Consider the following 57440-nt stretch of genomic DNA (forward strand, 5'->3'; position numbering starts at 1 on the left):
TAGCGCCAAAAATGCTTAATAGCTTACTCGAACAAGGTGTCAAAGCGCGTGTGGCATTAAGCCCACTCACAGCAAAAACGCCTATGGGTGAGGTTGCTTTTGAGCCTGGAAGTATCCTTGTGCCTGCAGGTCTGCAAACAGATAGCAACTGGGTTAGCTATTTAAACCAAGCACAAAACGAGTTTGGCATTGAAATTACACCAATTAGTTCAGGCTTAACGGTGAAAGGTGCTGACTTGGGCTCTCGTTCAATGGCGGTAGTGAAAGCGCCGAAAGTGCTATTAGTCGGTGGTGAAGGGAGCAGCCAGTATGAGCTTGGCGAGGTATGGTATTACCTAGACCGTTTCGTTGGCACAGCGCCAAGCATTGTTGAAATGCAACGTCTTGATGATATTGATCTCGAAAACTACAGCCATATCATTTTAGCGCACGGTAATTACAATCGTCTTGATGATGCAACGAAAGTGGCAATTAAGTCGTGGGTTCGTAAAGGCGGAGTTATTTGGGGACACAAAGGCGGAGCTAAGTTCCTAGCCGATCAACAATTATTAAAAGCTAATTACTTATCTCGTCGTGATGTAGCCAGCGCCTTTGATACAACAGGGCTTACCTATGCTGATAAAGATGACCTCGCTGGTCGTCAGCGTATTGCGGGTGCAATTTTTAATACCTCAGTGGACTTATCTCACCCTCTGACGTATTCGCTGAACCGTAATACATTACCTGTATTTAAGAATAGCACTTGGTTACTTGAGAAATCAGACGCACCTTTTGTTAACGTACTTACTTACACAGACAAGCCGCTTTTAGCTGGCTTTACTGATGACGTAAACGTGGAGCAAGTAGCGGGTGCAGCAGGACTGATTGCACACTCATACGGTAAGGGTAGTGTCATTGGTATGACTGATAACCCAGTGTTTCGTGGTTACTGGTACGGCACTAGTCGCTTACTGAGCAATGCATTATTTTTTGGTAACGCATTCTATGCCTCAGCTGACTAACCACCTTTAATGTGCACCTAACGGAGTTAAGCAGGTAAGCATAGCCCACACCTGTTTAGCTCCGGCTTCTTTAATGACCTTAGTCGCTGCATTTAAAGTTGCGCCAGAGGTCATCACATCATCAATGATTGCCACGGTTTTTGCAGACAAATCCTGCTGGCAAATAAACGCACCCTTTAAGTTTTTAATTCTGTTCGTTTTACTGAGCTTTGATTGTGCTTTTGTAGCTTTTAGCTTTTGAAGAGGCGAAATAATAGGCTCATTTTGTCTCTGGAGTACAGGCAACCATGTTTGACTGACTTGGTTGAAGCCACGGGTTAAAAATCGCTGTTTATGTAAGGGCATTATAATAAAAGCGTCTGGCCAGTGGATATTTACTTTGCGAGCAACTGCAAGTTGCTGGCTAATGATTTGTTGTAGAGCAATCTTATAATACTGTTGGTCATTAAATTTTAACTGCTTTAACCATTGATTTAAGGGCGCTTGGTACCAAGCGCAGGCAATTAAGTGGTCAAGCTGACAGTCAGGAAAAGCATCACAGACATCAGGCCTGTGTAACAGGTTTGGGTGGCGTTCTAAATCAAATAAGCTTAGATCTTGCAAACAATAACTACATAAAGCATGGTTAGGATTAATATGGCTGTTACAGCCAATACAAAAGTTTGGAAATAACGTGTCTAAACCTAGTTTTAAAGCATGGGTTAAACGAGACATTGCATTCATTCCTTTAAACGCTATCATGAGCGCTAAGTGTGGTCTGGAATGATGAAATATGCAAAATGATATGGTGTTACTACACGGTTGGGGAATGAACCAAGGCGTGTGGCAAGTAATAATGCCTGAACTGGAATTTTTCCATGATGGTGAGGTTCGTTGCTTGGATTTACCGGGATTTGGTAATGCACAAAGCTGCCCAGCCCCTTACACCTTGCATGCCGCTGCTGAGCAACTTAGTGAGCAATTGAATGAAGGGTCATTACTCGTTGGTTGGTCATTAGGTGGATTATTTGCTTTGTACATTGCAGCTCATTGGCCAGAAAAGGTGGCTAAAGTTGTGCTTGTTGCATCAACGCCTTTCTTTGCCGAGCAGAATGACTGGCCAGGTATTAAACCGAATGTATTAAATACCTTCAAAGAGCAACTTGTTAGTCACCGCGAAAAAACCATTGAGCGATTTTTAGCAATCCAGGCGATGGGCAGTGAATCGGCCCGTGACGATATTAAACAGCTAAAAACTTTATTAAATCAGTATCCAGCACCACAAGAGCAGGCTTTAAGCGCAGGTTTAGAAATTTTGCAGCATGACGATTTACGCTCACTGTTTGCTGAGCTAAGTGTGCCAGTATGTGGCATTTTTGGTCGCTTAGATTCACTGGTTCCTTATCGAGCAATTGAAAAAATGCATGCTTTACAGCCTGAGTTTGAGTATGAAGTATTAGATAAAGCATCGCATGCCCCGTTTATCTCCCATAAAAAAGCATTTATAACAGCACTGAAATCAATGTGTTAATTTAAACTCGGCCGTAGGCCACAAAAATAGCGGGATTTAGCTTTATTTTGCTCGTTTTATGAGCGATACTTAACAAGTAAATCTCACTGTTGGAGGGTGTTATGCCAATCAGTTCTGTTTTTAATAATGCGGTAGAAGGTTATAACCGTGCAAGCCAAGGTATCGAAAAGGCGAGCGCTGAGATTAGCCGTGCCTCAATTGATCAGCAAGATGATGCCCAACTAGCTCAACAACGTCAATTACAAGCGGCAACTCCAAATGAAGCTGTAACTCCGCCAGTTTCACAACCTGCCCCAATCGATGAGTCGCTTGTTAATTTGAAAGTTGAAGAATTTAATGCAAAAGCAAACATCAACACCATTCAAACTGCTGATGAAGTGCTGGGTACGTTAATTGATATCAAAGTTTAGCACTTATGAATATCGTTACTCCGTTTCCCTCGATTAATATCAACACGGCGAATGTGCACACCGAAAGTGCTCGCCGTGATAATCAGTTACGTGAAGTAATCCCGCCACCTGCTGCTACTAAACCAAGTAATGCCGAAAATAAAACGCTTAGCGATGGTGATAAAACCAAGCAACCGGGTTCTGAGGCTGGTACTTATGATGCCAAAGGTCGTTTATCTGAAGATAAAGTGATTGAGGAGCGTCAACAAGGCAGTGAACAAGGCGATCCTGAGCAATCAGAACAAGACGCTAAACAAGAACAGAAAAAAGAGCAAAAGGTTGCTGAGCAAGAGCAACAAGACGCTGAACAAATAAAAGAATTAAAAGCGCGTGATACCGAAGTGCGTATTCATGAGCAAGCGCATGCCACAGTAGGGGGGCAGTATGCGGGCTCTCCTAGCTATGAGTATCAACGTGGCCCCGATGGTACAAACTATGCTGTTGGCGGCGAGGTGCAAATTGATGTTGCTGAAATAAAAGGTGACCCACAAGCCACAATCGAAAAAATGCAGACGGTGCGTGCAGCGGCACTTGCGCCACAAGAGCCTTCAAGTGCTGATCGCTCAATTGCTGCAGATGCCACACAAAAGCTTATGGCAGCGCAGGCTGAGCTTGCCAGCCAATCAGCTGATGGCGATGCTGACTCAGGCAAATCGACCTTCAAAATAAACAGTGAGTATGCCGAAGATAGCGCAACTCAAAGCAGTGAAACAAAAACAGCAAAGCGTGATGTTGAAGTAGATGAGCGTGCCGCACGTATTGCTAATTTTTATCAAGCAGCTACCTCGCCCACTAATCAAAACCAGTTCTCTGCTTTTATTTAAGCTTCTTAAATTAAAAAACCGCGTAAGTTAAACTCACGCGGTTTTTTATTATCGATTTACACCTATAGGGTATTATTTTTTCACTTTTGCATTGGCAAATGCATCAGCAAAGGCATTACCCATTGCTGCATTACCAAAATCACGTTTTTGTTTAGGTGCTGCACTTTTCGCTTTCGCAGCTGGCTTAGGTTTGCTAGCTGGTGCTGCTTTATTACTAGTATCAACATCATCGTCTAAACGCATAGTAAAGCTGATACGTTTGCGTGCTGCATCTACTTCAAGTACTTTTACTTTAACAATATCGCCAGCTTTAACTACTTCGCGTGGATCAGAGATGAACTTGTTGGTAATAGCAGAAATATGCACTAAACCGTCTTGGTGAACACCTACATCAACAAAGGCACCGAAGTTCGCAACATTCGACACTACACCTTCTAGAATCATACCCGGTTTTAGGTCGTTGATGGTTTCAACACCGGCTTTAAATTCAGCTGTTTTAAACTCAGGACGCGGGTCACGACCCGGTTTATCAAGCTCTTTAATAATATCGGTAACTGTTGGTAAACCAAACTTTTCGTCTGTGTAGTCGTTAGCAACCAGTTTATTTAAGATATCAGAGTTACCAATTAAGCTATTTACATCGAGGTTGTTCTTTTCGCAGATGCGTTTAACAACCGGGTAAGCTTCAGGGTGAACAGATGACTTATCAAGAGGATCTGTACCATTAGTGATACGTAAGAAACCAGCCGCTTGTTCAAAGGCTTTTGGCCCTAAACGCTCTACTTTTTTCAGTTCAGAGCGTTTGCTAAATGAACCATTCGCATCACGGTAGCTAACAATATTTTGTGCTAACGTTTTATTTAAGCCCGATACGCGAGTAAGTAGTGGCACCGAGGCCATATTTAAATCTACACCTACTGAGTTTACACAGTCCTCTACAACTGATGTTAGCGTTTGTCCTAGCTGGCTTTGTGATACGTCGTGTTGGTATTGGCCCACACCGATTGATTTAGGCTCAATTTTTACCAGCTCAGCAAGAGGGTCTTGTAAGCGACGCGCAATTGACACCGCACCACGCAGTGAAACATCAAGGTTAGGGAACTCGTTGGCAGCAAATTCAGACGCTGAATAAACAGATGCACCTGCTTCACTGACCATGATTTTATTTAGTTTAAGTTCACTGTTCGCTTTGATAAGTTCAGCAACTAACTTATCAGATTCACGTGAAGCTGTTCCATTACCGATGGCGATTAGCTCAACTTTGTGCTGGCGACATAACTGCTCTAAGGTACGTAATGATTTTTCCCAGTGGTTTTGGGGTGCATGAGGGAAAATGGTTTGCGTGGTTAAAAGCTTACCTGTGCTGTCTACAACGGCAATTTTACAACCTGTACGTAAACCAGGATCAAGACCTAGAGTAGTACGCGGGCCTGCAGGTGCAGCCATTAATAAATCTTTTAAGTTTTTCGCAAAAACGTCAATTGCGCCAGTTTCAGCTTTTTCACGCATTGCGCCTAAAAACTCATTCTCAAGGTGAAGGCTTAATTTAATCTTCCATGCCCATTGCACCACACTCATCAGCCAGCTACTTGCAGCAGAGTTGCTTACATCTAAGCGATAATGATCGGCAATCATCTGTGCGCACACTTGGGCTGGGTTTTCTGCGCTTGGTTCAGGGTTGATACTGAGTTGTAAAACCCCCTCATTGCGAGCACGAAGCATAGCAAGTGCACGGTGTGATGGTACTTTCTTAAGTGGCTCTTGATGCTCAAAGTAGTCGCGGTACTTAGCGCCATTATTTTCTTGGCCTGCTATAATTGTGCTTTCTATTTGACCATGCTGTGAGATGTGGCTGCGGAATTTAGCCAATAACTTAGCATCTTCTGCAAAGCGTTCCATCAGAATAAATTTAGCGCCATCAAGTACAGCCTTACTATCAGCAAAGCCTGCATCAGCATTTATGTAATCAGCTGCAAGTTGTTCTGGATCGAGGTTTGGATCATTAAATAATGCATCGGCAAGCGGCTCAATGCCGGCTTCAATAGCAATTTGACCTTTCGTGCGACGCTTAGGCTTGAACGGTAAATATAAATCTTCAAGCTCTGTTTTACTGTCAGCGTTATTAATATCAGCACTTAGCTCTGCTGTTAATTTGCCTTGTTCTTCAATGGTGGCAAGAATAAAACTGCGGCGTTCTTCTAATTCGCGTAAATAAGATAAACGTTGTTCAAGTAAACGTAATTGTGTGTCGTCTAGACCACCCGTTACTTCTTTACGATAACGGGCGATAAAAGGGACTGTGGCACCTTCATCAAGTAATTTGATTGCAGCAACAACTTGTGTTTGCTGGGCATTTAGCTCGGTCGCTAAGCGTGCAGAGATATTGCTCATGCATAAACCTTTTTAGAAATAGAAAATCAGTAAAACTGAAGATTAATTGCCTGAATAATATCACAATAAGAAGGCCTTAAAAGCACTGCTTTTAAGGCCCGCAAAAATAGTTTTACACAACGCTGATTTTAGGCGTTAGTGTGGGTGGTCAATCTGCTGCATGACTTCACTGAAGCTGTTAGCTATTGGATTGATATTGACCGGAATATGGAGTTTCTTAGCGATTTCTCGCGCAGAAATCAAACCGCAAATTTCATGGTTTGCGCTAGTCACTAATAAGAACATCATACCTTGATGCTCCATAGTTTGCAGTGCATCTCCAATACATGCATAGCTGATGCTCTGCAAGCTTACTCCCGCTAAATTGCTAAGTGGTGTCATTACATCGTGTAGTGTTAATTCATCACGATGTAAGTTTAAACGCTGCGCAAGAATCATAATCTTTGAGCTTTGTAAATCTGCGCTAGAGGTGATCCCGAGCAGTTTATCTTCGCCATCAATCACTAAAATAAAATCTGAACAGCAACTATTTGTTTGTTTTAACGCATCAACGATAGATGTGCCATAGTGGGCACGAAGCGGGTCTTTTTTAGTAAAGCTATTAAGTACTTTAAGTGCAGAAGAAGTGAGATCTAGTGTTGGCTCAACTTCATTTACTGCATTAGATAATGCGCCATTAGAGATATCTTGTAGACGTAATTCTTTGAATTTATTCATTTTGTTCACCATACATTTTAATAAAACTGAAATAGAAAAATTTGAGTTAATTAAAAAGCAGGTGGCCCTCGCTGGTGCGCGCTATAAACAGACGCCTTGTTACAAGGTTGAGCATACAACACAACACGTGCATCTGGCAGTGGTTGGGCTACATTGGCGATGTACGCAGGTGTATGTTTGTCTAGGTCGGTATCTAGATTGGCAGGGTCTGCACTATCACACGCAATAAAATGTGCGGTTGGTGTAACACTGTCTGAGTGGCTTTCTATATCGTTGGCATAAGATATCAAACTCACACTTATTAAAAGTGCGAATACAATTGCATTACTTATTATGCGTTGCATTGCGTTTGACATAATTACTACCTTCTAAAACTCAAGTAATGATTTATCTTGAGTATCTTTAGTTATAGATCACATTTTTAGACTAAACAATCATTAATTAACGCTTTCTGAATTTTCTGGGAAAAATTATTTTGCATCAGGATAGGTTATCTCATTGATGAACCACTCTTTTGTACCTTCAGGCGTGTTTACCGTAAAGTCATCATCGACCTGTTTGCCAAGCAGTGCCCGAGCCATTGGTGCATCGATAGATATGTAGTCTTTACGCTCGTAAATTTCATCAGGGCCAACAATACGAAAGCGTTTTGTCTCGCCTTGTTCGTTTTCAATTTCGACCCAAGCACCAAAAAATACTTTGCCAGCTTGTTGTGGGTTGTAGTCAACAATTTTAAGGTCAGGCATACGCTTGCGCAAATAACGAACTCTGCGATCGATTTGTCGTAAAACACGTTTATTAAATTGATAATCGGCATTTTCAGAGCGGTCGCCCAAACTTGCTGCCCAAGTCACTATTTTGGTAATTTCGGGGCGTTTTTCATGCCATAAATAATCATGTTCTTGTTGTAATTGCTGATACCCTTCTCGGGTTATTAAATTTGTCTTTGCCATTTTATTCAGCCTAAAAAGAAAACCAGCCGCAAAGTATACCCTTTGTCGAGCAGGATTTTGAAATGTTCAGTAACAATCTAAGCGCGTAATTCGTTTTTTATTCTTAACTTTTTCATTTATATTAATAAGTAACATATTACAAAAAGAATGAAAGTTATGGGACACGAAACGACAAAAGTATTGGTTGTTGATGATGATATGCGCTTACGCAGTTTGCTAGAGCGTTACCTTGTAGAACAAGGTTTTATTGTTCGTACAGCAGCAAATTCAGAGCAAATGGATCGCTTACTAGAGCGCGAAAACTTCCACTTGATTGTATTAGATTTAATGTTGCCGGGTGAAGATGGTCTTTCAATTTGCCGTCGTTTACGTCAAAAAGAAAATGACATTCCTATTGTAATGCTCACAGCAAAAGGCGATGAAGTTGATCGCATCATTGGTTTAGAGCTCGGTGCAGATGATTATATTCCTAAACCATTCAATCCACGTGAGTTACTTGCGCGCATCAAAGCAATTTTACGTCGTCGTGCTAAAGAAGTGCCGGGGGCCCCTGCTGCCGAAGAAAACGAAATTAGTTTTGGTGAGTTTACTCTTAACCTTGCGACCCGCGAAATGAGTCATGGTGACAAAACAATGTCGTTAACCAGTGGGGAGTTTGCTGTATTGAAAGCCTTGGTAACACATCCTCGTGAACCGCTTAGTCGCGATAAGCTAATGAACTTAGCACGTGGCCGTGATTACAGTGCACTTGAGCGCAGTATCGATGTTCAGGTATCGCGCTTACGTCGTATGATTGAAGTTGATGCGGCTAATCCTCGTTATATACAAACAGTATGGGGCTTAGGCTACGTATTTGTGCCAGATGGTGAAAAATAACAATAATGGGCATGTTTCCACGTAGTGCGTTTGGACAAACGGTATTTTTGGTTGCGGCCCTGCTGTTAATCAATCAAATAGTCTCTTATATCACAGTCAGTTTTTATGTTGTTAAACCAACGATAGAACAAGTAAACCTTATTCTCTCAAAACAGGTGAAAACCGTGTTTATTGAATGGGAAGAGGGAGTGGAGGTAAGCAAAGAAGCCTCTGACAAGTTTTTTGAGATCACCGGCATTGAAGTCATGACGCAGCGCCAAGCTATGCGTGAAGGGTTGGCTGAAACTCGCGAGTACTCTATGCTATCGCGCAGCATGTCGAAAGAGCTTAATGGCTCTGCGCGGGTACGTATTAGCCAAACCGATCCGCTTGTGTATTGGGTTGAAGCTCCGCAAGCGCCAGGTTATTGGGTACGTGTGCCGCTCACCGGATTGCAAGAAAACAACCTAAAGTTCTTAACCTTTTATTTATCGAGTATTGGCTTTTTAAGTGTACTCGGTGGTTGGTTGTTTGCCCGTCATCTAAATAGACCTTTAAAAGCACTGCAACAAGCCGCTGTTAAAGTAGGGGTAGGTGACTTTTCTACCAAACTAGAAGAGCAGGGCTCTACAGAAGTGATTGAAGTAACCCGAGCGTTTAACCAAATGTCGCGAGGTATTGCTGCCCTTGAGAATGATCGCCGATTATTAATGGCAGGTGTTTCACATGACCTACGTACCCCGCTTACGCGGATTCGTTTAGCGACCGAAATGATGTCGGACGATGAAGATTACCTGCGTGAAGGGATCATTCATGATATTGAAGATATGAACGCCATTATCGATCAATTCATTGAATATTTACGCCATCACAAACGCGAAGAACTCGAACTTGAAGACTTAAATGCGATTGTTTCAGAAGTCGTTGAAGCTGAGCAAAAGCATCATCGCACTATTACCTTTAAAGAAAACCCAAGCTTAGGCGAAGTGCCAGTAAGCACGGTGGCAATAAAACGTGTTGTAACCAATATGATTGAAAATGCAATTCGCTATTCAGACGGTGATATTGAAGTTGAAACTCGCGTGAGCAGTAATAAAAAGTTTGCCATGGTGGTGGTGAATGATCACGGCCCGGGTATTCCTGAAAGCGAACTTGAAACCGTATTTGAACCGTTCAAACAAGGTGATGCGGCACGTGGTAGCGAAGGCAGTGGCTTAGGTCTTGCGATAATTAAACGTATTGTCGATATGCATGGCGGCCGAGTACAGCTGCTTAATCGCCCTGAAGGTGGCCTCAGCGCACAGATTTATTTACCGTTTTAAAAGCCTTAAGCTATAAGTTTAAAGCAGCCCGAGATGGCTACTTTTTTGCTAACAAAAAAGCGCGACATCAAATGCCGCGCTTTTAATAATGTTTAGCAACTAGCAACTAGCAACTAGCAACTAGCAACTTACATTGCTTTAAATCGTATCGCTGTGCCGCCACTGGTGGCAAGCTTTAACGTTAGCTTATCATCAGCAGTTACAATGCGTTTTTCTACTTTTAAGTCGTAAGGGTTATTTACCCATTCAGCTTTGTCACCGTCGCGGTAGATTTGCGCTTCAAACTTTTTACCTTTATCTAAAAAGTCTAATTTCACTTCTAGCGTGCGGGCTTTTTCGTCTGTAACTGCACCTAAATACCAGTCATTACCTGAGTATTGATCGCGCTTGCGTTCTTTACGTGCAAACACAACGTAATCGCCAACTTCACCTTGTAGTGCAATACTTTGTTGCCAATCAGTTGGTACGTCTTGAATAAACTGGAATGCATCTGGTTTTGCTAAGTAATTACGTGGTAAATCTGCCGCCATTTGAATTGGGCTGTACATTACAACATATAGCGCTAATTGCTTCGCTAGGGTTGTTTGCGGACGGTTGGTATCAGCACCTAAACCGTTAAAGCTCATATCAAAAATACCCGGCGTGAAGTCCATAGGGCCTGCAAGCATACGTGTGAAAGCAAGCATTGGAATATGCTCAGGTGGATTTGGTGGCGTACCCCATGCGTTAAACTCTTGGCCACGGGCACCTTCACGAGCAATCCAGTTAGGGTATGTACGACGTAGGCCGGTATCTTTTATTGGCTCATGCGTATTGATACTAATCTTATGCTTAGCAGCAAGTTTCACGTTGTATAGGTACTCGTTTACCATGAACTGACCGTCGTGCCACTCTTTGCGGACAATGCCGTTCTCATCGACGCGTTTGATGTTACCACCGTCGGCTACGTAACCTGTTTTAACTTGGCTTACATTTGATTTTTCGTATAGCGCAAATGCATCTTCCATTTGGTTACGATAATTTGTTACGTTACCTGAGGTTTCATGATGACCAATTAGTTGTACGCCTTTTTCTTTGCCGTAACGTGCCAGCTCTTCAATATCAAAATCATCATAAGGTTGAGTAAAGCTAAATACATCACCGTTATAAAACCAGTCGCCATCCCAGCCAATATTCCAGCCTTCGACTAGTACGCCATCGAAGCCATATTTAGCCGCGAAATCCATGTAATATTTGGTATTCTCAGTGGTTGCACCATGAATTTTACCGCTACCCCAGGTATTTTCATTGATGTGCAAACCCCACCAAATACCTACGTATTTACCCGCTTTTACCCAAGAAACATCGCCCAGTTTATTTGGTTCGTTCAGGTTTAAGATGATATCTGAGTTGATTAAATCAACGGCTTCATCACCAATTTGAATTGTACGCCAAGGGGTATTAAATGCACCGTGCTTTTTAACCGCTACGCCGTCTGACCAAGGTGTTAAATCGGCTTGGAAAGTACCATCACGACGTTGGTTTAAAACCATGCCGGCATAATCAACAAGGGCTGCCTCGTGAATACTGATATGTACACCATTTTTATTTTTTAAAGTAAATGGTGTGTGCACAAGTGCCGCTTTATGTAATGGGGTGGTGTTATACACGTACTCATAACGGTTCCAACCACGGGCGGGGATCCACCATGCCGTTGCATCTGATGAGTCTGTAATTGCAAACTCAGTAAGCTCTTTGGTGATTTCTACATCATCAAAACCAGCTTGCTTTGGTAATTCGTATCGAAAGCCGACACCATCATTAAAAGCGCGAAAACGTACTGTAAATGTGCCACCTTGTGGTTGTGGCTTTTTAAAAGTAACAGCAACTTCGTTATGGTTATCAACCACTGTTTGGCGTTCACCCCAAGGTTGTTCCCAGCTGCTTTTTACAGAGTCAGTGGTTTGGCTGCTAATTTTGTAACCTTCGCTCATTGCCGGTTGTTCTTTAAAAACAAGGCCTAACGCTGAGTTAGCAATGACTTGTTTACCAGCAAAACTGATTTCGTAGCTAGGTGTGTGTTGTTCATCAGAAATGGTTACTTTGATCTGCCCATCAGGTGAACTGACGGTTGTGGTTTGTGCTAGGCAAGTACCTGAAAAGGCTGCTAACATTAAGGCAGTTAATCGCATTGTTGTTCCTTGGCGGCTTATGGTTATGGATTGTTGTCACGTATTCACATACATGCTTCAAGCATAAAGTGACTTGCCAGTTAATACGAGAGATCTGCATACGTATTCAACAAAGTGAGTGCTGTGATATCAGGCCCCATACTGAAAAAGGTTTAAAAAATGATAAGAATAACCCTGTTGCTACTACTATTGTTTAGCCAAGCTTTATTGGCGCAGCAAATACAAATAGTGGATAAGCAGAATCAACCGGTCAAAAATGCGGTTGTTTGGTTAAAAGGTTCTCAGCAGCTAACTTTGCCTGATACTCATTACACTATGAGCCAGCAGGAACGTGCGTTTGTTCCTCATGTCTTAGTTGTACCAAAAGGAGCGAATGTTGAATTTCCGAACCTTGATTCAATCATGCATCATGTTTACTCGTTTTCTAAAACGAAGCAGTTTGAGCTAAAGCTTTACCATGATAAACCAGAACAACCGATTAACTTTGCGCAAACGGGCGTTGTAGAACTTGGTTGTAATATTCATGACTGGATGTTGGGCTATATTGTTGTGGTTGATGGCACTGTGTTTGGGCAAACAGACAAACAGGGTATTGTAAATTTACCACTACCTGAAGGGCCTCATATATTGGCGGTTTGGCATGATCGCTTTAACGATATTAGTTCGCCAGAAACGATAGAAATTCCCACCTCTAATAGTCAATTTAGCTACAAATTAAAGCAAACTTTGTTACCAAAATTAGAATTAAACAACGATGAGTTTGATGATTATGAATAACTGGCAAGCCTTGGCATTGGTTAGTGTTTTGGGGTTACCTGCGCTGGCATTTGCTGAGCATGATGGCTTGGTAACTGTGACGGCTGTGCGTGGCGACCAACTGTTGAGCTATCAGCGAGAAGGAATTGGTTTGTACCGTTATGACCAAGAGCATGATGGTTTAGTGATATCCCAAGCTATGCTTAGTAGTCGTTTTGAATTAAGCCGAGATTGGTCTGCGCATACAGTGCTTAACGCTCATCCTGATCCTGAACTAACCGTAGGTTTTAGTCAGGCCTATTTACAGTATCAGCCTCTCACAGCAAGTCGCTATAAATGGGCTGTTAAAGCGGGTGGCTTTTATCCAAAAATGTCACTAGAGAATCCGCAAAGTGGCTGGATATCACCCTATAACTATACTAACTCAGCGATTAATACGTGGATAGGGGAAGAGGTGCGTGCCTTTGGTCTTGAGGCCAGTATTAAACGCCCAGGTCGTCAGTTTAGAAGTAACCACAGTTTTGAAGGCTTTGCATCGGTTTTTAAAGGTAACGACCCTGCAGGAACGCTGCTGTCATGGCGAGGATTCGCTATGCATGATAGGCAAACCACGTTTAATGAACAAATCGACTTTGCTATTCCATATTCATTCGAATGGGCGCAGCTAGATAAGCAAGCTGACTATGTTGAGCCTTTCGAAGAAGTAGATGGTCGCTTTGGATATTATTTAGGTATGCATTGGGATTATCAAAAAAGGTCACAGTTTCGCGTTTATTATTATGACAATAACGGTGACCCCGGTGCTTTAAATACCCATACAGGTCAGTATGCGTGGGATACACGTTTTTTAAGTGCGGCATGGTTGTATAAGTTCAATCAGCAAACACGCATTATTGTTCAGATGTTAGATGGCAAAACCGCAATGGGTAAATACCGTGGGATAGATAACGATTTTTACAGCCATTTTGTTTTATTAAGCCACAAGTTAGACCAGCATCGTCTTACAATTAGGTATGATTACTTTAAGGTAAGTGATCATGATGATTGGCAGTTTGATCCTAACCAAAGTCGTGGAGAAGCTTTAACCGCAAGTTGGCGCTATCAACTGTCAAACAAGTGGCAAGTAGGTGCTGAATATTCAGTGCTGAGCAGTGACGCTCAAAATAGACCCGGTATGGGATTTAATGAGCATAACTCGCAGCAGCAATTTCAACTCTCAGCGGGTTGGCAATTTTAATTTCATACACTTTTATCGTTTTTCTACTACCATTCTAAAGAGTGGGTAGGTTAGATTTTGAATTAGGACAATGTATGAAGTTAAAAAGCATTCGCGTCAAAAGTTCGTTACCAATCGCGTTATTAGGTATTGCCATAATTCTCCTAATTGCGGGCTATACCTATTTAATTAACCTTCAAGAAGAAGCCATTGATGCACAGTCAGAACGTTTTTTAAAGGCTGTCTCTGTGGTTGTTAATGCTGACCGAGACTTGTATCAAGCCAAAGTGGCAGAGCTGCAACTTGTTACCCAATTGAAGGGTGATAAAGGCCAGCTTACTGAGCATCAAGAGAATGCTGAACAAGTGAAAGATCGTTTTAAGCAATACTTATCTTATATGTCTCCTTATGCTGAGATTGCAGGGCAATTCCGTAACTTTGATAGCGCGTTTGATGCTTGGTACAAAGCCTCAACAGCTTATATCAACAGCCCAGCTAACGCTTCGCAAAAACAAGCGGCTGAACAAACCTTCTCTGAACTACGTGATGTTTTAGATAAAGCGGGTGAAGTAGCTGAAAAAACGTCGCAAGACGAAACAGAAAGATTGATGGCTAAAATCATGGGCTTTAAAGTTATGCTTATGGTGATGATTGCAGTGGTTTTAGCTGTGGCGGGTTGGTTTAGTTATTTTGTACCACGTCAGCTTACAAAGCAGATCAACTTTGTCACTGAACGGATTAACGAAATTGCCTCAGGAGATGGTGATTTAACTGGCCGTATAAATGTTAAAACCCAAGATGAATTTGCCGAACTGGCAACTGCATTTAACCGCTTCTTAGATAATTTGCAGCAGCTTATTAAAGATATTTTAGAACAGGCAAAAGAGCTTAATACGCTTGGTAACGATCTAGGCAATTTCGCTAATCAAAACCATCAAGTAAATCAAAAGCTCAGTCAAGCATCTGAGTCTATTGTAAGTGCTGTACATGAAATGAGTGTGGCAAGCCGTGAAGTAGCCAATGTAGCGCAAAACTCATCCCATGAAGCCGATAACTCACAGCAGCTTGCTAAACAAGGTTTAACAGCCGTTGATAATTCGAGCCGTAAAATTACAGCGTTGTCAGAGAATATGGAACACGCCAGCCAGCGCTCAACGGAGTTGCAGCAAAGCTCAGACAACATTGCCAAGGTGCTTGAGGTTATTCGTGCGATTGCCGAGCAAACTAACTTACTTGCACTTAATGCGGCAATTGAGGCTGCGCGGGCAGGAGAGCAAGGTCGCGGCTTCGCGGTAGTGGCCGATGAAGTGCGAACACTCGCTACGCGAACCCAAGAAAGTACCAATGACATTCAAACAATGGTTGAACAGTTTGCCGGTAGTGTTGAGCAGTCATTGCAAGCTATTAACTCGGGTAAACGTTTTGCTGACGAGGCAGTAGCATCTTTCGCGCAAACGAATGATATTTTAAATGCCATGCAAGACTCATCTGTAAAAGTTAATGATATGGCAATGCAAACGGCACAAGCCACCGAAGAGCAAACCGCTGTTGCTGATGAAATCAGTCAAAACTTATCTGACTTAAATGATCAAACTCAGCAAGGGGGCGGGCTGGCAAGTTCAACCCAAGAAGTGGCAGCTAGGATGACTCAACTAACTAATGAACTCAATCATTTAGTGAATCGGTTTAAGGTTTAATGCAATAAAAAAGGGCTCAATAGAGCCCTTTTTTACATCTAACTAAAACGCTTACTTTTTCTCAAAAGCACGTTTCATATAATTTGGTGTTGCTAATGCACCATGGTGAATACCTGCATTGTAGTATTCTGTGCTTTGCGCGAGTGTATTTGCATCGTCTTCACGAAAACCTGCAAACGCTTCTGACTTACGAGCAAGCGTCACTGACCATAAACCACTTGGGTAGATAGGTTGTGGGAAAGGTAGTGTTTGTAGGTCAACAAAGCCAACCTCTTTCATTGCGTCGCGCATTTCTACTAATAGTGGCATGTGCATAAGTGGTGATTCACTTTGCTGAATTAAGATGCCGCCAGGGCGAAGTGCAGTTAAACAGCTAGTATAGAAAGCATGGTTGAATAAACCTTCGCCTGGGCCAACTGGATCTGTACCATCGACAATCACCACATCGATTGATTCAGGCGCTGCTTCACGCATGTATTTAATGCCGTCGTCAAACATCACTGTAGCGCGAGGATCTTGGTTTGATTCACATAGCTCAGGGAAGTATTTAAGTGACATTTGCGTCACAACTTCGTCGATATCGATTTGTGTTACGCTTTCAACACCAGGGTGTTTTAATACTTCGCGTAAAGTACCGCAGTCACCACCACCAATAATCACAACGTTTTTAGGGTTTGGGTGTGCAAGCAATGCTGGATGACTGATCATTTCGTGATAAAAAAAGTTTTCACGGCTACTTACCATCGTACAACCATCAATAATCATCAGATTACCGAAGTCAGTTGTCTCGTACATTTCTACTTTTTGAAATGGTGATTGCTGTTCATCAAGCTTTTTAGTTATGCGTAGTGAAAAGGCGCTACCATCACGGTCACTAATTTCAGTAAACCAGTTGTTTTGATCTAAATTGGCCATCTTGCTTATACACTTTTGGTTAATGGTAAAAAAGGGGTGCAATTCTGCCAGTGCTTGGCCAATTGCTCAATCAAATTTTAATCAGTATAGCGAATATTTTTTATCACTTTGGCATAGAGAGCATTTTTTGTTAGCGTGGGCAGCTCGGGCGTATTAAAATGTGCGTTTATATTTATTGAAATTACAGAAGACATTGCCATGACTTGGGGTTTAGACAAAGCACGCGAAACATATAATGTTGCTCATTGGAGTGACGGCTATTTTGATATTAACGCACAAGGTGAGCTGGTTGCTTATCCTGATGGCGATCAAACAAAGTCAGCGATATCTTTGTCTGAGCTTACTGAACAATTTAAAAAGCAAGGTCTTACTTTGCCTGTATTAGTGCGCTTTACTGATATCTTGCAAAATCGTGTTGGCACCTTAACAAGTGCATTTACCAAGGCACGTCAAGCGCGGGACTATCAGGGCGAGTATACTTGTGTTTACCCTATAAAAGTAAACCAGCAACGCTCTGTTGTTAGCAAGTTACTTGCTCACCCAAGTGGTTTAGTTGGCCTTGAAGCTGGCTCAAAACCTGAGCTTATGGCGATTTTAGGCGTAGCCAAAGAACCAATTACTATTGTTTGTAATGGCTACAAAGACAGTGAGTTTTTACGCTTAGCCTGTATTGGTCAAGGTATGGGTCACAAGGTTCACATTGTTGTTGAGAAGCTCTCTGAACTAACTACTTTACTAGCGGAAATTGATGACTTAGGCATTGAGCCATCGATTGGTATTCGTATTCGCTTAAACTCGGTTGGTAAAGGTAAATGGCAAAATACCGGTGGTGAAAAAGGTAAGTTTGGTTTAACCGCAGGGCAAGTGCTGTCTGCTGTTGAGCTACTTAAGTCGCGTAATAAACTACATTTAATGCAATTAGTGCATTTCCATATTGGCTCTCAAATAGCCAATATCCGTGATATTCATCGTGCATTGCGTGAATGTGCTCGTCACTTTGCTGAGTTAACGCAGTTAGGTGTACCACTTAATACAGTGGATGTAGGTGGCGGTTTAGGTGTTGACTACGAAGGTTCTGGTTCTCGTAGTTCGTGTTCAATGAATTACAGTGTCGATGAATATGCACGTAATGTCGTTAATGCGTTTGCTGAAGTGTGCCAACAACATGACCTTAAACACCCAGCCATTATTACTGAATCAGGCCGCGCGTTAACTGCGCATCACGCGGTATTAATTACTGATGTTATCGATGTTGAACGTGCACCTAACCATGCAAACCCAGCTGCGCCTGAGGCTGGCAGTGTATTAGTGCTCGATGAAATGTGGCAGTGTTTACAGCGGTTAACTCCGCGCATGGCACTAGAAATTTATCATGATGCAATGCACTTATTTAGTGAAGCACATGATCAATACGTTCACGGTTTGCTGACTATGATTGAGTGGGCGAAGTTAGAGCAGTTGTACTTCACTATCTTACACCGTGTTCGTGCTTCTCTCAGTGAAAATGCCCGTGCCCACCGTGAAGTGTTAGATGATTTAAACGAAAAACTGGCTGACAAGCTATTTGTTAATTTCTCATTATTCCAGTCACTGCCTGATGTTTGGGGTATTCAACAGTTATTTCCTGTAATGCCAGTTGAAAACTTACATAAGCCGTTAACGCAACGCGCTATTATTCAAGACATTACCTGTGATTCTGATGGTCAAATTCGTAACTATGTTGAAGGTACAGGTATTGAGAGCAGTTTACCTATTCCTGAGTACAAGCAAGGCCAGCAATACCACATCGCGATGTTCTTAGTGGGTGCTTATCAAGAAATTTTAGGTGATCTACATAACCTGTTCGGCGATACAGACTCTGTGCATGTAGAGTTAACAGATGCAGGCTATCAGCTAACCAACGCAATTAAAGGTGACAGCGTTAAGGACGTATTAAAGTTTGTTGATTATGATAGCGACATCCTTGCTGAAAACTTTGCAAAACGGGTTAACTCACTGGCAATTGATGAGCAATCTAAGGCACAATATTTATCAGAACTAAATGCAGGCCTTGCTGGCTACACGTATTTTGAAGATTAAGCGTTAAAGGAATAAGTAGTAATGTCCATGATCCGTTGTGTGTTCAGTTTTTTATTTTACACCCTTAATACACTTTTTTGGTTTGTGCCTATCTTTATTTGTGGTGTGATTAAACTCATACCAATCAAACCGTTACAAAAGCTCATGAGCTGGATAGCGAAGCAATGCGCCACTATGTGGGTCAGTTGTAACAGTATTAATCAAAATCTATTTGCTTCATATAAGCTGAACGTAACGGGTCTTGAGCAACTAAAAGCGAAAGACTGGTATTTAGTTATCGCTAATCATCAAAGCTGGGTAGATATTGTTGTGATGCAGCGTGTATTTAATCGTCGCATCCCATTTTTGAACTTTTTTTTGAAGAAAGAGCTAATATACGTACCTTTCTTAGGTCTTGCATGGTGGGCACTGGATTTTCCATTCATGACCCGCACTAGCAAATCACAATTAAAGAAAAACCCTAAATTGCGCGGTAAAGATTTAGAAACCACACGTAAAGCATGTGAAAAATTTAAAGAAATGCCGGTAAGTATCGTTAACTTTGTTGAAGGTACGCGTTTCACTGCTGATAAGCACGCGCGTCAGAATAGTCCATTTACGCATTTATTAAAGCCAAAAGCGGGCGGGGTTGCGTTTGTGATGCAAGCAATGGGTGAGCAAATTTCTAAAGTGGTGAATGTAACTATTCATTACCCAGACGGCATACCTAGCTTTGTGGACTTTGCTAGTGGGCGTGTAAAGCAGGTTGATGTGAAGATTGAAGTCATGGAAGTGAGCCCTAATTTAATTGGTGATTATACAGGCGACGCTGATTTTAGAGTAAACTTTCAAGCTGAGCTTAATCGTCTCTGGGATGAAAAAAATCAGCAACTAGCAGAGTTTAAAACACACGCGAAGTAGTTGCAGTTGACGTACTCGAGAGCACACATATGTTAAAGAAGTTTCTACCAAATTGGTTAACAGGCGTTCTAGTAAGCATTGTTTTGTTTGCCAACGTAATTATTTGGGGCACGCTTGTGTTGCTTTTTGGTGTGCTTAAATTACTACTGCCATTTAAAGTAGTTAGCGATATTCTGCACGGTGCTTATCGAGGTTGGTGTAAAGGTAACCGCTTAGCACTGTGGTTAGGTTGTGAGAATATCGATATTAATATTCAAGGCAGCGTTAGTAGGGATGGTTGGTACTTACTTATCTCTAATCATATGAGCTGGCTAGATATTGTCGTACTTAGTGCGATAGATGTTTTACCCGCACCAAAGTTTTTCTTAAAAGATGAATTAAAATATGTGCCCTTCATTGGCACTGGTGCATGGGCCATGGGCATGCCTTTTATGAAGCGGGTTAGTAAAGCGCAATTGGCAAAAAATCCAAAGTTAAAGGGCCTTGATGTTGAGCGTACCAAACGCAGTTGCCGCGACTTTCGTAATCATCCAACAACTATTATTAACTTTGTTGAAGGCACACGCTTTACGTGCCAAAAACACAAAAAGCAAAATAGCCCATTTAGTTACCTTTTAAAGCCTAAAGCGGGCGGTATTGCCTTTGCTCTTGAGGTGTTAGGTGAGCAGTTTGATGCATTATTAAATACCTCGATTATTTATCAAGGCGAGGGTGATCACATCTGTCGTAACCTGATGCGTGGCCGCTTAAACGTGATTAAAGTGGATGTGCATTTACAAGCAATTAGCGCAGATATGATTGGCGATTATCAGCACGATCGTGCATTTAGAACGACTTTTCAACAGTATGTTAATAATTTATGGCTGCAAAAAGATGCGCAGCTACTAAGTTATCATCAGGCTAAAGAAGCGGATTACATTGCTAATATCAATAAAGAGGTTGAAGCGCCATGAAGCAAACTCACCTGCAAGAATTAGTGATGCCTTGGTTTGAATCAATGCCAGACGCGACACTTGTAAGTGCATTAACGGCGACAGCTATCGGCGTTGGCTCATTACTATTAATTTATATGTTTACCCGTCGTTTATTGTTGCCAGGCATTCAAAAGGTCGTTACTCGTTTGTCACCTGAGCGTATTGGTGCGCTTGCACCTATGCTCAACAAACTAAATCGCCGCTTTGCTGGTGCTTTGTGCTGTGTCCTTTATTTAGCAACTTTCGATTATGTTTATCCTGTTCATGATGTTGCTGCACTCGTTTTAAAAACAGTAGGTCAAGTTGCGCTCATTATTTATGGTGGCTTCATTTTAAGTAGTGTAGTGAGCATTGCCGGCGGTATTTATAATCAACTTGAATTTGCTCGAGACATTCCGATTCAAGGGTTAATCCAGGTTGTTAAACTGATCACTTTTATGGTTTGCGCCATTCTCATTGTGAGTATTTTGCTGGAGAAGTCGCCAACTTATATTCTCTCAGGCTTTGGTGCAATAGCGGCAGTGACCTTACTCGTATTTAAAGATACTATTTTGGGTTTTGTCGCCAGTATTCAAATTGCAGCTAACCGTTTAGTGACCTACGGTGATTGGATCCAAGTAGACAGCTATGGTGCTGACGGTGAGGTTATCGACCTTGGCTTAAACACGGTTAAAGTGCGTAATTGGGATAACACCATTACAACCATTCCAACCTATATGCTGGTTGCTGGGTCATTTAAAAACTGGCGTGGCATGCAAGAGTCTGGCGGTCGTCGTATCAAACGCTCTTTAAACATTGATATGAATAGTATTCGCTTAGTTGACGATGCGTTTCGTGAGCAAATAGACACAGCTATTCCACTGCATGACTATATTCGTGTTTCTAGCTTGCCAGATCCGGTAACCAACCTTGGCTTATTTCGTCGCTATGCAGAAGGTTATCTTAAGCAGCATGAAAAAATTAATCGTGATTTAACCCTGATGGTGCGTGAGCTACAGCCAATGAACCATGGTTTACCAATCGAATTCTATTGTTTTAGTGAAGACAAACGCTGGATTTCTTATGAGCACTTGCAAGCAGAGATAATGGATCATCTACTTGCGGTGTTGCCAATTTTCGCGCTTAGACCTTATCAGAGTGTTACAGGCCAGATAAGTGCAAGTGAGCCACAAACAGGGCTAAAGCCAAGTATTAAGGTTGCTAATCCTCCGCGCGAAAAAGCTTAAAACTGACCAATCAGTACGCTAAAAGCAATAAAGCCTAACAATAGCCACCAAATTGGTGGCTTTGCCATTCTTAGCCAAGTAAATGCGGCAACCACCAAGCCTACTTGCCACAGATTTTGCACTGCCGACTGCCAAATTGGTGAATAAAGAGCGGCGGCTAAAAAACCTACCACGGCGGCATTTAATGCTGCGATACTACCCGCAAAGCGAGGCTTATCAGCTAATTGTAACCAGCTTTTCATAAACGCTAACATTAATAAAAAGCCAGGTAAGAAGATTAGTAAAGTAGCAACAATCGCACCTATAAGTGGCGTATTTGGAGAAACCTGTGCGCCTAAGTATGTGGCGATAGTGAACATCGGTCCAGGTATGGCCTGCGCACTGGCATAAGCAGATAAAAACAGCTCGGTTTCAAGACTCGGCACACCCGCTTGTAAAATGGGTAACACAACGTGACCGCCGCCAAAGACCATGGCGCCAGTTTGATAGAATGGGGCAAACACAGAAAACCACTCACCTAAAGGTAAAAAGCTAACCAGTAACAAAACAGTAAATAAACCAAGCGGTAACCAAGCAATTTTGACTGATTTGTGTTGTTGATTCTCTGGTAGTTTAAGTTGAGGATAAAACCAACCTAAGGCTGCTGCTGCAATAAGTACTATAATTTGGCTCGATAACTGTGAAAACACAATCAGCGCAACCGTGCTCAGTACCGCGATAAGTTTGTGTAAGTGGTTTTTGCAAAAGCTCATTGCCATACTGTAGGTTGCATCGGCAACAATCACCACCGCAAAGAGTTTAAGCCCGGCTATCACCGCAAAGTAAATATCACCAAATTGGTGAGCACTAAGAGCCAAAAAGAACATAATTAAAAATGAGGGCAGGGTAAAGCCAATAAAAGCACATAGGCCACCTAATAAGCCTCCTTTTTCAACCCCCATTGCAAAGCTAACTTGGCTTGAACCGGGGCCTGGTAACGCTTGGCTTAGGCTAATAAGTTGCGCATAGCGTTCAGCGGTGAGCCATTTTAAGTTATCAACAAAATGACGTTTAAAGTAACCAAGATGTGCAGCTGGGCCGCCAAAGCTCATGCAGCCCAATAAAAAGAATTGTTTAAAGATAACAAATAACATTACTTTTGCCGTTACAGGATAGTTGTTTCTATTATGACAAAATTGTATGACATTTTTGTGGTTTTTATGACACTAGGCCGTCTACAATATAGAAAACGAGTGAACGTAGTTATGAGTATCACTATGAAGCAGTATTTTACAAGTTTGTTGTTACTACTGGCTAGCTCCTTTGCATTTGCAACTACTTTTGAAAAAGTTGTGGTGGCTGTTGATCATGCGCCGCCTTACGGCATGGTATCAGAGTCAGGCCAAGTTAGTGGGGCGATAGTCGATATCATGCGCGAAATGCAAAGCAGCCTTCCCATGAAACTTGAATTTGTCGCTTGCCCGTTTTCGCGCTGCTTAAAAATGCTCGAGCAAAATGAGCTAGATGTGATGGGCGGGCTTATCCGCACAGAGGCTCGTGAGCAAAAAATGCAATTTTTAACCCCACCCTACATGATGTTGTCATCTTCTTTTGTTTTTTATGCAAAAGCTGATAGCGAGTTTGCAGTAAATAACTATCAAGATTTAGTTGGTAAACGAATTGCGGTAATGCGAGGAGCGGCCCATTTTTCTCGTTTCGATAAAGATAAAACACTCACCAAAGTTGAAGCCTTAAGTGAACACAATGCCTTTGAAATGTTACTGAAAAATAGAGTTGATTTGGTCATTGCTGTTGAGGAAACCGCGGATCATTCAGCAGCCATTTTGCAAAGGCCATCACAAAGTGTAAAAAAGATGTCGTATCGTTTTGATGATGTGATTTTTGGGCACTTAGCATTAAGTAAGCAATTTGCTGAGTCTGAGTTTGCTCAAAAGATTCAAACTCAACTGAACAACCTAGTTCTCGATGGTCGCCTAACAAAAATAGTGGCGGAATATAACTTACCGGCTGTTTCAGCTGCGGCTATTGATAATTAACTCTTTCTTCATAGTTTGTTCATTGTTGTTTAATTATAATGGATAATAATTCGAAATTAATATTGCCATGGAGAGACACATGACTATTAGTAAATCAGTTTTAACAGTGGGCGTTTTGGCCGTTTTATTAACGGGTTGTGAAACAACTAACACAGGTAAAGGTGCAGCAATCGGTGCAGCAACTGGCGCTGTATTAGGTAAAGCAACAGGCGACCATGACGATAAACGTATCTTCATAGGTGCTGCAATTGGTGCATTAGCAGGTGCAGCAGTTGGCGATTACATGGATAAACAAGAAGAAGCATTTCGCGATGAGTTAGCAGGCTCTGGTGTTGAAGTGGTTCGTGAAGGCGACAATATTCGTTTAGTAATGCCATCAAACATTACTTTTGCGACTGATCAATCTTATATCTCGTCGGGTTTTCACAGTACTCTTGATGCAATTGCGCAAGTGATGAACAAGTATGAAAAAACCTACTTAAGTGTTGAAGGTCATACCGACAGCACGGGTAAAGATAGCTACAACATGACGTTATCTCAGCAACGTGCGCAAAGTGTAAAAGATTATCTAGTTAATCATCAGATCATATCTGCACGCATCAGCACGCGAGGCTATGGTGAAACCCGCCCTGTAGCGAGCAACGATACAGCTAATGGTCGTGCTTTAAATCGCCGCGTAGAAATTCAGATCGTACCGAATACACAAGGTTAGATATTACATCTAGATTTGTGGTCAGGTTTGATATGCCCTTTCAAACCTGACATTTCTCTTCTTATATCGACTCGCTTAATTAATCTCGATTAAACTGTAATTCGCACAATTGTTTATACAATGGGTTAGTCTCAAACAACTGTTGATGCGTACCCGTTGCAATAATTTCTCCTTTATCCATTACGACAATCACATCAGCATGTTTAACTGTTGCCAAACGATGAGCAATAATCAGGGTTGTTCTGTCTTTCATTAGATGCTCAAGGGCAGCTTGTACATGAAATTCACTTTGTGCGTCGAGTGCACTAGTTGCTTCATCAAGCAATAAAATTGCTGGGTCTTTTAAAATTGCTCGCGCTAGTACTATACGTTGTTTTTGCCCACCAGAGAGCCTGACCCCTTGCTCCCCCAAAAAGCTGTGATAGCCATCAGGAAGTTGATTAATAAACTCATCGGCATGAGCATATTTAGCCGCCGCATATACTTGCTCGTCAGTGGCGTTTGGGTTGCCATAACGTATGTTGTGCATTACGTCTGAGCTAAATAAAATTGGGTTTTGTGCCACCATCCCCATTTGCTGGCGTAAGCAATCAAGAGAGAGTGCTTTTATGTCTATGCCCGCCAGCGAAATACTTCCTGAGCTTGGGTCGTAAAAACGTTGCAGTAATTCAAACAATGTTGTTTTACCAGCGCCCGATGGGCCAACGATTGCAACAGTTTGCCCTTGTTTAACTTGTAAGTTAAGCGCATTTAAAGCGGCTTTATCTGGCCTTGAAGGGTAATGAAAAGACACATCATTAAACTCGATAGCAGGGTGATTAAGCTTGTTTGTCTCAAGTTGTGCATCATGATTTTTATCTGGGCTTTTGATCATGCTTTCAACGGCAAGTAGCTCTAATAATCGCGCTGCTGCACCTGCGGCTCTTTGTAGCTCACCGTACACTTCGGCAACCGTTGCTACAGACATCGCCACCATAATCGCATAAAACACGAAAGCACCTAGCTCACCACCTGTCATGGTGCCAGCTAATACGTCACTGCCGCCAACCCAAAGCATCACACTAATGGCACTAAAGGTCAGGAATATCACCGCGGCAATCAAAAACGAGCGTTGTTTGATGCGGCTTTTTGCTACTTGAAACGCCTTGTTGGTTTCTTCGTTAAATGCTGCTTTTTCACGTTCTTCATGACTATAACTTTGCACGACTTTTATATTTTGAATGATCTCGCCTGCGTAGGTGCTGATATCGGCAATGGCATCTTGGCTTGAGCTTGCTAGTTTTCTTACTTTTCGGCCAAAAATCATCATCGGCAGTAATACCACTGGCACGCAGGCAACAACCACAAGGGTTAGCTTTAGGTTGGTGATAAGTAGCATAGCCAAGCCACCAATCAGCATTAAGCTACTGCGTAATGCCATCGAAAAAGAGGAGCCAATGATAGATTGCAACAAGGTGGTGTCGGTGGTTAGGCGCGACATCAGCTCGCCGCTGCGGTTTTCTTCAAAGTAGCTCGGGTGTAGTGTAACGATGCGATCAAACACGGCTTTACGGATATCGTTACTGACTCGCTCGCCAATCCATGACATTAAATAAAAGCGACAAAAAGTACCTACCGCTAATAAGCTAATTAAACCAATCAGTACCATCACTGCTTGCTGTAGCTGAGCTTGTGAGCCTGCAATAAAACCATGATCAATAACAAATTTAACACCTTGTCCAAGAGACAAGTTGACTCCGGCGGTAAGCAACAAGGCGCCAAGCGCTGCAAACACTACCCATTTGTAGGGTTTTATAAAAGCTAAAATCGGTAATAAGCTGCTAAATGCGGCCTTTTCTTTGTTGTTAGACATGCTAGATTCTTGTTGGTGAATAGGGTATAGATATGGTTATCAATGCTCTAAAAATCAACAGTTATTAAGGGATTAGTATGGAATCTACAACTATCAGCGGGCAATTCACTGTAAAATTAAACCCTATTGGCGGCTATGCAACAGGTAAGGATGGCGTTAATTTAGGACGCATGTCGATTGATAAACAGTTCTCAGGACCATTAGAGGCAACAAGCCAAGGCGAAATGCTCAGTGCCATGACTGCAACTCAAGGTAGTGCAGGTTATGTGGCGATTGAACAAGTTGTTGGTAGCTTAGAAGGTAAGCAAGGTAGTTTTGTACTGCAACATTTTGGCACCATGGATAAGGGGACTGACCGATTGATTTTAGAAGTGGTGCCAGACTCCGGCGCAGGAGAGCTTGAAGGTCTTTCTGGTAAAATGGCAATTCGAATTGAATCGGGTATTCATCATTATGACTTTGAATACCAACTGATGGACTAACATGCAAAAAGTAGTTGAGTTTAAAAAGAAGCGCTTTTTCGGCGGCATCGATATTGAGGCATTAAATCAACGGGTGTTTGAATTAGGTCAAGCTGGCTGGCAAGTGAAAACAATCACCACTGCCACTGGGGTTTATGGTCAGATAACATCCGTTTTATTACTAATTGAGAATAACGAATAATGACACTAACTGAGTGGTTGAGTTTAGTTTTAATTTGCGTGATGGGGGCAATGTCGCCGGGGCCGAGTTTAGCTGTGGTTTTAAAACACAGTTTACATGGCGGTATGAAGAACGGCATGTTGGCGGCGTTAAGCCATGGTATTGGGGTTGGTTTTTATGCGTGTGCCTCGTTACTAGGTTTAGGTGCGCTGATGACTCAGTTACCAACGCTTTATCAAGTGCTGGTATATGGCGGTGCAGCATACCTGGCATATTTAGGTATTCGTATTCTGTTAGCTAAACCTAGCTCGCAAACACTGAATGTTGAGCAGGCTAAGCCGAGCCCTCGCAGCGCGTTGCAAGATGGCTTTGCCATTGCCTTTTTAAATCCAAAACTTGCGGTGTTCTTTTTAGCGTTGTTTTCGCAATTTATTGACCCTGAGAACCTGACTTTGCAAGTTGGTTTAATCATGTGTTTAACGGTATTCGTGCTTGATACAGGCTGGTATCTCCTTGTTGCACTGTTAACCGACATATCAAAAAAGCGTTTTGGTTTTACCAAAGCGAATCCGTGGTTTGAAAAATTGCTAGGGATAATCTTTATTGCCTTAGCTGTTCGCGTCGTTATTACCCTATAAAACCCTCTATATTGCGATTACATCACGAATAAAAAAAGGGTTGTGATCGCTGCTTTCCCCAGCAAGCTCCTATTGCATACGTATTCATCACACAATATTTACCTTTTGGTTACACTTTATTGGTTGTTTTTTGACAACAACAATAACCACAAATACAACACTTCCAACGACAACAGGGTGGGAATCCAATGGGGAAATTCAAGCTAAGTGCGCTTATGCTAGCTTTAGTGGCAGCAAATAGTGCAATGGCGGCGACGGAAGAAGAACGCACATCAGCGAAGGAAATCGATCCTGAGCTAGAAGTAATCGAAGTGCGCGGCTTTAGTCGCAGCTTAATTCAATCATTAAATCAAAAACGTTTTAGTGACACTGTCTCTGAGCAGCTATCAGCCGATGATTTAGGCGCATTGCCTGATGTGTCTATGGCTGATGCATTAACACGTCTGCCGGGGATCTCAGCGGTACGCACTGGTGGCCAAGCTGCCGAAATCAACATTCGCGGTTTATCCGGTGGATTTGTTTTTTCGACACTAAACGGTCGTGAGCAAGTATCTACCAGTGGTAGCCGTAGTATTGAGTTTGACCAATATCCGTCTGAGTTAATCAGCTCGGCGGCGGTGTATAAGTCGCCAAAAGCCTCACTCATTGAAGGTGGCGTAGCGGGGACGGTAGAGCTACAAACAGCCAGCCCATTGGATAACGATCAGCAACACAAATTTACTGCGAATGTACGTGGTATGTATAACGACCGTGCTTCAGAGGTATTTGATGCCACCGAATACGGCGACCGTATTAGCTTTTCTTATCAAGGCAAATTTCTTGACGATACGTTAGGTGTGGCATTGGGTTACGCGCGACTATTCCAGCCAAGTGTGGCGACGCAGTTTATCGGTTTTGCTTATAACGGCAATAAAGATGTTGATGGACTGGCCAATGATACTGATGGTCCAGTAGATAACCCTGCTAATGAATACATTAGCGAGGGTTTTGAGCTTCAGCACTTAGGTGGTGAAGAAACCCGTAATGGTTATTTAACCTCAATTGAATGGGCACCAGCTGATAACTTTAAACTAAAAGGTGATGCGTTTTTATCGCGTTTTGATAGCGAATCATTTGCCCGTGGTTTTCGGGTTAAGTTTGGTGGTCCGTCTGCGGTTTATGCTAACCCAGTACTTGACGGTAATGCGGTGATTGGTGGCGCGATTAACCGCACATCAAACAGCTTTACCCGTGTTGAAATCGTTAATGATGATAACCAAGACTTTGATGAAGTAGACAGCTACGGTATTAATGCCGATTGGCAAATTACTGAGCGTTTGAATGTCAATGCTGATGTGTCGTTATCTCGTGCTAAGAGTAATTTCCGTAATGGTTTACTGTGGGCATTGGTTGCAGAAGATGCCACCGTTGAGAACCCTGTGTTTGATACCAATGTATCGCTTAATTATCAATTGAACGGCTTAAACTTGCCTGATGTAGGTTTTAACCAAGCCGACGCATTTAGCGATATTGACCGCGTTATGGTCAGTAAATACGGTATTTATCCGTATGAAAATGAAGATGAAGTTAAAGCGTTCCGACTCGATTTTAAGTATGAGTTAGAGAATAACTGGTTTAGCTCAATTGAATTTGGTGCTCGTTACTCTGACCGTGAATACAGCAATAATCGCTCAGTATTCGAATACGGTAACGATGGTGCATTCTCTTCGACTCAACCACCGCTTCGCCTTACTGATGACATGACCACCGTAGTTGATTGGCAAGGTGAGTTTAGCTATTTCCCATCATACCTAGCGATAGATTTAGATAAAGCGCTCAACGCGTGGTTCCCAAGTGGTATTCCGCAGCCAGTACAAACCTGGGGTAATGCCGATGGTGTTGTTGATTTAGATGGTGATGGTGAGCCAGATGCACAAGGTTATACCACTAACTATTCATGGACCATGTTACAAAGTGGTTCAGTGTATGAAGAAGTGGTATCAGCCTACCTGATGCTTAACATTGATACCGAAATTGGCACTCTACCAGTCACAGGTAACATTGGTATTCGCCGAGTAGATACCGATCAGTCAGCGACGGTACTCGAAAACGTCGGTGGCGATCCGCAACTCGGTGCGCAGTATATTGTTGATGACAATGGCATTGTTAACGACCTATATGCACCAAGCGTGTTAGGCATTAAATACACAGACTACCTGCCTTCATTAAACCTGAACTTTAAAGTGAGTGACGCGACACAAATTCGTTTTGCTGCGGCAAAAGTGATGGCGCGTGCTCCGATTAACCGTTTAGCGGGCGATGCCAGTGCATCGGTTAACAATGACGGCGAAATTAACGGTTCAAGTACCAATAACCCATTCTTAAAACCTTTCTATGCTGATCAATACGATATCTCGTACGAGCAATACTTTGAAGACACCGATGGTGCACTGGTTGTTGCTGCGTTTTATAAGAATATCGACTCATTCATAGACACGGTAGCCATAGAGAACTTTGACTTTAAGGGTAATGGTTTTAACGTGCCAGACTACATTGTTGACCCTGTCAGCGGTGAGCAAATCGAAACCACTAATGGTGTGTACACAACTGCGGTTAACAATGCTAAGGGCGGTTATATTCGTGGTATTGAGCTTGCCTATACGCAAGTTTTCTCTTTCTTACCCTCACCGTTTGAAGGCCTAGGTATTAACGCCAGTTACTCGTATACAGAGAGCGAAGTGCAGTCTATCACCGATTTAGGTGGCGATTCTGTATCGCAAGACTTGCCTGGCCTTTCAAACAATGTCTTTAACGGCACACTTTTTTACAGCTATGAAAACTTTGAAACACGTTTGAATGTGCGTTATCGCGATGATTTCGTATCAGAGCAAGTTGCTGTCAATGAGCAAGTGGTGAATTTTGATGCGGAAACGGTTGTCGATTTCCAAACATCGTATCAGTTCACAGATTCATTCGGCATGTTATTACAAGTGAATAACCTGACAGATGAACCAACACAAAGCTACTTTGGAACAACCAGTAAAACAGGCACTACGCAATTTTTTGGTCGTCAGTTTTATTTAGGTTTTACCTATAACCATTGATCAGTAAGTTGGAGATAAAAATATGAAAATAATAGCTAATTTTAGCCGCTTACTGATTGCATGTAGCATGGTATTGCTAGCTGCATGTGGTGGTGGCGCAAGTAACGATATAGATTCAGGACAAGTATTATTGACCTGTAGTGTCCCGCAAGTTCCCAATGAAGCAGGGACTGAGTGTGTTGATCCGCCACCGATTAGTTGTCCGGCACCAACGGTACCCGATGAGAATAATGAAAGCTGCGTAGTAGGCGCTGATCCCACTTTACCTGATCCTGTGGTTTTCCCTGCTGATGACGAAGCCATTTTATTCTATAACCGCACCAGTGACGATGCCTACGAAGGCTATCGATTACACTCATGGAATAACGATGACTGTGATTCTTACGCAGCACCGTTTGATGCCACTGATTGGGCAAATGGTCATGAATACGATGGTATTGACCCTAACTATGGCGCGTACTGGATTGTAAAACTAAAAGAGGGTTACAACGAGTGTGCTAACTTCATCGTGCATATTGGTACCGAAGGGTCTGGCAAAGCGTTTGGTGATGTTGATTTAAAAATGCCATTGATGCAGGACGATGAAAAGTTCCAACGCATGAACTTTACCATTCATGGTGAACCATCAGTATTTGAATATCCAATTGTTAGCTTAGGTGAGCGTCCGGTGAGTATTTCTGGTGCATCAGCGCATTGGATAGATTTATCTACTGTGATTTATCAGCCAAGTAATGAGCTGACAAGTATCATTAAATTACACTCATCAAGCAGTGCTGATTTAAAAGTTGATGAAGATACAGGTGAGTTAAATGGTCAAGTGGTTGAGCTTACATCGACATCTTTAAGCGATGAGCAAATCGCTAAAGTACCACACCTTGCTGGATGGAATGCGTACCAAGGTAGCTGGGATGCAGCCGCTGCAAAAGAGCTTATTAAACAGCAGTTAGTTGTGGCAGGCTACGATGCTGATGGTAAGCTAATTGAAGCAACCTATGTGCAAACCGCTAAAGCCCTCGATGACTTATATACCAGTGGCGAAAGTGACGCTAATGAAGCACAACTTGGTGTGCATTACGCCAATAATGGCATTGATGTGTCGGTATGGGCGCCGACTGCAAGCAATATGAAATTAGCGCTGTATGATGCTGATAAAACAGAGCTTGAACAACTTGCTATGACCTTTGATAGCGCAACGGGTATTTGGTCTAGCAATGTCGATATCAGTCACGATCGTCATTACTACCGCTTTATGTTTGATGTTTATCATCCGACGACTAAGCAAATTGAAAGCTTATGGAGCACTGATCCTTATTCACTCAATGTTTCAACCAATGGTTTATATAGCCAACTAATTAACCTTGATGATGAAGATACTAAACCGACTGGCTGGGATGAGCGTATGGTGCCAACGATTGATTACCCTGAGCAAGCGGTAATTTATGAAGGCCATGTGCGTGATTTTAGTGTGCGTGATGAAACAGTCAGTGAAGCAAACCGTGGTAAGTATCTTGCGTTTACTGAGCTTGATAGCGCACCAATGCAACATCTTAAAAAGTTAGCAGATAATGGCTTAACACATTTCCATTTACTGCCACTGACTGATATTGGCACCATTGATGAAGATGCTAGTCAGCGTGTTGATATTACTGCAACCTTAGGTGATTTATGTAGCCGCATTGACGATGATGCCGATGCATGTAAAACCGAAGATAAGAGTGCATTGATAGTTGATTTAATGGCGTCATACCTACCAGGTTCTGATGATGCTCAAGCACTTGCTAATGCAATGCGTGGTGTTGATAGCTTTAACTGGGGTTACGATCCGCATCATTTTATTGCGCCTGAAGGCTCTTACGCTTCATCGCCTGAAGGTATTGCACGAGTCAAAGAAACGCGTGCGATGATCCAGTCTTTACAAGAAATTGGTTTACGTGTCGTGCTTGATGTTGTTTACAACCACACGACCTCATCAGGTGTTTGGGATAAATCAGTCTTCGATAAACTAGTACCAGGTTACTACCACAGATATAACGAAACATCAGGCGATATCGAGCGTTCAACCTGTTGTGAAAATACAGCAACAGAACATGTCATGATGGATAAGTTTGTTGCTGATTCTATGGTGATTCTAGCCCGTGACTTTGGTTACGATAGCTTCCGCTTTGATGTGATGGGGCATATGCCAAAAGCATCAATAATGACCGCGCTTAGTGCAGTACAAGCGGTTGACCCTGATACCTACTTCTATGGTGAAGGTTGGAACTTTGGTGAAGTCGCTGATAACCGTTTATTTGTGCAAGCTAAACAAATGGATATGGCAGGCACTGAAGTAGGCACCTTTAATGACCGTATCCGTGAAGCAATTCGTGGTGGTGCATTCTTTAGCAATAATGCCACAGATGGCAATTTATCTGAGCAAGATACGTTGCGTTTATCACTGGCAGGTAACTTACAAAACTACATTCTTAAAGACTTTAAAGGTAATTCAGCAAAAGGCAGTAGCTTTAGTTGGAGTGGTCAGCCTGCGGCTTATGCACTTGACCCAGCTGACAGCATTAACTATGTCTCTAAGCATGATAACGAAACATTGTGGGATCAGCTGCAATATAAACATGGCACTAACTTAAGTATTGAAGAGCGTGTGCGTGTTCACAATATGGCTTTAGCTATGCCGCTGATGAGCCAAGGTATTCCATTTATGCAAATGGGTGCTGATATGCTGCGTTCTAAATCAATGGATCGTAACAGCTATGATTCTGGTGATTGGTTCAATTTTGTTGATTTCAGTAAAGAAACCAACAACTGGAATGTAGGTTTACCACCTGCGCAAGATAACCAAGCGAAGTGGGGCGAAATTGCACCTATTTCGGCAAATACGAATGCGCAAGCGATGGCTAGCGACATTGAATACGCAAGTAATGTATTTACTGAGTTCTTAGCAATTCGTAGTGCCAGCCCACTATTTAGTTTAACCACAGAGCAAGACATCTTAGACCGCGTTGGCTTCCACAATATTGGTAAGCGTCAACAGCAAGGCTTAGTCGTGATGAGTATCGATGATGGCGTTGGTTTGACTGATCTAGATAGCCAATACGATGCCATTGTTGTGGTGATGAACGGCACTGAGCAAAGCTTATCGCATACGGTATCAACGGCTGCGGGTTTTGAGCTCCATCCTGTTTTAAAAGCGAGTGTTGACTCTAGTATGTCAGCGGCAAGCTTTATAGCTGGTGAGGGCGAAGGTACCTTTAATGTTCCGCCATATACTGTTGCTGTGTTTGTGAAACCACAAGCTGATGCACAAGGCGAAGGCCTAAGTGCCGATGCGACTGTGGGGGCACCTGATATCGTACCATTTGGTAGCACGACGGTTTATGTTCGTGGCTCGTTAAACGACTGGGGTACGGCAAATAGCTTTGAATATGTGGGTAATGGCGAGTACAAAATTGCCATTCCTCTAACTGCGGGTAGTTATGAGTTTAAAGTCGCTTCAGAAGATTGGTCTACTGTTGATTTTGGTGCGCTTTCTGCTGATGTTGCTGAAGTGATCGAAGGTGAAGATGAGCCGCTAACACGCAGTGGTGCCAATATGATCTTTACGGCGGCAATGGATGCTGTTTATGTGTTCTCATTCGATGCCACAGACACCGATAACCCAGTACTTAAGGTTTATAACGAAGAGCCATTTGTTGGCACTGCAATTTATGTACGCGGTAGCTTAAATGATTGGGGTACCAGTGACGAACTGATGTATCAAGGTAAAGGTATTTATACCTTCACTAAACAGTTAACAGCGGGTAGCTATGAATTCAAAGTAGCCTCTGAAGACTGGAGTACGGTGGATTATGGCTCAGGTGAAAGCAGCGCGGCAGTCACTGTGGGTACAGAAAAACTGCTCGCAGTAAAAGGTGCAAACATGACAATGGATATTGCAAACGATGGTCAATATCAGTTTGTGTTTGATGCCAGCAACCTTGAAGAGCCACTCATGAGTGTATTTAATGCAGAAATGTTTGGCGCAACTCAGGTTTACTTACGCGGTAGCGTTAATGGCTGGGGCACAGATAACCCACTGATTTATGCTGGTGATGCGATGTACAGTACCACCATGACATTAGAAGCAGGTGATTATGAGTTCAAAGTCGCTTCTGAAGATTGGAGTACCGTAGATTATGGCGGCAGCGGTGATGCCCCTGTTGCTGTACTTGGCGAAGCCGCTTTACTAGAAGCCGTTGGCGCCAATATCGCCCTGAGTATTGCAGCTGCTGGCGATTACCGTTTTACAGTGCAAGGACCTGATCTTAGTAAACTAACAGTGACAGTTGAAGCAGTGGAGTAGCTTTCCCTGCAGTACCCTTAAGCCGGGCTTTTGCTCGGCTTTTTTTGTATTTAATGAAAAGTTTGTATATTGTCATAACTACTTATCAAGGAGCCTATGATGACAGAAACCAGTTTATTGAGTGCCAGCTTTGATCCAAAAGTAAAACAGTATTGGTTATTACTGGGTATTTTTACCTGTGTGATTAGTATGGTAGGTATCCCTTTCATTCCCATTGTTGCGTTAATAATCTGGCTGGTGGCAGGGCGTATTTTAGCGGCGATGTCAGCCACGTTGCTAACGCGTAAGTTAGTGGTAAAACGCGGTGTATTCTTTAAAGAAGAAAAATCGATCCCACTTGAAAAAATAACCGATGTGGCACTTAGCCAAGGTCCTTTGATGCGTCAATTTGGTCTTTATCGACTGAGTTTTGAAACGGCAGGTCAATCAGGGCAAGGTGCATTGGTATCATTACTCGGAGTGGTTGATGCAGAGGCCTTTCGCGAAGCAATCTTGAAACAAAAAGATGAGATGACGCAAAGCAGCAGTGCTAAAGCTGAGCATAAACCTGAAGATAGTCAGTTAGAACTGCTGCGTTCACTTACTTATAGCGTAAAAAACATTGAGCAAATGTTAGTTACGCTATTAGATGAAAAGCGTTAAGCCAGTTGTAAAGTAGGGTTACCAGCTTGTACGCTGAGCGCTTTTTGACGCTCGCTAAGCAGTGTGTAATCGGCTGTTTTAACGCTACTTACATAATGCCACTGGGCTAGTGCTTGCTGTTGAGTAAAGGTGACCGTTAAGTAACCGCGTTCCACTAAATTGTTGTAAGCTAAGTCGTTAACCAGTAATGCAATAACTTGCTCAATTTGTGCGACAGCTTCGCTCGGTTGCGTATTCAACGCTAAGTAGTTCTCAAGACCCGGAGAAGAAACCGAAGATGTGGCAAACTCAACACCAGCTGCAGCTTTTGCAGAAACAGGGTTACTGGCATCAGTGACTAATTGTCCTGCCCAGCTGTTATGCGTATCACCCGCTAAAACCACCAAGTTCTTTTGCGCTGCAATTGCAGTCCCAAGTATTACCTCACGTTCATAAGCATAGCCATCCCATGCATCAAGATTATAAGGCGCTGTTGTTTCTACGCGTGCTCTCTGCTCACTAGTAACCGTTGGATCGCCAGCTAATATACGGCCTTTAATTTGCGCAAGCTCACTAAATAACGTGTTTGCTTGAGCAAGTAACTCAGATGGGTCAGCACCGCTTGCTTGAGTCACTTGAATATTCATAAGTAACTGCAAAATCTCAAATGGCAAATGCATTTTGGTCATCAGCACTTGTTGCCCAAGTACTTGCCATTGTGTTGTTGCTGTTGTTAAACCATCAGTTAGCCATGTAAGTTGCTCGTTACCTAATAGGGCACGAGTCGGTGAGCTAATTGCTGCAACAAAGTCAGTTTGTCCTTGGCTACTGGTTAAATCGAAATCTGCATAATTAACTTGCTCGTCGCGAGCTAAAACACGGGTATCGAGCATGTGTAACGACACTAAATTACCAAACTCAAAGCGTCGATAAATACGTTCTTTATCGGCTACATTACGGATAGGCATCCATTCAAAGTAGGCTTGTAGCGCATGCATTTTACGCTCGCTAAATTCACCTTCGCCGTCGTTGTGATTTTCAGCGCCACTGCGCCATGTATCATTAGTTATTTCATGGTCGTCCCAAACAGTAATAAATGCACACTGACTATGGGCAGCTTGCAAGTTATCGTCTTTACGATAATGGGCGTAACGTTTGCGATAATCCGCTAAAGAAATGATTTCATCGCTATTGTCATCAGGTAATAAACGGCCAAGCTCGGCGGCATCTTCAGTGGCATAACCTGTATTACTATATTCATAGATGTAGTCACCTAAGTGCAGTACTGCATCTAAATCGGTTTGTTTTGCGATTTCACCATACACATGGAAGTAGCCTGCAGGATAGTTAGCGCAAGAGACAACGGCAAATTTTACTTGTTCTATGTTGTCGGTTGGAAGCGTTTTACCTGCTCCAGTGGGTGAGGTTTTACCATTACTTATGAAGCGGTAGTAATAGGTAGTGTTGGCATCGAGACCTTGCAGATCAACTTTTAAGGTGAAGTCGGTTGCATCGCTTACCTGTGTTTCGCCATCATGGCTAATGGTTGTGAAGTTAGCATCTGTTGAGGCTTGCCAAACAACGTTAACACTCGTGACGTTTTCAAGTGGAGTTATGCGAGTCCAAATAATGAGGCTGTCGGCGAGCGGGTCGCCACTGGCAACACCGTGATCAAAGCTGACAGGGATTTGCTTTGTAGTTTCGTCATCATCGTCATTAAGACTACAGCCCGTTAAACCAAAAGATAAAACGGCGGCTCCAAAACCAGCCGCCGATGCTTTTAAAAAGCGTCTGCGCGTAAAAGTCATTGCTCTGTACCTATAAGTAGAAAAGTACGAGCTTATCCGACCAGTGTTACTGTTCTATGAAGTTAAAACACCTGACAAATTTGTTCGGCATTACAGGTGATTACAGTGACATTTTCGTAACCAACACGAGTCAGAGCTTCGGCACTGAGTGTGGCACGGGCACTACTTGCACAGTGTAAGTATATGGGTCTTGCAGGATCTTTTTCGATTTCCATTAATTTCATTTCAAGTACACCACGTGGGATATTAATTGCACCTGTCGCTGCTTTAGTTGCGTGCTCAGCAGGTTCGCGTACGTCTATTAATAAACCATGGTTTTCGCTTAACTCTTGTTTTGCTTGGTCAGCGCTAATGCGGCGCTGGTTTGGGGCAACAATTTTCATTAAGTCAGGAATTGGTGTCAGCATACTAATCCTCCATGCCAAGTTTGCGTAAAATGGTGATCATTGGGCACCATTTCGTGAATGCCGATTGAATTAAGTTTAGAGCAATAAATACCGTAAACCAAATCCACAGCGGACTGTGAAACTGTTGTAGCAACAATGAAATACAGATCATTACACCAGCAATTAGGCGAAGCGCGTCATTTAGTTTCATAAAAAGACCTCGATAACAGAGTGATGTATTTAATATATTAGATAATACTACATTAGTAAATTCTAATATTAGACTTTTCTAATATATCAATCTATACTTTAGCGGTATTTTAAGAATATAGAGTAGTGTGATTATGAACATCGATTTTGCGGCTATGGCCGACAATGTGGAACAAGCAGAGCAAATGCTAAAGATATTGGCGAATAAAAATCGCTTGATGATCTTATGTTCGCTGCAAGATGGTGAAATGAGCGTGAGCGAATTAAACGAAGCTGTGCCGTTGGCGCAGTCAGCATTATCGCAACACTTAGCGGCACTAAGAAAAGCTCAGATAGTCGCGACTCGACGCGAAAGCCAAACTATCTATTATCGCGTGGTGGATGAAAACGTAGTATCGATCTTAGCAACCCTATATGGTTTATTTTGCAAAGGTAATTAAGCAATGAATGCTATCGATAATGCAGTAAAAAACAGCTTGAGCGGCCGCCTCCCTGTCATTATTTTTATTATGTCGGTGCTGCTTGGCCTAATGGCATTAAAGCAAACCCCCCGTGAAGAAGAACCGCAAATTGTGGTTCCAATGCTTGATATTTATGTGGCAGCACCAAACGTCGAAGCGCCAGAAGTAGCTAGGCTGGTAACTGAACCATTGGAGAAGTTATTAGCGCAATTGACGGGCGTTGAGCATATTTACTCGACCACACAAAGTAATGCTGCTGTCGTTACTCTTCGCTTTGAAGTCGGTCACGATCGTGAGCAAGCCATTCTCGACACTTACGCTAAACTCTATAGCTATCAACACACGATGGCGTCAGTGATCAGCTCATGGCAAATACGTCCGGTTGAAGTGAACGATGTGCCCATTGTGATGCTGGGCTTATTTAGTAAAGATCCAAAACTTTACGATGACTATCAACTAACTCGTTTTGCCAACGAAATCGCTAACAGTTTACAGCGCATCGAAAACACCAGCGAAGTGAAAGTGATTGCTGGTCGAACTCGTCAATTAACGATTAACCTTGATGCAAGTGCTCTTGCTGCACACCAAACAACCCTAACCGATGTGTATTATGCGCTTAGCGTATCTAATCAATTGGTGAACGTGGGCAGTGTTGTTGAAGGTAAGCAGCAAATTGCTTTACAAGTGGGGGATGTTTTACGCTCTCAATCTGCGATAGAACGGCTTGTTGTCAATGTGGTTAATGGTAAGAGTGTTTACCTAAGTGATGTCGCCGAAGTGAGTGATGGTCCAAGCGAAGCACAAAGCTATCAATGGCTGGCTCAATCAGATAACCAGCAACAACTTCCTTTAGTGACTATTAGTGTCGCTAAGCAAGCTGGCACCAATGCGGTCGCTGTGGCCAACGAAGTGCACAGCATGATGGACACTTTATCGGCTAATCTATTGCCAGATGAAGTGGGCTACACCGTACTGCGTGACTATGGTCAAACCGCGAACGAGAAAGTAAATAACCTTACCTCAAGCTTAGTGTTTGCGGTATTTACCGTGGTTATTTTTGTTGGCGTATTTTTAGGTTGGCGACCAGCAATTGTGGTTGGTTTAGCGGTGCCTATTTGCTACGGCATCACCCTGACACTTGATTTTGCCTTTGGTTATACAATTAACCGAGTCACACTATTTGCACTAATACTTTCTTTGGGGTTATTAGTTGATGATCCAATTACTGGGATAGACAACATAAGTCGTTTTTTAACCCACAAAGGCGATAAAAAACAACGCATAGTTGATGCCATGAGCGAAATTCGTGTGGCGCTGTTTATGTCTACATTAACCATTATGGTGGCGTTCATCCCACTTGCGTTTATCACTGGCATGATGGGGCCGTACATGGCACCAATGGCATTTAATGTGCCAATTAGTGTAATGGTTTCGACCATAGTGGCATTTTTTGTTACGCCTTGGTTGGCAATGAAACTACTTAAAGCGCCAGTCGATGACAGCGTACAACTCGATGCCAATCAGCATGGTTTATATGAGCGCATATTATCACCATTACTTGAGTCTAAAGGCCGCGCCAAACTCGTTTTATGGACTACATTAGCCTTGTTTGTCGCCAGTGCCATGTTACCCGTAATGCGTGCAGTGCCTTTAAAGCTATTACCGTTTGATAATAAAAACGAGTTGCAAGTTTTAATCGATATGCCAGAAGGCACAAGCCTTGAGCAAACCGCTGCTTTCACTAGACAAGTACAAACCATCACTTGGCAATTAAATGAAGTAAGTGAGGCGGCAGCCTATGTTGGTCAGCCATCAAGCATGGACTTTAATGGTATGGTGCGTGGTTATTATCGACGTGAAGCTGCTAATTTAGCTGAGCTCAGAGTATTACTGCTTGATAAAACTGAGCGTGATCATCAATCTCATGGCGTGGTAATGCGTTTGCGAGCGGCATTAGCGCCACTGGCAACCGATGGCATTGTAATTAAAGTGGTTGAAGTGCCACCAGGTCCGCCGGTTTTAAGTACCTTAGTGGCCGAAGTGTACAGTGAGCCATTTGTTGATACAGAGACTCACTATCAAGCAGCCCTTGCTGTTGCAGCAAGGTTAAAACAAGAGCCGCATGTGGTTGAGGTTGATACCAGTATTGCTGCTAATGCACCCTTACAACGTTTTGTTACCGATAAAAGTAAAGCGTCATTGTCGGCGGTGTCTACGCAAGATATTGCCCAGACCTTAGCTATTGCCTCGCATGGGCAAAATGTTGGGGTGTTATATGTTAGCGGCGAAACAGATCCTGTCGATATTAAACTGCAACTACCATATCAAGATCGTAACCAATTTGCTCAATTACTGGCATTACAAGTTCGTGGTGATAGGGAGCTTGCAAAAACCAGTGATGAATTTGGATTGCAAAGTGCGCCGCGTCCGCTGGTGGCGTTATCTGAGTTAGGTGAATTTCAGCATCAAGATGTTGCCAAGCCAATTATGCGTAAAGATCAGCGTAATGTTGTGTATGTAATGGCTGAGCTAAATGGCCGTACACCCGCTGAAATTATTGCTGACGTTAATGCCGACTTAGGCATCAGCGCTGACGAATTTAGCCAAACTGATTGGCAAAGTAGGCACTTTTTCAATAATGGTGGTAGCCAAGCTTGGCAATTACCTGCTGGCACTGACGTGACCTTTAGTGGTGAAGGCGAATGGCGAATTACCATTGATGTATTCAGAGATATGGGTATTGCCTTTGCGTTTGCGCTAACAGCCATTTTCATCATCTTACGCATTCAAACAAACTCTGCGAGTTTGTCACTGATCATCATGTCGGCTATTCCATTAACCGTAATAGGGATCATGCCGGGCTTTTGGCTATTAAATCAATTTGGAGAGCGCAGCATTGCTGGTGCTCCTGAGCCGGTGTTATTCACTGCAACAGCCATGATTGGCATGATTGCACTTGCTGGTATTGTGGTTCGTAACTCACTTATTTTAGTTGAGTTTATTAATCAAGCTCGCGGCCAAGGTATGGCAATTAAACAGGCTTTGATTGCCGCAGGTACGGTGCGTATGCGCCCAGTGTTACTGACCGCGGGAACCACCTTATTAGGTAACTTGGTGATCACCCTAGACCCGGTATTTAGCGGTCTAGCGATCGCAATTATTTTTGGTATTGTGGCATCAACATTGTTCTCATTATTTGTTGTGCCGCTGGTTTATTATTTAGTGTTTGCAAAGGATGCAGCCAAAGAGGAACAAGCTCATGCAGGGTAAATCGAAACTTATTGGTTCAATCATCGCGTTATCTGTGATCATTGTGGCGGTACTTTACATGGCGGGCAGTTTCTCTGATAAGCAAGCTGCAGGCATGAAAAACCCATCGGCAAATGATTACACTGGTCAGTTAGTGACAGTGACACTGGCAGATATTGCGCGTGACGAAGTTGTACCGGGCACCGTGATTGCAAAACAAAATACGCAAATCTCTTCTCGTGTAATGGCACAAGTTGAGCGTTTAAATGTACGCGCTGGCGATACTGTAAAACAAGGTGACGTGCTAATTACCTTGCAGCAAGATGACTTTAAAGCAGGGCTTGCTCAAAGCGAAGCACAAATAAATGCTATTAATGCATCGCTGACTCAAGCTGAGAAACAACTAAAGCGTATTAACGATTTATACAAGCAAGGCTTGGTATCTGTTAGTGAATACGACGATGCAAAAGCAAGGTTCGATAATTTAACGGCGAATCTAGCGATTGCTAAGCAGCAGCAAACACAAGCGCAAGTTGCACTGAGTTTTACGCAAATTAAAGCGCCGATTTCAGGTGTTGTGGTTGAGCGTTTTGCAGAGCCTGGCGATACCGCAACTCCTGGCACGCCATTACTCGCGCTGTATAACCCACAACAATTGCAATTAGCATTTAATGTTAGAGAACAACAAGCAATTAAATTGAATGTTGGTCAAACTTTAACGGTTAAACTACCTGCTTTATCAACGTCAATGCCTGCCACAGTGACAGAAATTGTGCCCGTTGCTGATAGTGCTGCGCGTAGTATGGAAATCCGTTTAGAAACAGATGCCCAAACTGGGTTAATGCCTGGGCTTTATGCACAATTACAATTACCGCTCGCCACTGAAAAAGGGGTGTTGATTGAGTCAAGCTGGGTGCACCAATACGGCCAATTGAGTATGGTCTATTTACTTGAAAATAATCAGATAGTGCGTCGCTATGTGCGCCTTGGCGAAATGCTCGATGGCCAGCAGCACATCGTTTCTGGTTTAAACCCGGGTGATGTGCTGGCTGTTGATTTTAAAGCTAAATAAAGGTCGCTATTTCGTCCAGCGACTTTTTCACTAAGGCATGCTCAGGGATGGTTGCATCTGTGCCTGGGTAGCCTGCAATTAGCAGCATGTAAGGGCGCTCATTATCTTTATCACGACCACAAATTTCGGTTAAAAAGCTCATTGGTTTTGGTGTATGCGTAAGGGTTGCAAGGCCAGCTCTGTGTAGTGCTTGAATTAAAAAGCCGGTTGCTAGGCCAACAGATTCATGAACATAGTAATTGGTATTTTTGTCATCGGCAGAAATACCGCCTTTCTTTTGACTAAACACGGCAATTAGCCATGGTGCATGCTCAAGGTAGGGCTTACTGGCATCGGTGCCAAGTGGTTTTAAGGCATCTAACCATTCTTCACCCGCGCGACCTTCATAAAATGAGCGCTCTAGTTTTTCAGCGGCTTCTCGAATTTGTTTTTTTACATCGCTGCTGTGTATTGCTACAAAGTGCCAAGGTTGATGATTGGCCCCACTGGGTGCAGTGCCTGCCGCTTTAATACAGGTTTCGATAATTTCTTTTGGCACTGGGCGGTCGCTAAAGCTGCGAATACTGTGGCGACGCTGACTCACGGCTAAAAACTCTTCGGCGCGTTTAAGCATCTCGTCATGAGGGTACTCAATAAAGTCATTGAGTGGCTGATTTTTGTGTTCTTGCATGGCTTTTCGCTTCTTGTGTGTTGATGATTTTAATTATGAATATGTTGGTTTCGGCGATAGTCTTCTAATTCATTGCTCAACCAATCTTTTGCATTGAGTAACGACCCATTGCTGAGTCTTACTTTATAGGGCTTACCGCTCCATGAGCTTTTACTCGCCAGATTTTCGATAAACTTTTCGGCAGTTTTTGCATAGCGGGTCGCTTTTCGATACTTCATAGCAAGGTGTTCGGCAGCATCTTGGCTTGAGTGCTCGGTGCCGTTGCGAATAAATACGGCATCGCTTTTAGCGACAAAATCAATGAGGTGATTTATCTCTTGTTCTGGGGTTGCTGCATCACTGAATTGGCTAATGCTCAATAACATTAATGCGATTAACCAATATCCTTTCATTGTTACTTTCACTGTACTTTTTGCTCTATGGTTAGGGTTGTAATTATTGGATTATGATCTGAGCTTACAAGCTCAGGCACTATAGTTGTCTCTATTTTGACACCACGCACCCATACTTGGTCAAGTGCTAATCCAAATGCTTTGGTGCGTTTATCATTTAAATAAATAGCTTCGTGTAAACCTAGCTGGGTTAATGTTTGCTGTAATAAGGCTTGGCGCTCATCACTCCAAGTATTGAGATCACCGGCAAATACAATAGGGCCTTTATGCGTTCGCATAATGGCGGCGGCATCGTCTAGCTGTTGTTTAAAGTCACTAACACCCATCGTAAAGTTAATGGCATGCAAGTTTATACTCAGTAATAACTGTTGGTTTGGCAGCGCATACTCCACAATATTGGTCGCTTTTGGACTACGTAGCCAAGGTTCTTTATGGGTGAGTGTGCAATGCACCGCGGCGGGCCAGCGGCTGAGTGTCATAACCCCAGATTGCACGCCGCCGCTCTTATACCCTTTTGCAAAGCGCCAATAGGGTTTGAGTTTTGTAAGCGCAGGTTCTTCGATAGCTTCTTGCAGTAACACAATATCAGCATCGGCATTTAGGTTTTGCAAATCGGTGAGTAAGCCATCTATTTGTGCCTTGTAAATATTCCAACTCAACAACTTAAACTGATAGGGCAAAATATAATGTTCAGCGTAAGTTTGCATGCGACTTTGTGCTAACTGCTGTTGGCAATTAGCAAGGTTCACAGCGGTTTTGGTTATACCTTGTTGCTCATCAGAGCTAGGATCGCTTGAAAAGCTATACCAAGACAGCGCACTCAAGCACACAAGTAATAAAAATATACGCAGATATGCCGTCATAATGACCTTTAGTTACGTTCCTTGAGAGTTAGTCGTTGTAAGCCTCAGTTTAGTTCAAAGGCTAAATGTTAGAAACTGTAGTATTTTCTACAATTTCTATACGCTTTCTTACCCAAAATGAGTACTCATATTCTTATACTTACTGAGCTTAACAACTCAGACAAAGGAACTACTCATGAAACAAATGGCCTGTATGCTGCTCGCCTTATCGGTGACAGCGTGTTCATCAGTCACCATAGTGCCAGAAAAAACAACCAATAAATTAGCCACTAAAGCTGATTACCAAGATAGCCGCCCATTCTTTTTGTGGGGCCTCGTTGGTGAAGAGCGCGTTGATGTAAAGGCTATTTGCCAAGATAAAAAAGTTGCCCAAATGCAATCGCAACAAACATTCGCTGATGGCGCATTAGGACTCGTTACACTCGGAATTTATGCTCCTCACACAGTAAAAGTATGGTGTGAGCAACAAGCACAGGAGCTACAACTATGAAAAGCCTACTAGTAACAACTGTGTTAGTGGCAACCTTAAGTGGTTGCACAAATATCTACTTTGATAACGGCAGTGCCGTTCAAGCAAATAAAGCACCTGCAACAGAACAATGGCATCATAACTTTGCCGCGGCGCTTTACGAAGGTTCAAAGCCTGTCGACTTATCTGAGGAGTGCCCAGATTCAGAGTGGCAAACCATTCACACTTATAAGTCGTTCACAAATGGTCTAGCTGAAGTTGCAGTAAACCAAGTTGGGCCTATTTGGTACCCGAAAACAGTTGAAATAAGCTGTGCTCAAGTACCTTTCAAGCCAGACTAGTTACTCATAACGCAGTGCATCAATTGGGTTTAAGCGTGCCGCTTTAATAGCGGGCGCTAAGCCAAACACAATACCAATCAATGAAGTAAAGCCAAATGACAGCATAATCGCCCAACCCGGTATGTAGGCATCTGGCATGCTCGGCACTGAGACTGAAATTAGTGCCGCAGCACCATAGCCTATCGCTAAACCAATTAAACCACCAAACAGTGATAGCACCACCGCTTCAACTAAAAATTGCAGCATTATAAAGCCTGGTGTTGCCCCTAATGCTTTTAAAGTACCAATCACACGAGTACGCTCTGTTACCGAAACCAGCATGATATTCATCACACCAATACCACCAACCACCAGGCTAATACCCACTATCCCCGCGGTAATTGCGGTAGCACTTCCGGTGAATTTATCGATATTAGCACGGGCTTTTTCGGCTGTTTCAAATTCAAAGTCGTCATCTTCACCGTCTTTTAGTTTATGTAGTTGACGTAAGATGCGGCGAATTTTACCCAGTACTTGCGCTTCGTTAGCATCGTCTTTCAACCGAAACATCATTTGAACATTGGTATCAACACTGCCGCCTTCTAGCGCACTCATGGTACTTATCGGTATATTAATGTAATCGTCTTGGTCAAAACCTAATAAGCTACCTTGTTTTTCAGCAACGCCAATAATGCGAAACCACTCACCACCGAGTTTGATATATTCACCTACAGGGTTTTCAGGCAGGTTGAGCTTTTCGATAATTGAAGGGCCAATAAACGCCACTCGACGGCGTTTTTCATCATCTTCTGCGCGAATAAATCGGCCGAGTTCTGGGTAGGTGCGGTAAGCTTTTTGGTAGTCTTGCTCGGTGCCCATTACCCGTGAAGCATGACTTTTATTGCCATACTCAGCTGCACCAGAAAAGCGCCAAGTAAACATCAGCGCAGTAAAGGTTTCGGCTTCTTTAACGCGTGCTTTTAGGGTTAAAAAGTCGCTGTAGGTTAGCTTTGCTTGTTGGCCTACCATTTCTTTTTCTACGCTAGTGTAAGGCTTTATATTTGTCACATCGGGAGACATATCAGCAAGCTGATCATTAATTTGCTTGGTAAACCCTTGCATTACCGCCACTACGGTCACAACCGCTGCAACACCAATAATTATGCCTAAGCAGGTAAGGGCGCTGCGCATTGCATTGGCTTTAATTGCCATCAGCGCCGCTTTAGTGCCTTCCATAACAGCGATAGCAGATTTAAACATGTTGTTTTTCTCCTTCGCCTTTACGGGTATCACTAACAACCTTGCCATCAACCAAACGAATAACCCGTTGGCAGTGATCAGCAATATCTTGTTCGTGAGTAACCAAAATAATGGTGTGCCCCTCGTTATGAAGCTCATCAAACAGCGCCATGATCTCAGTGGTGGTTTTACTATCTAGGTTACCGGTAGGCTCATCACCAAGTAGAATGTGGGGCTTAGTAACCAATGCGCGAGCAATAGCGACACGTTGACGTTGGCCACCAGATAGCTGGCTCGAAAGGTGGTTTACCTTATCGCCAAGGCCAACCCGTTGTAATGATTCGAGCGCTTGTTGCTTTCGCTCTTTGGCAGCAATAAATCGATACACTAAGGGCTGCATGACATTTTCAAGGGCGGATGCTCGTGGTAATAAATTGAAACTTTGAAAAATAAAGCCAACACTTTCATTACGTTGATGAGCAAGCTCCGTTTCGGTCATGCGCTTTACTAGCTTATCTTTTAAATAGTAGTCACCACTGGTGGGAGTATCTAAACAGCCAAGCAAGTTCATCAGGGTTGATTTACCAGAGCCCGAAGGACCAATGATGGCAACATACTCATTTTGAGCAATTTCAATATTAATATCATCAAGGGCTTTGAAAACTTGTTCGCCCATTTTGTATTGTTTATTGATATTACAGAGTTTGATCACCGCAGACATTAGCTAGCACCTTTTTCAGGGCTGTTTTTAACGGCTACCGTATCACCCTCTTTTAGTGAGCTAAGTGGTCTAGCGGGGCCGATAACAATACGGTCACCCTTTGCAACTCCACTGGTTAGTGCTTGTTCGATATCTGACGAAATACCTACCGTTACCGCTGTTTTAGTTACTGTGTTATCTGCGTTAAGCTTCCAAACAAAGTAGCTATCATCCTCTTTTTGAATAGCTTCAATAGGCAGCTTTAAGCCATTTTCGGCAATGCTGGTAGCGATCTCTGCGCGGCAGCTCATTCCGGCATAAAGTTGGCGGTCAGTGGCATCAAGCAGTACTTTTACTTTAAATGATAAGCCTTGTGAACCTGCTTGATTTTTTGCCGATGTGCCAATGTTTATCACTTTGCCAGTGAAAGGTTGATTAGGGTAAGCGGCGGCATAGATGTCTGCATGTTGGTCTAGTTTGATACCGGCGATATCGGTTTCATCCACTCGAAGTTCGGCTAATATTGCGCTTGGATCGGCTACTAGCATCAAGTCTGAGCCAATAATGTTGGTTGTTCCCGCAATAACGGTTTCACCTTCTTTAATATTTACCGAAGCAAGTAGGCCACTCATTGGGGCGCGAAACACGCTTTTATTTAAACGGTCTTCAGCAATTAGTAACGATGCTTGGGCTTGGTTGTAAGCTTCACGTTTTGCTTCAATATCTATTTTTGCTAAATCGCGGGCATTTTGTAGGTTTTCATACACTTCTTGGCCAGCAAGGCCAACTTCATAAAGCTCTTTTTGGCGGCTTAATTGACGCTCGATATTTTTCAAGCGAGTTTCGCTATGCTTAATATCGATTTCGGTCGCGCGAAGCACGGCTTTGTTGCGGGCAACTTCAGATTCAAACGCGGTCGTATCTAGGCGCATTAAAATATCGCCCTCAGTGACACTTTCACCTTCTTCTACAAACACTTTCGCAACACGGCCGGTCACTTCTGAGCGCAGTTGCACTTGGGTGTTAAAGACTAGGTTACCAGAGGCTAAAATTGAATCGGCAATATTACCTTGCTCAACTTCTGCAATATGCATTTCTGGTGCATCTTTATTGCCTGTGACTTGCTTTGATACTAGTAAAGCGACAAATGCCGTAACAGCTAGGCCAATAATAATGGCTTTTTTCATGTTACTTCCTTGGTGGTTAAGAGCGGCATATTGCCGCTCAAAGCAGAATTAAACGAGAGCGATTACAGTCCAAATACCATAAATAACAATACTTGGTAGAGCTGCAAACAGTAGCGCTTTATTGAAAGTGAAATTAGTCCAGCACTTTAAACCGATAGCTGCGATGAAAATGCCCCAAATAGAAAAGATATTGAGACTTTCCAATAAGGTGTATAGTGGGTGGCCAATTTCTAAACCAATTAAAAGTTGGTTAATTGAAGCATAATTAAATAATGATTGTGATATTTGGTCAGTGCTTGCAGTTAACACTAAGATAAGTAAACCAAGGCTTGAAATAATCATTGGCATCATGGTCCAAATGCCAAAGCCATACCACGCGCCATAGCCGTAGTTAGCTTCTGGGTCTTGCTTCGATACAAATAGGTAGTAACCTGCCATCAGAGCATTGATAACAGCTAAACCAATAATGCCACCAAACATTGCAAACCAAACTTGCATATCTATGGTTTGCTCCATGCTTTGGCGAATCATTTTTTGTTCTGCAATAGTGGCATCAACACTGGCTACAGCGACTTGTTGATCGATTAAATATTGCGGGTCAGCTTTATTGTAAAAAGCAAACATGCTGGCTGCGAGAATGCCGGCAAGTAAAATAAAGGCAACAAAAGACCAGCCTTTTGCTTCTTTTAAACCATTAAAGGCTTTACTTGGACTGATAAAAATATCAACCAAAGCGGTCATAACATTTGATGATTTCATTTTTTATTCCTTGTTTTATAACATTTGTTTTTAGGTACTAAAATATCCTGTTTAGTAACAAATTAGCAATTTGTTTTGTAACTGTATGTTAACAGATGTGATTAGTAAATCTGTGATAAGGTTAAGCGGTTAATTTGAGTCGAGTTTATTAGGAAAAGTAGGTCGTTATGGCGAATTGTAATGTACGTTGTATTGATGAGTTGGTATTGGGGTTTTGGCGTTTGTTAGATTGGCAGATAACGCCACAGCAATGCTTAAGCTTTTTAGAAAATGCAATCGATATGGGGGTTTCACATACCGATCATGCTGACATTTACGGTGAATACGGTTGTGAAGCTGAATTTGGCAAAGCACTTAAACTAAAACCAAGCATTCGTGATGAAATCAAAATAATCACCAAGTGTGGTATCAAGCCTGCCTTTGCAAGCCTAGGGTTGCAAGGCAAAGCAAATCATTATGACTCAAGTGCCGCGCATATTATTGCCTCAGCACAGCAGTCACTTAAAAACTTCAATACTGATCGTTTAGATGTATTACTTATTCATCGTCCTGATTACTTGATGAATGCCGATGAAATGGCAGAAGCATTTAATACCCTAAAAGCAAATGGTGATGTGATTGATTTTGGTGTGTCTAACTTTACGCCATCGCAACTTAGCTTGTTGCAGTCGCGTTTAGACTTTGAGCTTGTGACTAATCAAATTGAGTTTTCACCTTACGAAATGAAAGCGCTTGACGATGGTAGCTTAGACCAATGCCAATTGCTTGATATCAAACCTATGCTTTGGTCACCATTAGCAGGGGGTCGTTTATTCTCAAGTGATGATGAAAAAGCGGTACGTTTACGTGCAGTGTTAGAGCAGGTTGGTGCTGAAATTGGTGCTACTGCCATTGATCAGGTTGTTTATGCTTGGCTGTTAATGCACCCGAGTGCACCGTCTGTGGTACTCGGTACGGGTAATATTGAGCGTGTTAAATCAGCTGTTGAAGCTAAGCAGCTTACTATGAATCGTGAACAATGGTATCGCATTTGGCAAGGCTCAACCGGTCATAGTGTGCCTTAAAACGTAAAGTCCAAAACGAGAAAAGGGCCTTACGGCCCTTCGTGTTGCAGCAAGTAACACATTCTTTATAAAGTGAAGTCAACCGCGTAAGCGACGTACACTTTTACATCTGAACCATCTATATCGTTGTCGGCAAGACCAAATGTAAAGCCATCTTTAGATACTGAAACACCGTAGTCGATGATGTCATCATCACCGATGAAATCACCAGAGTAATGGCCAACATGAAGAGCCATTTCTGCGCCAGTACTTCCTACTGGGAAGCTGTAGTCAGCATTTAAATAAAGTGAATCACCAAAATCTGTACCGTCACCGCTTGCTGCTGATGTTGCTAATATTGCTGCACCAAAGGTGAAGCTGCCCATGCTGATGCTACCGTAGATTTCTGAAAAATCAGCATCAGCAGATGATGCTGCATCTGGATACGCATAATATATATAACCAACGTCATAGCTAACGGTTTCATTAATGTCACCGCCAAAACCAGCATAAAGATCTAACTCGTAAGTCATGTCTTCAGCCCAGCTTGCATTCGATACCCAAGTACCTGCATAAAAGCCTGATTCATTAGCGTAATCGATGCCGCCTTGGATAGCTGCATCGCCGCCTGTTTGTTCTTGGCCACGCCACAAGTAGTTAGAAGTCGCTGCTGCATTAGCTGTTACTTCAGCATAAGTATATGTAGAGCTTAACGTTAATAGCGCAATTGCGCTTGCTGCGAACGTTTTTTTTAGTTTTAGCATGTTTCTGTATCCTGTTGTTATGTTGATTTTGCCCTAGTTCAGGTTGCAGCCTGATTATTGTTTGCGGACATAATTATGTGTTGTCTGGATACGATGTAGCACTGGTTGTGCCAAGTTACTTTTGGAAGGGATATTTTATGCTTAACTACTTTAAAAACAGCCTATTAAGCTTACTATTTTTTAAAAATTAGTTTTCTTTGAATTATTCATGCGCACTTGCGTGGTGCAAAAAATAACCTGGTTGCACAATTGCGAAGCAACCAGGTTTTTCTTGTTTGAGAGTGACTTAGCCAAAAATTGCACGCATTAGACTAATTGTTTCTTCGACGCTGCGGCCTTTTTCAACTTCACTGATGATTGAATCGCGCTTAGCTTTGATATGTTCAGGGATATCATCGCTTGCTAGTGCGCGGTCTACCAGTATCTCAGCTGATTCTTTGCCACGGCGTACGGTCTTTTTACCTGCTGAGCTCGTGGTACTCTTAGGTTTGTTTAACAACTTAATATAGTTTGAGTTATCAGCGGTACTTTTATCTGCATAATAAAAGAAGCTCGGTAATAGGGCTTTGATTTCAACCAGAGAGTGTTCAAGCTCATTTGCTGCGTTGGCCATTTTGAACCAAGGCATACTATGAATGGCTTCGACAACATCTTGCCAGTAGCGCTCAAAATCGCGGTTATTAAGCTTAGTAATGCCTAATGCCGCACAAAGAGCATCGAGCTTACTATTTACGATTGGTGTAAACACGTCAGGTCGGCGCATCGCAAGTAAGCGAGTAGCAGGAGCAAGCGTTGGTTTTTCATCGCTGCCATTAAATGCCATGAAGTAAGCAACCATAAAATGCTGATAATGTTCTTGCGTTACTTCACCCTCCAGTGGAATGTGTGCAAGCGCTTCATCAAATGCGCCAGGTAAATCACTCAACATTTGGTGGAAACCTTTTGCGTTCTTGGTAGAAGCAAACCATTCAACGTCGAAGTTATAGCTGCTTGGATCAAGCGAGGCACTGTGTTTACCAGAAAAAGCTAAACGGTCTTCTGGGATCATCTCTTTCAGTGATTGCGATTTAATTGCAGCAATGTAATTAGCTAAGCGTAGTTGCTCATCAAGTGCTATTAGCGCTTGATGCTGTTCGATGAAGCCTGCGATAACCGGCCATGGCGCAACCCTTAAGGTTTTTAACTGCAAAAAGCTGATTGCAGAAATTAATAAGTCATGAAGTTTTTTTAGCGTAGGAAGTTGCTTATCTTCTAATAGATCGTAATTAATGCGATCGCGGCTTGCACTTAATAGCTCATAGCACCAACCTAAAAAGTCTTCAGGATGATTTTCTACTTTAACTGCCATTAGGTTTAAGCTGATATCAGAGGCTTGCTTGAGGATGTTTTGATAAATTTGACTTTCTTGCTCGCCAAGCGCCATTTTTGACGGTGAAATAAGCAGTTTCTTCATGCTTAATCGATACTCCAGTTTTGACCAAATTGGGTTGTTTAATTTTAGTACACAGGGTGCAAAAACAACAGGGTCGTGCATCATACCGAAGTAATGAAATGATGCAATCTTACTGATAATTTATAAGTAAGATTGCCACTGATTTTTAGATTAATCGTTGTCATCGAGTGTAAATAATTGCTCAACGGCCACTTCAAAGTGAGCAGCAATTTTTAACGCAATAATCACTGAGGGTATAAAGCGGCCTGTTTCAACTGTGCTAATAGTTTTACGTGATACTGCAATGGCATCAGCAAGTTCTTGCTGCGATAACCCCTTATCTTTACGGAATTTAGCGATATTATTTTGCACTTTTACACCTAGTCTCTACTTTGCCAAATAATTGATACACCATATATTAAACACATCAAGGCAAGGTAAAATGTGGCCATCATGCTATGAGATACATTTAAAGCAAGTTCATCAGACAATAAAAAAATCGCCCCCATGCTAAAAAGTAATCCAAGCACAACATGTTTATAAGCGATGGTATCAATCGTATTTAAAAATTCATCCTTATACGTAAGGCGATAGCCAAGTTTCCATGTAAATCCACCTCGAATCACAAACATAAAGAATGAACCAATAAATGCGGCACCACCAATAAACAGTAAAGGAACTGATGTTTGCTTGAGCATTGGGTAAACACTAATAATTAATAACGTGACTCCCATGAATATTGAAAACCATGCGTTATGACTCATAAACTTTTCTTCCGTTTTGATATCTTGCTTAGACATAATCGTTTCCTTTTATTTTCAACTCAAATGTAACCTACAGGTATCAATGTAACCCTAGGGTATCATGTGGTCAAGTTTTTTTGTAACCTGTAGGTATCAAAAAATTTCAGCGCTTATTCATATTCTTGTACCTAAGCTTGTTTACAAAGCTTTTTATGTGTTGGGCAATGCATTTGCGCCTAACTCCCGCTATGATATGAACATTGTTTGCCCATTTTTAAGGATGATTATGAAAACCTTATTGAAAATCGTTGGTGTCATTTTCGTATTACTAATTGTATTGGTAGTCGCAGCACCATTCCTCATACCTACAGACGCGATATTTAATAAAGTATCGGAGCAAGTAGAACAAACCACAGGTCGTAGTCTGACAATTAATGGCGATAAAAAGCTGTCGGTATTTCCATCATTAAAGCTCGAACTGAATGATGTACACTTTGCCAATATGCAAACTGGCTCGCAAAAAGATATGGCAAGCATGCAGCAACTTGCTATCCGTATCCCGTGGATGTCGCTATTTGGCGGTGAGTTTAAGCTAGATAAGTTTGTTATTAACGAACCAACGATTTTATTAGAAACCGATAAAAATGGTAAAGCAAACTGGCAGTTATTTGATGCCGTTGCTGAGCAACCACAAACAGAGCAGCAAAAAAGTTCTGGCGCTGTTAACTTACCAGATAACTTTGATATCGAACTTGGTGAAGTAGCAATCTATGGCGGCACTTTCACTTACCTAGATGGTAAAACCGGGGCCAAACAACAGATAAGTGATTTAGAATTAGCCATCTTATTACCTTCTCTTCGTAAGACCTTAGAATTAAAAGGCGGTATTACCTATATGGGTGAGCGCTTTAACTTAGATGTCACGCTAGATACACCAGTAAAAGCGATTGAAGGCGAAACCTTTAATGTCAGCACAGAGCTTGATTCTCGCCTAGTCGATTTGAACTTTAAAGGTGCAATTGCAGAAATGGGCAATGACGTGCAAGGGCTTCTTTCTGTTAGCGGTGATTCAGTTAAAAACATTGCAAGCTGGCAAGGTGTTGAGCTTAATGCAAAAGAAAATGCGTTTAATGCCTTTAATATAAAAGGTTCAATGCACCTAAAAGGGCAGCAGTTTAAACTCACTGAGCTACTTGCCACGTTAGATGAGCTACAAATTAAAGGTAAAAGCGATATTAAGCTTGGTGACCGTTTAGCTGTGAATGCCGATATTGATTTAGGCATGCTTGATTTAAACCCTTACTTACCTGAGGGCGTAGCTAAAGAAGAACAAGCAGAGCCTGCAGCAGATGCGCCTGCACAGCCAATTGTTTGGGATGATACTGCAATTGATATGAGCGGCTTAAATGCATTGGATGCAAATGTAGTCGTGCGCTCAAGTGGTTTAAAAGCAAATGATATTACTCTTGGTGAAAACCAGTTAACGGTAAACCTGAAAAATGCACTAGCTAAAATCAGCCTAGATAAGTTTGTTGCTTACGAGGGTAATGGTAAAGGTGTAATCACGGTCAATGCCAAGCAAACACCGTATAAAATTAGCACCAACTTCGCTTTAGATAAAATCGATGCACAGCCATTACTGACTGATGCGGCCGGTTTCGATAAGTTGATGGGTAAAGGCTCTCTAAACTGGGATCTAACGACCACAGGCCAAAGTCAAAAGAGCTTCATCAATGCCTTGAATGGTAAGTTAGCCTTTGAGTTTGCTGATGGCGCAGTGAAAGGTGCCAACATTGCAGAAATGGTTCGTAAAGCCAAAGAGCTCATTAAAGGTAACTTAAGTGCGGTATCAGAAGGTTTAGATACTGGCTTTGATAACTCACAGCAAACAGATTTCTCGGCATTGCAGGGTAGCTTTGTATTCACTAACGGTGTTGGTGAAAATAAAGACTTGTCACTACTTAGCCCGCTTATTCGTATTACTGGCTCAGGTAAGGTTGATTTACCAATGACGACAGTTGATTACCGTTTAGTAACAGGTATTGTTGATTCAATCGAAGGGAAAGGCACGACCGATGACAGTACAGGGTTTAAAATTCAACTGCGTATCAAAGGTCCATTCCATGATGTTGGCTATAAGCTCGATGTAAGTGATGCGGCTAAAGAAGAAGTGAAAGAAAAAGCCAAAGATAAAATTAAAGACAAATTAAAAGGTCTATTTGGTAATTAATAAAAATTTAATTAAAGTCAAAAACAGGGCGCATTTGCGCCCTGTTTGTTTTATAATCAATAACAAACCAGCAAGCTGCTGTAATTCCTCAATGCAGGCATTGCGATTAATTCCAAATTAATTAAAAAATAACCTACCACTTCCTTGCCATTGCTGCTACAATTGCCCGCCCTTAAGAGACAACTTGCTTGTTTTTTGAGTGGAATTTAACCGAAATGTCTTGATTTTAAACAAAATTAAGGCGTGTTGTAATTTCTACACCGGAGGTCATTAACATGATCCAAATGCAAACTCAGCTGGACGTTGCTGATAACAGCGGCGCTCGCAAAGTGCAGTGTATTAAAGTCCTTGGCGGTTCGCACCGTCGCTATGCAGCGGTTGGCGATATCATCAAAGTTTCTGTAAAAGAAGCAATTCCTCGCGGTAAAGTGAAGAAAGGTGATGTTAAAAACGCGGTAGTTGTGCGTACTAAAAAAGGCGTTCGTCGTCCGGACGGTTCTTTGATCCGTTTCGATAGCAATGCGGCTGTTATCTTAAACGATAACTTACAGCCAATTGGTACTCGTATCTTCGGCCCTGTGACTCGTGAACTTCGTACTGAAAAGTTCATGAAAATCGTTTCACTAGCACCAGAAGTACTATAAGGAGTCTATCATGGCAGCAAAAATCCGTCGTGATGACGAAGTAATCGTACTAGCAGGCAAAGACAAAGGTAAGCGCGGTAAAGTGCTTTCAGTTGTTGCTGAATCTGGTCGAGTATTTGTCGAAGGCATCAACTTAATCAAGAAGCACCAAAAGCCTGTTCCTCAGTTGAACCAAGCTGGCGGTATTGTTGAGAAAGAAGCGTCTATCGACGTATCAAACGTTGCGATCTACAACTCGGAAACGGGTAAAGCAGATCGTGTAGGTTTCAAGATTGAAGATGGTAAGAAATTACGTATCTTTAAATCTACTGGTAAAACTATCTAATAGTTGGAGTAGAATGATGGCGAAACTGCATGAAGTATATAAAGACAAAGTAGTTGCTGAGCTTCAAGAGAAGTTTGGTTTCAGCTCTGTCATGCAAGTCCCTCAGATCGAAAAGATCACATTAAATATGGGTGTGGGCGAAGCTCTAGCTGACAAGAAGATCCTAGATAACGCTGTTGCGGATCTAGAAGCAATCTCTGGTCAGAAACCTCTAATCACTAAAGCACGCAAATCAGTTGCAGGCTTCAAAGTGCGTGAAGGTTACCCAATTGGTTGTAAAGTAACCCTACGTGGCGAGCGTATGTGGGACTTTTTTGAGCGTTTGGTTTCAATCGCTATCCCACGTATTCGTGACTTCCGTGGTGTAAGTGCTAAGTCTTTTGATGGACGTGGTAACTACAGCATGGGCGTACGTGAGCAAATCATCTTCCCAGAAATCGATTATGATAAAGTAGACCGTGTACGTGGTCTTGATATCACTATCACTACTTCTGCGAAAACAGATGATGAAGGCCGTGCGTTGTTAGAAGCGTTTAACTTCCCATTCAAGAAATAAGGGTAGGGTTATGGCAAAGAATTCTATGAAAGCGCGCGA

Annotated in this window: 55 protein-coding genes (2 of these 55 only partly in view); 32 read left to right on the forward strand and 23 right to left on the reverse strand. The window is 42.5% G+C overall.

What is annotated here, in order from left to right:
* Nucleotides 1–1001, forward strand: partial view of a M14 metallopeptidase family protein gene (locus L1264_RS06380; protein WP_199527109.1) — the 3' end only. Its footprint begins 1549 nt before the window's first position; 1001 of the gene's 2550 nt are visible here — the last part of the coding sequence; its start codon lies off the left edge, out of view; the stop codon is at nt 999–1001.
* Nucleotides 1002–1007: 6 nt separating this feature from the next.
* Here L1264_RS06380 and L1264_RS06385 read toward each other — a convergent pair whose 3' ends face one another.
* Nucleotides 1008–1715 (reverse strand): ComF family protein, encoded by a 708-nt coding sequence (locus L1264_RS06385; protein WP_199527110.1) that lies wholly within the window; start codon nt 1713–1715, stop codon nt 1008–1010.
* Nucleotides 1716–1773: 58 nt separating this feature from the next.
* Between L1264_RS06385 and bioH the strand changes: the two genes are divergently transcribed.
* The 3 genes from bioH (at nt 1774) to L1264_RS06400 (ending at nt 3784) form a co-directional block, all read left to right on the forward strand.
* The gene (gene bioH, locus L1264_RS06390) at nt 1774–2511 is read left to right on the forward strand and encodes a pimeloyl-ACP methyl ester esterase BioH (RefSeq protein WP_199527111.1); all 738 of its coding nucleotides are present in this window, start codon (nt 1774–1776) and stop codon (nt 2509–2511) included.
* Between the two features lie 101 nt (nt 2512–2612).
* Nucleotides 2613–2921, forward strand: coding sequence for a hypothetical protein (locus L1264_RS06395; RefSeq protein WP_054554434.1), 309 nt, complete (start codon nt 2613–2615; stop codon nt 2919–2921).
* A 5-nt stretch (nt 2922–2926) separates the two neighbouring features.
* A complete protein-coding gene (locus L1264_RS06400; protein WP_135922890.1) occupies nt 2927–3784 on the forward strand; it encodes a putative metalloprotease CJM1_0395 family protein in 858 nt (285 codons plus the stop codon).
* Nucleotides 3785–3856: 72 nt separating this feature from the next.
* On the opposite strand, the gene L1264_RS06405 is transcribed toward L1264_RS06400, so the two are convergent.
* The 4 genes from L1264_RS06405 to greB form a co-directional block, all read right to left on the reverse strand.
* Nucleotides 3857–6175 (reverse strand): Tex family protein, encoded by a 2319-nt coding sequence (locus tag L1264_RS06405; protein WP_199527112.1) that lies wholly within the window; start codon nt 6173–6175, stop codon nt 3857–3859.
* Nucleotides 6176–6310: 135 nt separating this feature from the next.
* Complete coding sequence (locus L1264_RS06410; RefSeq protein ID WP_135922888.1) at nt 6311–6892, reverse strand: hypothetical protein; 582 nt, start codon at nt 6890–6892, stop codon at nt 6311–6313.
* Nucleotides 6893–6942: 50 nt separating this feature from the next.
* A complete protein-coding gene (locus L1264_RS06415; RefSeq protein WP_135922887.1) occupies nt 6943–7248 on the reverse strand; it encodes a hypothetical protein in 306 nt (101 codons plus the stop codon).
* Nucleotides 7249–7362: 114 nt separating this feature from the next.
* Entirely contained in the window at nt 7363–7845 is a 483-nt protein-coding gene (gene greB / locus L1264_RS06420; protein ID WP_135922886.1) for a transcription elongation factor GreB, read from the reverse strand.
* 156 nt (nt 7846–8001) lie between these two features.
* On the opposite strand from greB, the gene ompR reads away from it, so the two are divergent.
* Together ompR and envZ are read left to right on the forward strand one after the other, a co-directional pair.
* Nucleotides 8002–8721, forward strand: coding sequence for an osmolarity response regulator transcription factor OmpR (gene ompR / locus L1264_RS06425; RefSeq protein WP_063702407.1), 720 nt, complete (start codon nt 8002–8004; stop codon nt 8719–8721).
* Nucleotides 8722–8726: 5 nt separating this feature from the next.
* The gene (envZ, locus tag L1264_RS06430; protein ID WP_135922885.1) at nt 8727–10022 is read left to right on the forward strand and encodes a two-component system sensor histidine kinase EnvZ; all 1296 of its coding nucleotides are present in this window, start codon (nt 8727–8729) and stop codon (nt 10020–10022) included.
* A 128-nt stretch (nt 10023–10150) separates the two neighbouring features.
* Here the strand turns inward: envZ and L1264_RS06435 are convergent, their stop codons facing one another.
* Entirely contained in the window at nt 10151–12193 is a 2043-nt protein-coding gene (locus L1264_RS06435; protein WP_235403809.1) for a glycoside hydrolase family 97 protein, read from the reverse strand.
* Between the two features lie 159 nt (nt 12194–12352).
* Between L1264_RS06435 and L1264_RS06440 the strand changes: the two genes are divergently transcribed.
* The 3 genes from L1264_RS06440 to L1264_RS06450 all read left to right on the forward strand — a co-directional run bounded on the left by L1264_RS06440 (nt 12353) and on the right by L1264_RS06450 (nt 15862).
* A complete protein-coding gene (locus L1264_RS06440) occupies nt 12353–12970 on the forward strand; it encodes a methylamine utilization protein (RefSeq protein ID WP_235403810.1) in 618 nt (205 codons plus the stop codon).
* Complete coding sequence (locus tag L1264_RS06445; protein ID WP_235403811.1) at nt 12957–14186, forward strand: hypothetical protein; 1230 nt, start codon at nt 12957–12959, stop codon at nt 14184–14186. The genes L1264_RS06440 and L1264_RS06445 overlap by 14 nt, the downstream gene beginning before the upstream one ends.
* Nucleotides 14187–14260: 74 nt before the next feature.
* Nucleotides 14261–15862: a methyl-accepting chemotaxis protein gene (locus tag L1264_RS06450; protein ID WP_235403812.1), complete on the forward strand. Its 1602-nt coding sequence runs from the start codon at nt 14261–14263 to the stop codon at nt 15860–15862.
* A 51-nt stretch (nt 15863–15913) separates the two neighbouring features.
* Here the strand turns inward: L1264_RS06450 and speE are convergent, their stop codons facing one another.
* A complete protein-coding gene (gene speE, locus L1264_RS06455; protein ID WP_135922880.1) occupies nt 15914–16777 on the reverse strand; it encodes a polyamine aminopropyltransferase in 864 nt (287 codons plus the stop codon).
* A gap of 198 nt (nt 16778–16975) precedes the next feature.
* Between speE and speA the strand changes: the two genes are divergently transcribed.
* Genes speA through L1264_RS06475 form a run of 4 tightly spaced genes read left to right on the forward strand, consistent with a single transcriptional unit; the run spans nt 16976 to nt 21956 of the window.
* Nucleotides 16976–18856, forward strand: a complete 1881-nt coding sequence (speA, locus tag L1264_RS06460; protein ID WP_135922879.1) for a biosynthetic arginine decarboxylase — start codon at nt 16976–16978, stop codon at nt 18854–18856.
* Between the two features lie 21 nt (nt 18857–18877).
* Nucleotides 18878–19756, forward strand: coding sequence for an acyltransferase (locus L1264_RS06465; RefSeq protein ID WP_135922878.1), 879 nt, complete (start codon nt 18878–18880; stop codon nt 19754–19756).
* Nucleotides 19757–19785: 29 nt separating this feature from the next.
* Nucleotides 19786–20709, forward strand: a complete 924-nt coding sequence (locus tag L1264_RS06470; RefSeq protein WP_135922877.1) for an acetyltransferase — start codon at nt 19786–19788, stop codon at nt 20707–20709.
* Complete coding sequence (locus L1264_RS06475; protein ID WP_135922876.1) at nt 20706–21956, forward strand: mechanosensitive ion channel family protein; 1251 nt, start codon at nt 20706–20708, stop codon at nt 21954–21956. The genes L1264_RS06470 and L1264_RS06475 overlap by 4 nt, the downstream gene beginning before the upstream one ends.
* Here the strand turns inward: L1264_RS06475 and chrA are convergent.
* Nucleotides 21953–23089 (reverse strand): chromate efflux transporter, encoded by a 1137-nt coding sequence (gene chrA, locus L1264_RS06480; RefSeq protein ID WP_235403813.1) that lies wholly within the window; start codon nt 23087–23089, stop codon nt 21953–21955. The genes L1264_RS06475 and chrA overlap by 4 nt on opposite strands.
* 123 nt (nt 23090–23212) lie before the next feature.
* Between chrA and L1264_RS06485 the strand changes: the two genes are divergently transcribed.
* Nucleotides 23213–23992, forward strand: a complete 780-nt coding sequence (locus L1264_RS06485) for a substrate-binding periplasmic protein (RefSeq protein ID WP_235403814.1) — start codon at nt 23213–23215, stop codon at nt 23990–23992.
* A 79-nt stretch (nt 23993–24071) separates the two neighbouring features.
* Complete coding sequence (locus L1264_RS06490) at nt 24072–24704, forward strand: OmpA family protein (RefSeq protein ID WP_135922873.1); 633 nt, start codon at nt 24072–24074, stop codon at nt 24702–24704.
* A gap of 79 nt (nt 24705–24783) precedes the next feature.
* Here L1264_RS06490 and L1264_RS06495 read toward each other — a convergent pair whose 3' ends face one another.
* Nucleotides 24784–26556, reverse strand: a complete 1773-nt coding sequence (locus L1264_RS06495) for an ABC transporter transmembrane domain-containing protein (RefSeq protein ID WP_235382575.1) — start codon at nt 26554–26556, stop codon at nt 24784–24786.
* Nucleotides 26557–26633: 77 nt separating this feature from the next.
* Between L1264_RS06495 and L1264_RS06500 the strand changes: the two genes are divergently transcribed.
* The 6 genes from L1264_RS06500 (at nt 26634) to L1264_RS06525 (ending at nt 35900) form a co-directional block, all read left to right on the forward strand.
* On the forward strand, nt 26634–27038 hold the full coding sequence (locus L1264_RS06500; protein ID WP_062564809.1) for a DUF3224 domain-containing protein: 405 nt from the start codon (nt 26634–26636) through the stop codon (nt 27036–27038).
* A 1-nt stretch (nt 27039) separates the two neighbouring features.
* Nucleotides 27040–27219, forward strand: a complete 180-nt coding sequence (locus L1264_RS06505) for a DUF4177 domain-containing protein (protein WP_235403815.1) — start codon at nt 27040–27042, stop codon at nt 27217–27219.
* On the forward strand, nt 27219–27836 hold the full coding sequence (locus tag L1264_RS06510; protein WP_235403817.1) for a LysE family translocator: 618 nt from the start codon (nt 27219–27221) through the stop codon (nt 27834–27836). Before L1264_RS06505 ends, L1264_RS06510 begins: the two co-directional genes overlap by 1 nt.
* A 188-nt stretch (nt 27837–28024) precedes the next feature.
* Entirely contained in the window at nt 28025–30919 is a 2895-nt protein-coding gene (locus tag L1264_RS06515; RefSeq protein WP_235403818.1) for a TonB-dependent receptor, read from the forward strand.
* A gap of 22 nt (nt 30920–30941) precedes the next feature.
* Nucleotides 30942–35258, forward strand: a complete 4317-nt coding sequence (locus L1264_RS06520; protein ID WP_235403820.1) for an alpha-1,6-glucosidase domain-containing protein — start codon at nt 30942–30944, stop codon at nt 35256–35258.
* 99 nt (nt 35259–35357) lie between these two features.
* Nucleotides 35358–35900 (forward strand): PH domain-containing protein, encoded by a 543-nt coding sequence (locus L1264_RS06525; protein WP_138558501.1) that lies wholly within the window; start codon nt 35358–35360, stop codon nt 35898–35900.
* Here the strand turns inward: L1264_RS06525 and L1264_RS06530 are convergent.
* The 3 genes from L1264_RS06530 to L1264_RS06540 form a co-directional block, all read right to left on the reverse strand.
* Nucleotides 35897–37687, reverse strand: a complete 1791-nt coding sequence (locus tag L1264_RS06530; RefSeq protein WP_235403821.1) for an alkaline phosphatase D family protein — start codon at nt 37685–37687, stop codon at nt 35897–35899. The genes L1264_RS06525 and L1264_RS06530 overlap by 4 nt on opposite strands.
* Before the next feature lie 62 nt (nt 37688–37749).
* On the reverse strand, nt 37750–38094 hold the full coding sequence (locus L1264_RS06535; protein WP_063702368.1) for a rhodanese-like domain-containing protein: 345 nt from the start codon (nt 38092–38094) through the stop codon (nt 37750–37752).
* 1 nt (nt 38095) lies between these two features.
* Nucleotides 38096–38284 carry a YgaP family membrane protein gene (locus L1264_RS06540; protein WP_054562832.1) on the reverse strand — a complete coding sequence of 63 codons (189 nt, stop codon included), beginning with the start codon at nt 38282–38284 and terminating at the stop codon, nt 38096–38098.
* Between the two features lie 133 nt (nt 38285–38417).
* On the opposite strand from L1264_RS06540, the gene L1264_RS06545 reads away from it, so the two are divergent.
* Genes L1264_RS06545 through L1264_RS06555 form a run of 3 tightly spaced genes read left to right on the forward strand, consistent with a single transcriptional unit; the run spans nt 38418 to nt 43065 of the window.
* On the forward strand, nt 38418–38723 hold the full coding sequence (locus L1264_RS06545) for an ArsR/SmtB family transcription factor (protein ID WP_054554407.1): 306 nt from the start codon (nt 38418–38420) through the stop codon (nt 38721–38723).
* A 3-nt stretch (nt 38724–38726) separates the two neighbouring features.
* Nucleotides 38727–42014 (forward strand): efflux RND transporter permease subunit, encoded by a 3288-nt coding sequence (locus L1264_RS06550; RefSeq protein ID WP_235403822.1) that lies wholly within the window; start codon nt 38727–38729, stop codon nt 42012–42014.
* The gene (locus tag L1264_RS06555; RefSeq protein WP_235403823.1) at nt 42004–43065 is read left to right on the forward strand and encodes an efflux RND transporter periplasmic adaptor subunit; all 1062 of its coding nucleotides are present in this window, start codon (nt 42004–42006) and stop codon (nt 43063–43065) included. The genes L1264_RS06550 and L1264_RS06555 overlap by 11 nt, the downstream gene beginning before the upstream one ends.
* Here the strand turns inward: L1264_RS06555 and L1264_RS06560 are convergent.
* Genes L1264_RS06560 through L1264_RS06570 form a run of 3 tightly spaced genes read right to left on the reverse strand, consistent with a single transcriptional unit; the run spans nt 43058 to nt 44990 of the window.
* Nucleotides 43058–43735 (reverse strand): nitroreductase family protein, encoded by a 678-nt coding sequence (locus L1264_RS06560; RefSeq protein WP_054554404.1) that lies wholly within the window; start codon nt 43733–43735, stop codon nt 43058–43060. The genes L1264_RS06555 and L1264_RS06560 overlap by 8 nt on opposite strands.
* A gap of 29 nt (nt 43736–43764) precedes the next feature.
* The gene (locus tag L1264_RS06565) at nt 43765–44127 is read right to left on the reverse strand and encodes a DUF5329 domain-containing protein (RefSeq protein WP_235403824.1); all 363 of its coding nucleotides are present in this window, start codon (nt 44125–44127) and stop codon (nt 43765–43767) included.
* Nucleotides 44128–44135: 8 nt separating this feature from the next.
* Entirely contained in the window at nt 44136–44990 is an 855-nt protein-coding gene (locus L1264_RS06570) for an endonuclease/exonuclease/phosphatase family protein (protein ID WP_235403825.1), read from the reverse strand.
* Nucleotides 44991–45165: 175 nt separating this feature from the next.
* On the opposite strand from L1264_RS06570, the gene L1264_RS06575 reads away from it, so the two are divergent.
* Both L1264_RS06575 and L1264_RS06580 read left to right on the forward strand, forming a co-directional pair.
* Entirely contained in the window at nt 45166–45480 is a 315-nt protein-coding gene (locus L1264_RS06575; protein ID WP_235403826.1) for a Bor family protein, read from the forward strand.
* Nucleotides 45477–45800, forward strand: coding sequence for a Bor/Iss family lipoprotein (locus L1264_RS06580; protein WP_235403827.1), 324 nt, complete (start codon nt 45477–45479; stop codon nt 45798–45800). The genes L1264_RS06575 and L1264_RS06580 overlap by 4 nt, the downstream gene beginning before the upstream one ends.
* Here the strand turns inward: L1264_RS06580 and L1264_RS06585 are convergent, their stop codons facing one another.
* Genes L1264_RS06585 through L1264_RS06600 form a run of 4 tightly spaced genes read right to left on the reverse strand, consistent with a single transcriptional unit; the run spans nt 45801 to nt 49664 of the window.
* Complete coding sequence (locus tag L1264_RS06585; protein WP_235403828.1) at nt 45801–47039, reverse strand: ABC transporter permease; 1239 nt, start codon at nt 47037–47039, stop codon at nt 45801–45803.
* The gene (locus L1264_RS06590; protein WP_138558495.1) at nt 47032–47739 is read right to left on the reverse strand and encodes an ABC transporter ATP-binding protein; all 708 of its coding nucleotides are present in this window, start codon (nt 47737–47739) and stop codon (nt 47032–47034) included. The genes L1264_RS06585 and L1264_RS06590 overlap by 8 nt, the downstream gene beginning before the upstream one ends.
* Nucleotides 47739–48905: an efflux RND transporter periplasmic adaptor subunit gene (locus L1264_RS06595; RefSeq protein ID WP_135922858.1), complete on the reverse strand. Its 1167-nt coding sequence runs from the start codon at nt 48903–48905 to the stop codon at nt 47739–47741. Before L1264_RS06595 ends, L1264_RS06590 begins: the two co-directional genes overlap by 1 nt.
* A 48-nt stretch (nt 48906–48953) precedes the next feature.
* On the reverse strand, nt 48954–49664 hold the full coding sequence (locus L1264_RS06600) for a YIP1 family protein (protein WP_135922857.1): 711 nt from the start codon (nt 49662–49664) through the stop codon (nt 48954–48956).
* Nucleotides 49665–49831: 167 nt separating this feature from the next.
* Between L1264_RS06600 and L1264_RS06605 the strand changes: the two genes are divergently transcribed.
* Nucleotides 49832–50728, forward strand: coding sequence for an aldo/keto reductase (locus tag L1264_RS06605; RefSeq protein ID WP_138558497.1), 897 nt, complete (start codon nt 49832–49834; stop codon nt 50726–50728).
* Nucleotides 50729–50793: 65 nt separating this feature from the next.
* Here L1264_RS06605 and L1264_RS06610 read toward each other — a convergent pair whose 3' ends face one another.
* From L1264_RS06610 to L1264_RS06625, 4 genes are all read right to left on the reverse strand, one after another.
* Nucleotides 50794–51471 carry a TorF family putative porin gene (locus L1264_RS06610; protein ID WP_135922855.1) on the reverse strand — a complete coding sequence of 226 codons (678 nt, stop codon included), beginning with the start codon at nt 51469–51471 and terminating at the stop codon, nt 50794–50796.
* 286 nt (nt 51472–51757) lie between these two features.
* Nucleotides 51758–52924, reverse strand: coding sequence for a hypothetical protein (locus L1264_RS06615; RefSeq protein ID WP_235403829.1), 1167 nt, complete (start codon nt 52922–52924; stop codon nt 51758–51760).
* 150 nt (nt 52925–53074) lie between these two features.
* Nucleotides 53075–53275 (reverse strand): helix-turn-helix transcriptional regulator, encoded by a 201-nt coding sequence (locus L1264_RS06620; RefSeq protein WP_135922853.1) that lies wholly within the window; start codon nt 53273–53275, stop codon nt 53075–53077.
* Nucleotides 53276–53283: 8 nt separating this feature from the next.
* A complete protein-coding gene (locus L1264_RS06625; RefSeq protein WP_138558499.1) occupies nt 53284–53703 on the reverse strand; it encodes a hypothetical protein in 420 nt (139 codons plus the stop codon).
* A 229-nt stretch (nt 53704–53932) separates the two neighbouring features.
* Between L1264_RS06625 and L1264_RS06630 the strand changes: the two genes are divergently transcribed.
* The 5 genes from L1264_RS06630 to rpsN all read left to right on the forward strand — a co-directional run.
* The gene (locus L1264_RS06630; protein ID WP_235403831.1) at nt 53933–55876 is read left to right on the forward strand and encodes an AsmA family protein; all 1944 of its coding nucleotides are present in this window, start codon (nt 53933–53935) and stop codon (nt 55874–55876) included.
* Between the two features lie 275 nt (nt 55877–56151).
* Nucleotides 56152–56520 carry a 50S ribosomal protein L14 gene (gene rplN, locus L1264_RS06635; RefSeq protein ID WP_010378257.1) on the forward strand — a complete coding sequence of 123 codons (369 nt, stop codon included), beginning with the start codon at nt 56152–56154 and terminating at the stop codon, nt 56518–56520.
* Between the two features lie 10 nt (nt 56521–56530).
* Entirely contained in the window at nt 56531–56845 is a 315-nt protein-coding gene (gene rplX / locus L1264_RS06640) for a 50S ribosomal protein L24 (RefSeq protein ID WP_054554391.1), read from the forward strand.
* A gap of 16 nt (nt 56846–56861) precedes the next feature.
* Nucleotides 56862–57401, forward strand: coding sequence for a 50S ribosomal protein L5 (gene rplE / locus L1264_RS06645; RefSeq protein WP_058586187.1), 540 nt, complete (start codon nt 56862–56864; stop codon nt 57399–57401).
* Between the two features lie 10 nt (nt 57402–57411).
* Nucleotides 57412–57440, forward strand: partial view of a 30S ribosomal protein S14 gene (gene rpsN, locus L1264_RS06650; RefSeq protein ID WP_135922850.1) — the 5' end (the start) only. 277 nt of this gene lie beyond the right edge of the window; 29 of the gene's 306 nt are visible here — the first part of the coding sequence; it begins with the start codon at nt 57412–57414; its stop codon lies off the right edge, out of view.

Source organism: Pseudoalteromonas sp. APAL1 (assembly GCF_021532475.1).
Classification (GTDB): Bacteria; Pseudomonadota; Gammaproteobacteria; order Enterobacterales; family Alteromonadaceae; genus Pseudoalteromonas; species Pseudoalteromonas lipolytica_C.

What these genes read in the sequence shown, in the direction of transcription:
- L1264_RS06440 (WP_235403810.1), top strand. Translation starts at nt 12,353, where the DNA reads ATGATAAGAATAACCCTGTTGCTACTACTATTGTTTAGCCAAGCTTTA.
- L1264_RS06565 (WP_235403824.1), bottom strand. Translation starts at nt 44,127, where the DNA reads ATGAAAGGATATTGGTTAATCGCATTAATGTTATTGAGCATTAGCCAA.
- L1264_RS06595 (WP_135922858.1), bottom strand. Translation starts at nt 48,905, where the DNA reads ATGAAAAAAGCCATTATTATTGGCCTAGCTGTTACGGCATTTGTCGCT.
- L1264_RS06525 (WP_138558501.1), top strand. Translation starts at nt 35,358, where the DNA reads ATGACAGAAACCAGTTTATTGAGTGCCAGCTTTGATCCAAAAGTAAAA.
- chrA (WP_235403813.1), bottom strand. Translation starts at nt 23,089, where the DNA reads ATGTTATTTGTTATCTTTAAACAATTCTTTTTATTGGGCTGCATGAGC.
- L1264_RS06445 (WP_235403811.1), top strand. Translation starts at nt 12,957, where the DNA reads ATGATTATGAATAACTGGCAAGCCTTGGCATTGGTTAGTGTTTTGGGG.
- L1264_RS06570 (WP_235403825.1), bottom strand. Translation starts at nt 44,990, where the DNA reads ATGACGGCATATCTGCGTATATTTTTATTACTTGTGTGCTTGAGTGCG.
- L1264_RS06550 (WP_235403822.1), top strand. Translation starts at nt 38,727, where the DNA reads ATGAATGCTATCGATAATGCAGTAAAAAACAGCTTGAGCGGCCGCCTC.
- L1264_RS06410 (WP_135922888.1), bottom strand. Translation starts at nt 6,892, where the DNA reads ATGAATAAATTCAAAGAATTACGTCTACAAGATATCTCTAATGGCGCA.
- L1264_RS06605 (WP_138558497.1), top strand. Translation starts at nt 49,832, where the DNA reads ATGGCGAATTGTAATGTACGTTGTATTGATGAGTTGGTATTGGGGTTT.
- L1264_RS06475 (WP_135922876.1), top strand. Translation starts at nt 20,706, where the DNA reads ATGAAGCAAACTCACCTGCAAGAATTAGTGATGCCTTGGTTTGAATCA.
- L1264_RS06485 (WP_235403814.1), top strand. Translation starts at nt 23,213, where the DNA reads ATGAAGCAGTATTTTACAAGTTTGTTGTTACTACTGGCTAGCTCCTTT.
- L1264_RS06435 (WP_235403809.1), bottom strand. Translation starts at nt 12,193, where the DNA reads ATGCGATTAACTGCCTTAATGTTAGCAGCCTTTTCAGGTACTTGCCTA.
- rplX (WP_054554391.1), top strand. Translation starts at nt 56,531, where the DNA reads ATGGCAGCAAAAATCCGTCGTGATGACGAAGTAATCGTACTAGCAGGC.
- speE (WP_135922880.1), bottom strand. Translation starts at nt 16,777, where the DNA reads ATGGCCAATTTAGATCAAAACAACTGGTTTACTGAAATTAGTGACCGT.
- L1264_RS06490 (WP_135922873.1), top strand. Translation starts at nt 24,072, where the DNA reads ATGACTATTAGTAAATCAGTTTTAACAGTGGGCGTTTTGGCCGTTTTA.
- L1264_RS06630 (WP_235403831.1), top strand. Translation starts at nt 53,933, where the DNA reads ATGAAAACCTTATTGAAAATCGTTGGTGTCATTTTCGTATTACTAATT.
- L1264_RS06520 (WP_235403820.1), top strand. Translation starts at nt 30,942, where the DNA reads ATGAAAATAATAGCTAATTTTAGCCGCTTACTGATTGCATGTAGCATG.
- ompR (WP_063702407.1), top strand. Translation starts at nt 8,002, where the DNA reads ATGGGACACGAAACGACAAAAGTATTGGTTGTTGATGATGATATGCGC.
- greB (WP_135922886.1), bottom strand. Translation starts at nt 7,845, where the DNA reads ATGGCAAAGACAAATTTAATAACCCGAGAAGGGTATCAGCAATTACAA.
- L1264_RS06535 (WP_063702368.1), bottom strand. Translation starts at nt 38,094, where the DNA reads ATGCTGACACCAATTCCTGACTTAATGAAAATTGTTGCCCCAAACCAG.
- L1264_RS06625 (WP_138558499.1), bottom strand. Translation starts at nt 53,703, where the DNA reads ATGTCTAAGCAAGATATCAAAACGGAAGAAAAGTTTATGAGTCATAAC.
- L1264_RS06415 (WP_135922887.1), bottom strand. Translation starts at nt 7,248, where the DNA reads ATGTCAAACGCAATGCAACGCATAATAAGTAATGCAATTGTATTCGCA.
- L1264_RS06585 (WP_235403828.1), bottom strand. Translation starts at nt 47,039, where the DNA reads ATGTTTAAATCTGCTATCGCTGTTATGGAAGGCACTAAAGCGGCGCTG.
- L1264_RS06515 (WP_235403818.1), top strand. Translation starts at nt 28,025, where the DNA reads ATGGGGAAATTCAAGCTAAGTGCGCTTATGCTAGCTTTAGTGGCAGCA.
- L1264_RS06465 (WP_135922878.1), top strand. Translation starts at nt 18,878, where the DNA reads ATGTCCATGATCCGTTGTGTGTTCAGTTTTTTATTTTACACCCTTAAT.
- L1264_RS06610 (WP_135922855.1), bottom strand. Translation starts at nt 51,471, where the DNA reads ATGCTAAAACTAAAAAAAACGTTCGCAGCAAGCGCAATTGCGCTATTA.
- L1264_RS06600 (WP_135922857.1), bottom strand. Translation starts at nt 49,664, where the DNA reads ATGAAATCATCAAATGTTATGACCGCTTTGGTTGATATTTTTATCAGT.
- rplE (WP_058586187.1), top strand. Translation starts at nt 56,862, where the DNA reads ATGGCGAAACTGCATGAAGTATATAAAGACAAAGTAGTTGCTGAGCTT.
- speA (WP_135922879.1), top strand. Translation starts at nt 16,976, where the DNA reads ATGACTTGGGGTTTAGACAAAGCACGCGAAACATATAATGTTGCTCAT.
- L1264_RS06400 (WP_135922890.1), top strand. Translation starts at nt 2,927, where the DNA reads ATGAATATCGTTACTCCGTTTCCCTCGATTAATATCAACACGGCGAAT.
- L1264_RS06470 (WP_135922877.1), top strand. Translation starts at nt 19,786, where the DNA reads ATGTTAAAGAAGTTTCTACCAAATTGGTTAACAGGCGTTCTAGTAAGC.
- L1264_RS06405 (WP_199527112.1), bottom strand. Translation starts at nt 6,175, where the DNA reads ATGAGCAATATCTCTGCACGCTTAGCGACCGAGCTAAATGCCCAGCAA.
- L1264_RS06385 (WP_199527110.1), bottom strand. Translation starts at nt 1,715, where the DNA reads ATGTCTCGTTTAACCCATGCTTTAAAACTAGGTTTAGACACGTTATTT.
- L1264_RS06495 (WP_235382575.1), bottom strand. Translation starts at nt 26,556, where the DNA reads ATGTCTAACAACAAAGAAAAGGCCGCATTTAGCAGCTTATTACCGATT.
- L1264_RS06590 (WP_138558495.1), bottom strand. Translation starts at nt 47,739, where the DNA reads ATGTCTGCGGTGATCAAACTCTGTAATATCAATAAACAATACAAAATG.
- L1264_RS06530 (WP_235403821.1), bottom strand. Translation starts at nt 37,687, where the DNA reads ATGACTTTTACGCGCAGACGCTTTTTAAAAGCATCGGCGGCTGGTTTT.
- L1264_RS06540 (WP_054562832.1), bottom strand. Translation starts at nt 38,284, where the DNA reads ATGAAACTAAATGACGCGCTTCGCCTAATTGCTGGTGTAATGATCTGT.
- L1264_RS06580 (WP_235403827.1), top strand. Translation starts at nt 45,477, where the DNA reads ATGAAAAGCCTACTAGTAACAACTGTGTTAGTGGCAACCTTAAGTGGT.
- L1264_RS06560 (WP_054554404.1), bottom strand. Translation starts at nt 43,735, where the DNA reads ATGCAAGAACACAAAAATCAGCCACTCAATGACTTTATTGAGTACCCT.
- L1264_RS06500 (WP_062564809.1), top strand. Translation starts at nt 26,634, where the DNA reads ATGGAATCTACAACTATCAGCGGGCAATTCACTGTAAAATTAAACCCT.
- L1264_RS06615 (WP_235403829.1), bottom strand. Translation starts at nt 52,924, where the DNA reads ATGAAGAAACTGCTTATTTCACCGTCAAAAATGGCGCTTGGCGAGCAA.
- L1264_RS06395 (WP_054554434.1), top strand. Translation starts at nt 2,613, where the DNA reads ATGCCAATCAGTTCTGTTTTTAATAATGCGGTAGAAGGTTATAACCGT.
- L1264_RS06510 (WP_235403817.1), top strand. Translation starts at nt 27,219, where the DNA reads ATGACACTAACTGAGTGGTTGAGTTTAGTTTTAATTTGCGTGATGGGG.
- L1264_RS06575 (WP_235403826.1), top strand. Translation starts at nt 45,166, where the DNA reads ATGAAACAAATGGCCTGTATGCTGCTCGCCTTATCGGTGACAGCGTGT.
- L1264_RS06555 (WP_235403823.1), top strand. Translation starts at nt 42,004, where the DNA reads ATGCAGGGTAAATCGAAACTTATTGGTTCAATCATCGCGTTATCTGTG.
- L1264_RS06450 (WP_235403812.1), top strand. Translation starts at nt 14,261, where the DNA reads ATGAAGTTAAAAAGCATTCGCGTCAAAAGTTCGTTACCAATCGCGTTA.
- envZ (WP_135922885.1), top strand. Translation starts at nt 8,727, where the DNA reads ATGGGCATGTTTCCACGTAGTGCGTTTGGACAAACGGTATTTTTGGTT.
- bioH (WP_199527111.1), top strand. Translation starts at nt 1,774, where the DNA reads ATGCAAAATGATATGGTGTTACTACACGGTTGGGGAATGAACCAAGGC.
- L1264_RS06545 (WP_054554407.1), top strand. Translation starts at nt 38,418, where the DNA reads ATGAACATCGATTTTGCGGCTATGGCCGACAATGTGGAACAAGCAGAG.
- rplN (WP_010378257.1), top strand. Translation starts at nt 56,152, where the DNA reads ATGATCCAAATGCAAACTCAGCTGGACGTTGCTGATAACAGCGGCGCT.
- L1264_RS06505 (WP_235403815.1), top strand. Translation starts at nt 27,040, where the DNA reads ATGCAAAAAGTAGTTGAGTTTAAAAAGAAGCGCTTTTTCGGCGGCATC.